Here is a 56,356-nt window from a genome sequence, read left to right as displayed (position 1 = left end):
TTGCGAAGGTCTCGGCATCGGCGGCATCCAGCTCGGCACCAGTTGCCGGCGGATGGGTGACGTCCATGCCCATGTCGCGGGCGATGGCCGCCGCCGTGACCGCATGATCGCCGGTGATCATCTTGACCTTGATGCCGGCGCTGCGCGCCGCCGCCAGCGCTTCCACCGCCGCCGGGCGCGGCGGATCGATCATGCCGACCAGGCCCAGCAGCACCAGCCCCTGGCCGATCTCGCCCGCGGCCGGCATCCCGGCACCGGGGGTGAGCCTGCGGGCGGCGATGGCCAGCACCCGCCGGCCGCGCCCGGCGAGCGCCGCGACTTCGGCCTCCCAGGCCGGCCGATCGATCGGCCGGGTGCCGATCCCGGCATCAATGCCGATCGCCTCCGCCTCGCACAGGCCGATCAGCACTTCGGGGGCGCCCTTAACGCAGAGCAGCGGCCCGGGATCATCGGCGCCGGCATGCAGGCTCGCCATCCAGCGATGGCGGCTGTCGAAGGGGATCAGCCCGATCCGCGGCCGCGCGGCCCGGGTCTGGTCGGGGTCGAGCCCGGCCTTGGCGGCCAGGCGCACCAGGGCCGCCTCCATCGGGTCGCCTTCGACCCGCCAGCGGCCCTCTTCATCGGCGAACAGCCGGGCGTCGTTGCAGAGCAGCCCGGCCAGGGCGAGATCGGCAAGCACGGCCGCCGCCGCGGTGGCGGGGTCCTCGCCGGCCTCGGTCGCAACCCGTCCCTCGGGATCGTAGCCATGGCCTTCGACCGCAAGCCGCCCCTCGGCCAGCACGCAGTCGCGCACCGTCATCTCGTTGGCGGTCAGCGTGCCGGTCTTGTCGGAACAGATCACCCCGATCGCGCCCAGGGTTTCCACCGCCGGCAGGCGGCGCACGATCGCGCGGCGCCGGGCCATGCGCTGCACGCCGATCGCCAGCGTGATGGTCATGACCGCGGGCAGGCCCTCGGGGATGGCCGACACCGCAAGCCCCACCACCGCCATGAAGGCATCGTCGAAGGCATAGCCGCGCAGGCCCACCGCCACCGCGAACACCAGGGCCGACATCGCCAGGATCACCGCCGACAGCCGGCGTCCGAACCCGGCCATCTGGCGGACCAGCGGGGTTTCCAGCGTCTCCACCGTCTCGATCATCCGGCCGATCCGGCCGATTTCGGTGGTGGATCCGGTGGCCACCACCAGCCCGCGTGCCTGGCCGGCCGTGGTCATGGTGCCGGAATAGGCCATGCAGACGCGGTCCGCCAGGGCGGCATCGGGCCGGGTGGGGGTGGTGGATTTGGCGACCGGCACCGATTCGCCGGTCAGCGCGCTTTCATCGATATGCAACCCGGCCGCATCCAGCAGGCGCAGATCGGCGGGCACCCGGTCGCCGGCCTCGATCAGCACCACATCGCCCGGCACCAGTTCGGCCGCATCGACCCCCACCCGCACGCCGCCGCGCAGCACCGCCGCCCGGGGCGCGATCATGTCGCGGATCGCCGCCAGCGCCTTTTCGGCCCGGCCTTCCTGAACGAAGCCGATCACGGCGTTGATCACCACCACGCCCAGGATCACCCCGGCATCGACGTAATGGCCGAGCAGGATGGAGATCGCGGCCGAGACCAGCAGGACGTGGATCAGCACGTCGCGGAACTGGCCGGCGATCCGGGCGATCAGGCTGCGCCCGGCCTTGGCCTCCAGGCGGTTGGGCCCGAACGCGGCCAGGCGGCTGGCGGCCTCGTCGCCCGCCAGGCCGTCGGCCCGGGCATTGAGGGCTGCGAGGGCCGCCTCCGGGGGTACCGCGTGCCAGGCGGTCTCGGCGATGGTCAGGGGGCCGGGGCTCTGTCTGGTCATGATCGCTCGGTCGTCCACGCAAATGAGGGGGGATGGGCGCGTCGCCTGAACGCCAGGATAGCATGATGCAGTGCAGCATCTCCCGCTTTGATCCAGGGCAAGTCGCCGCACTTGCCCGCACCGGGCGAAGCCGCCACACTCGGCCCACAACCGGTCCATACTGGAGAACCGCCATGCGCCCGGGGCTCGTCGCCGGCCTTCTTGCAGGCCTCGTCACCGCCGCCTGCTCGCCCCATGATTTCGGCACCCGCTCCACCCTCGCGCGGGTGGAGCACCGCTATTATGTCGGCGACCAGCCCACCGCCGACGGTATGGGGCCGGTGGTGATGTCGCTGGAACCGGCGGATCGCGACTGCGCCGAGGCGCGCCGCTGGTCCTATCGCTATCCCGATGATCATTTCGCGGGCTATGGCTATGCGATCCGCGACGGCCGCGGCCGTGCCGCGAATTTCTGCCCGCCGCTCACCGCCATGCGGCCGCTGCCCCAGGCGGCACCCGAACTCTCGGGCCGGGAACTGCTGGCCCTGCATGCCGCCCGCGCCGCCCGCGCTGACGAGCGCATGCGGGAAGACCGCCTGTTCGAACTGGACGACCTGCTTGCCCGCGGCCGGATCGACGCCGATTACCATGCCCGCCGACGTGCCCAGCTGCTGAGCGGAGATTTCTGAAGGCCCGTTTTGCCCTGACCGTCTCTCAAAAGGTGACGACTTGTGTTCTTTGTTGTATGGGATTTTAGATAATTCCCGTTCAGAGAAGACATCAGCACCAAAGAGAGAAACATGAACCGCATCAGCCGCCTTGCGGGCGTGGTCGCGATTGCGTCCATGTCGGCCGCCTGTGCCTCGATCACAGCCGGCACCACCCAGTCCATCGCCGTTCAGACCGCGCCCGAGCAGGGGGCGCAGTGCGAGCTGCGCAACGACAAGGGCACCTGGAGCGTGCCGGCGACCCCGGGCAGCTCCACGGTCACCAAATCCTATGGTGATCTGACGATCGTCTGTTCCACCCCGACCGGCTGGAAGGGCACCACCAGCCTGGTCTCCGAGACCGCCGGCGCCGCGTTCGGCAACATCATTGCGGGCGGGATCATCGGCGCGGCGGTCGATATGAGTTCGGGCGCCGCCTATAAGTATCCGTCCTCCGCCACGGTGATGCTGAGCCGGCCGGCCGAGATTCCGGCCACCGACGCCGCGCCCGCCGCCATCGATCAGGCGCCGGCCGACAAGGCGCCGGCGACGCCCGCCGAAATCCCGGTCAGCCTGCTGCCGGGCGAGGCGACCCGCCGCGCGGGCAGCGAGGGGCTGCGCCGGATGCGCAGGGTCTGAGCACCGTCGCGCCGGGGCAGGCCGGCCACGGGACGGGCGGCCTGAAACATCGCCGTCATCTCAACCCCCTGCTTGCGATTGACAGGCAGGGGGCGTGCCCGTATAAGCCCGTGGTTATTCGGGTTTCGCCGGCAGGCGCGGCCCGCCCGGCGCGTGCGTGACCCGCATGAAACAGGCGCCGGTATCGGGGCCTCAGTGCCGGTCACAGCAGATATGGAGTTCCTACCGTGAAGCGGACTTATCAGCCGAGCAAGCTCGTTCGCAAGCGCCGTCATGGCTTCCGGTCGCGCATGGCGACCGTGGGCGGCCGCAAGGTGCTGGCCAACCGTCGTTCGCGCGGCCGCAAGCGCCTGAGCGCCTGACCGGACCGTCTTCGTCGGGCCGCGCACCCCGGACCGTTCGGTTCCGGCGGTGGCGCGGCCCCGATCGTTCGAGGGCCGGGTGGTGAAGGCGGGTGCAGCCGGGTTGAAGCGCCGCGGTGAGTTTCTTGCCGCTGCGCGCAGCGGGATGAAATGGGCGACGCCGGGGGTTGTGGTGCAGGCCCGTCCCTGGACGGCGGCCGAACGCGATGCCCGTGCCGCCGAACGGATTTCGGTCCGTGTCGGCTTCACCGCCAGCCGCAAGGTCGGCAATTCGGTGGCCCGTAACCGGGCTCGCCGGCGCCTGCGCGCAGCGGTCGATGCCTGCATCGCCGATGCGATGCCGGCGCATGACTATGTGCTGATCGCGCGCACCCAGACCGTCGACCGTGACTATGACCGCCTGCTGGCCGATCTTGCCGAAGCGCTGCGCAAGGCGCCGCGGCCCAGGCGCCCCCGGCGCGGCGGAGAGGATGGCGGAAAGGTGCGGCCGGCCCCGGCCGCCGGGGCTGTGGTTTCCGCAGGCCCGGCGGGAGACGGCGACGCATGAGCGGCCATCTCCATCACGCCGGTTGCGGCTGTCCGGTCGTGCCGGGCGAAGGCCGGTCCGGTCCGGATGATCGCGGTTCCCGCGCCACCGGTCGCAAGCCCCGGCAGGGCATCGTCAGTCGTGGCCTCGCCATGCTGATGATCGTCTTCGTCCGGGGCTATCAGCTTGTGATATCACCCTATCTGCCGCCGCGATGCCGGCATCTGCCGACCTGTTCGGCCTATGCGATCGAGGCGGTACAGCTTCACGGACCCGTCCATGGCGCCTGGCTGGCGCTCCGGCGGATCCTGAGGTGTCATCCGTGGGGGACGTCGGGCTACGACCCGGTGCCGCCGCGCCCCGGATCCGGTGCTGAGCCAGGCGCCGGCAAATCAGGTGAGGCCGATGCCTGAACAGCGCAACCTGATGATCGCGATGGTCCTGATGATCGCGATCCTCTTCGGTTACTACCTCCTGGTCCCGCAGCCGAAGCCGCAGCAGCCTGCCGAAGCCGTGTCGACCGAAGCCCCGGCGACCGCCGGCGGCTCGGCGCCCTCGGCCCCCGGTGCGACGCCTGCGGCCCCCGCGCCGCTCGACCGCGAAGCGGCGCTGGCCCGTGATCCGCGGGTGAAGATCGATGCGCCGCGCGTGTCGGGCTCGATCAGCCTGGAAGGCGGCCGGATCGACGATGTCGCCCTGGTCGACTATCACGAGACGGTCGATCAGACCTCGCCGCGGATCGAGCTGCTCTCGCCGCTCGGCACCAAGGCCGCCTATTACACCCAGACCGGCTGGGTCGCCTCGTCCAACGACGTGAAGCTGCCCGGTGCCGACACGGTCTGGACGCCGGCCGACGACAAGCCGCTGACGCCAGAGCACCCGGTGACGCTGACCTGGGACAACGGCCAGGGGCTGGTGTTCGAGCGCCAGATCGCGATCGACGCCAACTATATGTTCACCGTCACCGACAAGGTGACGAACACCGGCGACGCGGCGGTCACGCTCTACCCCTATTCGCTGGTCTCGCGCAGCGGCACGCCGCAGACGCTCGGCTATTATATCCTCCATGAAGGTCCGCTCGGCGTCGTCGACGGCACCCTCAAGGAATACAAGTACAAGGATCTGGCCGAGCAGCAGCAGCCGGTCTCGGCCAGCTCGACCGGTGGCTGGTTCGGCATTACCGACAAGTACTGGCTGGCGGCGGTGATCCCCGATCAGTCCGAGGCGGTGACCGCACGCTTCGGCCACTCGGTGGTCGGCACCACACCGAAGTATCAGGTCGACTATCTGGGCAGCGCCCGCGAGGTCGCACCCGGTGCGACCGCCAGCACCGTGTCGCGGGTTTTCGCCGGCGCCAAGGAACTGGATGTCCTCGACGGCTATGGCGACGCGCTCGGCATCAAGAACTTCGACCTGGCGATCGATTTCGGCTGGTTCTACTTCCTGACCAAGCCGATCTTCCTGGTTCTGCTCTGGATCGAGAGCATCGTCGGCAATCTCGGCATCTCCATCCTGATCCTGACGCTCTGCACCAAGGCGCTCTTCTTCCCGCTTGCCAACAAGTCCTATGTGGCGATGAGCAAGATGAAGAAGCTGCAGCCGGAACTGGTGAAGCTGCGCGAGCGCTACAAGGACGACAAGGTCCGTCTCAATCAGGAGATGATGGGCCTCTACAAGAAGCAGAAGGTCAATCCGGCCGCCGGCTGCCTGCCGATCCTGGTCCAGATCCCGGTCTTCTTCGCGCTCTACAAGGTGCTGTTCGTGACCATCGAGATGCGGCACAAGCCCTTCTTCGGCTGGATTCACGACCTCTCGGCACCCGACCCGCTCTACATCACCAACCTCTTCGGCCTGCTGCCCTATACCCCGCCGCACTTCCTGGCGATCGGCATCTGGCCGGTGCTCATGGCCTTCACCATGTTCCTTCAGCAGAAGCTGAACCCCGCGCCGGCCGATCCGACGCAGGCGAAGATCATGATGTTCCTGCCGGTGATGTTCCTGTTCCTGTTCGCGGGCTTCCCCGCCGGTCTGGTGATCTACTGGACCTGGAACAACCTGCTCTCGATCGGTCAGCAGTGGCTGATCATGCGGCGGATGGGCGTCAAGGTCTGACGCCGTCCGCCATCACCCGAACCATCCGAGGAGTGCCGGAGATGAACGCCGGACCAGATCAGACGCGGGACGGCGGTCCCGACATCTCCCCGGAGACCGTTGCGACCACCCCGACCCCGGCCGCGGAAGCGGCCGGGGGTCCGGTTTCGGGGGGGGCTGCGTCCGAACCGGACGTGATCGATCTCGCCACCGATGCGCTGGATCCCGACCTCGTGCAGGCCGGGCGGACCCTCCTGCTCGGGCCGGTCTCCTTCGTGATGGGCGCCGCCAGCCTGCGCGATCTGCCGCCCGACGAACTGCCCGAGATCGCCTTTGCCGGCCGGTCCAATGTCGGCAAGTCCAGCCTGATCAACGCGCTGACCGAACGCGGTAACCTGGCCCGCGTCTCGAACACCCCCGGCCGCACCCAGCAGCTCAACTTCTTCCGCTTTGCCGACCGGATGATGATGGTCGACATGCCTGGATATGGCTATGCCGAGGCGCCGAAGGCCATGGTCAAGGCCTGGCAGAAGATGGTGTTCTCGTATCTGCGCGGCCGCAGCAACCTTGCCCGGGTCTATGTGCTGATCGACGGCCGCCACGGCGTGAAGGAGAACGACCGCGAGGTGTTCAAGCTGCTCGACGATGCGGCGGTGAGCTATCAGGTGGTCGTGACCAAGGCCGATAAGGAAAAGGCGCCGGTGCTGGCGAAGCGGCTGCAGGCGATCGAGACCGAGCTGCGCCGCCATGTGGCGGCCTATCCTGAGGTCATCGTCACCAGCAGCCGCAAGATGCGCGGCATGGAGACGCTGCGCGCCGCGATCGCCCGGCTGCTGCTCGAAAACAATCAGGGCACCTGAGCCGCAGGCGGGCCTTGTGGGCCGGGCCGCAGGCGGGCCTTGTGTCGAGCCGCCGGCCGGCCTTGTGTATTTTGTCGTCATCCGGCGGTTTTCGCGCCGCCCGGTTCGGCGTATGGTCCCGGCTTGGAAAAGGCCGGCCCCTCAGGGCCCGGCCGTCACGAAGCTTGGGCCTGCCACCCGCAGTCTTTCAGGAGCGCCGCCGCATGAGCACCTCCAAGACCCCCAATTCGATCTCGGACACCAAGCACTGGCTGCGGACGGCCGCGACGATTTCGGACGCGCTGCCCTATCTGCGCCGTCATTCCGGCAGCACCTTCGTCATCAAATATGGCGGCCATGCCATGGGTGACGAGAGCCTGGCCGAAACCTTCGCGCGCGATATCGTGCTGCTGAAGCAGGTGGGCATCAACCCGGTGGTGGTCCATGGCGGCGGGCCGCAGATCGGCCAGATGCTGGAGCGGCTGAAGATCACCTCCAGCTTCGTCGACGGTCTGCGCGTCACCGACAAGGCGACGGTCGAGGTGGTCGAGATGGTGCTCGCCGGCTCGATCAACAAGCAGATCGTGGGCGCGATCAACGCCGCCGGCGGCACCGCCATCGGCATCTGCGGCAAGGACGGCAACCTGATCCGGGCCGAGAAGCTGCGCCGCACCAAGCGCGACCCCGACAGCAATATCGAGCGGATCCTGGATCTGGGCTTCGTGGGGGAGCCGACCGAGATCAACGACAAGGTCATCACCACCATCGCCCAGTCCGACATGATCCCGGTGATCGCGCCGGTGGGCGTGGGCGCCAAGGGTGAGACCTTCAACATCAATGCCGACACCGCGGCCGGCGCCATCGCCGCCGCCGTCCAGGCGCGCCGGCTGCTGATGCTGACCGACGTGCCGGGCGTGCTCGACAAGGAAGGCAATCTGATCTCGGATATGAGCGTGGCCGAGGCCCGCCGCTACATGGCCGACGGCACCATCACCGGCGGCATGATCCCGAAGGTCGAGACCTGCATCGCCGCGGTCGAGGGCTCGACCGAAGCGGCGGTGATCCTGGATGGCCGGGTCGCCCATGGCATGATGCTGGAGACCTTCACCCATCGCGGCATCGGCACGCTGATCCACGCCTGAGGGCCTATCGCGATGCCGGCTCCGGGGCTGGAAAAGGAAGGGGGCGCTGACGGATCGGCGCCCTCTCTTTTTTGGCGGCAGCAGAGTTTGCGACCGGTCAGGAGGTCTTGCGGACCTCGTCGAGGAAGGCATCCACCGCCTGACGCAGATGATGCGACTGGTCGGTCAGCATGGCCATGGCCGTGTTCACCTCGCCGGCCGCGGCGCGGCTGGTGCCGGATCCGGCCTGCAACCCGTCCATCAGCTCCGACACGCGGTGATTGCCCTGGGCGGCATCGGCCACGGCACGGGCGATTTCGCGGGTGGTGGCAACCTGTTCCTCGACGGCGGCGGCCACCGAGGTGGAGATGGCATCGATCTCGCCGATGCCGCTGGTGATGGCGCTGATCGCCTCCACGGCGTCACGCGTCGCCTGCTGGACCTGGGCGATCTGGCGGCCGATATCGTCGGTCGCCGTCGCCGTCTGGTTGGCCAGGGTCTTCACTTCGCCCGCGACCACCGCAAAGCCCTTGCCGGCCTCGCCGGCCCGCGCCGCCTCGATCGTGGCGTTGAGCGCCAGAAGATTGGTCTGCTGGGCGATGCTGCTGATCAGCGTGACCACCTCGTCGATGCGCTGGGTGGTCTCGGCCAGGGTGCGGACCACCGCATCGGTGCGCCTTGCATCCTCCACCGCGCGGGTCGCCATGCCGGCAGACTGTGCCACGCGGCTGCCGACCTCGGCGACCGAGGCCGCCAGTTCCTCGGTGGCGCTGGCGACGGCCTGGACATTGCCGGCGGCATCACGGGCGATATCCGCGGCCTGCGACGCATCGTCGAGCGCCCGGACCGCCGTCTCGGCCATGCGGCGGCTGGCGGCATCGGCATCCTGGGCCGCCTGGCCCATGGCTGAGACCACCCGCCCCATCTGGCGATCGAAACTGCCGGCCAGCCCCTCAATCACCTGGGCGCGCTTCGACGCTTCGGCTTCGGCATAGGTCTCCAGCAGAAGTTCCAGATCCAGCCAGGCGATTTTCGACAGGGCCGAGGCGAAGGCGGCATCGTTGTTGCGGCGCCGGTTGTGGCCGAACAGGCCGCCGCCGGTTCCGGCGGCGGACATGTCCTCGATGATGGCGCGCGAGACCGTTGAATGACAGATCGCGACCGCATAGCCCGGCACCCCGTGGTCGTAGAAGGCCGAGGCGAGCCTGCGTGCCGAGGCGGCGAAGCCGTTGTCGATCTCGCCGCCGGCAGCCCGGCTCCAATGGGCCAGACGGATGGCGTGGACCTCCGGATCCTTCAACGCGGCCTGAATTTCGGGCCAGGGCGCGAAACGCACATGCAGCGCATCCAGCAGGGCGGGAAGCCGCTGCTGAACCCGCGCCCGGTATGCGGCCAGGGCGTTCAGATCGTCATCGGTCAGGTCAAAAGCCGCACAGCGGCGGCGCTGATCGGCATCAAGCGTCTGGAGGCTCATGGGGCCTGGTCCCGTCTCGCAACTTGAAGGTCTGCCCTATTGGCCGGTGCAGAGATCGTTCGACGCCGCAACATGGCAAGGTCGATGCACTTATGTCATGAGAAAACCGTCGACTGTGGCGATTTGCCCATGGCGCTCGGCAGGAGATCATGTCCTGATGATCTCAACCAATTCTTGGGGCGCGGGGAGTCGGTATATCTTGCAGGTGTTGACGTCTATTTAAGATCAGAAATCTTGCGAAGATATGAAGATCAGATTTTGGATCACCCTACCCTCAAAAAAATATAGGGGTGAATTTAGTCATTTTTGTGAGGTGTTCTGTTCATGGAAATCGGAGATGTCCACGGATGGTCGCCCGAACAGATACCCCTGTCCGTATTGCACGCCGTTGGAGCGCAGGAAATTCGCCGTGGCTTCATTCTCGATCATTTCACCGACGGTGATGATGCCCAGGCTGTTGCACAATTGAATGATCGCGCGCAGGAACTTGCGGTCGTCATCGGTCTTCAGCGCGTTGCGCACATAGGATCCGTCGATCTTGACCAGATCGACCTTCAGCGACCGCAGATACTGGAACGAGGCCTGGCCTGATCCGAAATCGTCCAGGCAGACCCGGTGGCCGGCGCGGCGGAGATCCTGCAGGAAGGCGTTGGCGCGGCCCAGATCGTCGATCCGCGCGGTTTCCGTCACCTCGAACATCAGCCGGTCGCGCATGGGGCCCAGCGTCGCCAGCAGCTTGTTGAAGGCGATCACGAAGCTTTCGCTTTCGATCGACCGCGCCGACAGGTTGACGGCCAGCCGCAGCACCTGGCTGCGCTGCTCGGCCCGCTTGATCTTGTCGATCACCATCCGGCAGATGGCGAGGTCGAATTCCTCGATGAAGCCGGCCTGTTCGGCGAAGGTGATCACCTCGAACGGGCTTTCATCGACCCGTTTCAGCCGCAGCAGCGCCTCGTAATGCTCAACCTGACGAGAAGCCAGATCTACGATCGGCTGCAGCGCCACCCGGAAATCCCGCCGGCGGATGATGCCGCGATATTCCGAAATCCGCCGGGCGGTGTCGTCGACCATCTCGCCATGCTGGCGGCGCAGGCTGTTGATCCGGCCCGACAGCTTGCGTTCCTTCAGCTGTTCGGCCACGAAGCTGATCGCGCGTGCGACATCGGTAGAGCCCAGCTCCGCACCGTCCAGCGGCATGGTTGCCATGCGCAGGCCCAGCACGTCGCCCTTGGGGTCCACGGTGCGGGCCAGCCTGCTCACCTGTTCGCGGAGCTTGGCGACATCGGTCTCGGCGCCGTGGATGACGCTGTAGGTGTCCTGGTCCAGCCGGGCGGCGCTGTCGCCCACCACCGAATTGGCGCGCAGCAGGCTGGTCAGATTGGCCATGAACTCGTCGGTCAGCGACCGGTCGAGCTGCTGGCGCAGCAGGCCGAACCGTTCGAGATGCAGCAGGGTCATCTCGTAGTTGGAGCCGATATCATTGGCTTCCTGCTGGCGATGTTTGGCGATCTGGGCGAAGGATCGGGCCGAGATCAGGCCGGTCTCCACGTCGCGCGCCTCGGTCGCGACGTCGGTCGCGACCATGTATTTGGGCAGCGACAGGGCCAGAAAATAATGGCCGCCCAGATCCGGCAGCCGATAGCCACTGACGATCGCCCGCCGGGTGACGGCGGAATGCGGGTTGGCCAGCCGCACCATCACCGCTTCGAAGCGGCCGGCGACGCCGGGGCGGTCCAGCACGGCGGTGATCATCCGCCGGTCGTCTTCCGCCACCAGCTCTTCCAGTGCCACGCCGATCAGCCGGTCCTGGTCACGGCCCAGCAGGCCCGAGGTGGCGCCGGCCACGAAGCGGATGATCCGGGCCTCGTCCAGTTCGAGCAGGATATCGGCAGCCGTGAAGGCCAGCGCGACGAAACGGTCGCGTTCCTGCTTCAGACTGCGAATGGGCTCTGGCGTCTGCACGCTCTGCCGGGACATCGGACCCTTGTCTCGAAAACCTCGTCCCCCGATCTTCCGACAGGAACGTGGTCAAGTATATCTCCAACGTGCGTCAAGGAAGCCTTAACGTCGTATCCGGGATGTGCGGGCGGCGGGCCCGCGCAGGATCTCCTTCGCTTCGAGGAACCGCAGCCGATGACTCATACCCCATCCACACCCCCTGAGGACAGCCTGCTCGGGCCCGTCGCTCTGAAACCGGGCCTGGACTGGTCGGCGCTCGACCATGTCGATACCTGGATCTTCGATCTGGACAATACCCTTTATGCGGCCGGCTCGCGGCTGTTCGATCAGGTCCACCGCCGCATGACCGCCTTCATCATGGAGAGCTTTTCGCTCGACCGCGAGGCGGCGCTGACCCTTCAGCGCGATTATTTCCGCGCCCACGGTTCCACGCTGCGCGGGCTGATGCTCCGCCACGGCCTGGATCCGCATGATTATCTGAACTATGTCCACGACATCGACGTCTCGGTGCTGCCGCCGGCGCCCGAGCTTGGGGCGGCGATCGACCGGCTGCCGGGGCGCAAGCTGGTGTTCACCGCCGGCTCCACCGCCCATGCCGACCGCATTCTGACGCGCATGGGCATTGCCGACCGGTTCGAGGCGATCTTCGACATCGTCGCCGCCGATTTCGTGCCCAACCCCGCGCCCGAGGTCTACGACCTGTTCTGCAGCCGCTATGGCGTTGACGCCGCGACCGCGGTGCTGTTCGAAGACAGCGCCCGCAATCTGGCCCCGGCGGCGGCGCTGGGCATGCGCACGGTCTGGATCAATACCGGCGAGCCGTTCTCGCTGCTGGGATCGAAGGGCGACCATATCGACTGGGTGTCGCCGGACCTGTCGCTCTGGCTGGAGGCCTATCTCGCCCATCTGGATACGGCAGGGCAGAACCGGAGCGCACGTTGACACCCGCCCCGCGCGGCCTAAACTGCGATCCGTGCGCGCCTGCGCGCCCCCAACCTGTCCCGAGGGAGACGACATGACCGCGACCGCCGCACCCGCCACGGCAGAACTGGCCGCCGTGATCGAGGCCGCCTGGGAAAACCGCGCCGAGATCGGCATCGCCACCAAAGGCGAGGTCCGCGATGCGGTCGATGCCGCGCTCGAGGCGCTGGACGGCGGCCGTCTGCGCGTCGCCGAAAAGGCGGCCGACGGCAACTGGGTGGTGCATCAGTGGCTTAAGAAGGCGGTGCTGCTGTCCTTCCGCCTGAACGACATGGCGCCGATCTCGGGCGGGCCCGGCGGCAATGCGCCCTGGTTCGACAAGGTGCCGTCGAAGTTCGAGGGCTGGAACGACAATCGTTTTCGCGCCGCCGGCTTCCGTGCCGTGCCGAACTGCGTGGTGCGCCGCTCCGCCTATATCGCCCCCGGCGCCGTGCTGATGCCGAGCTTTGTCAACATCGGCGCCTATGTGGGCGAGGGCACCATGGTCGACACCTGGGCGACCGTCGGCTCCTGCGCCCAGATCGGCCGCAATGTCCATATCTCGGGCGGCGCCGGCATCGGCGGCGTGCTGGAGCCCCTGCAGGCCGGCCCGGTGATCATCGAAGACGGCGCCTTCATCGGTGCCCGCTCGGAAGTTGCCGAAGGCGTGATCGTGGGCGAGGGCGCGGTGCTCTCGATGGGTGTCTTCCTCGGCGCCTCGACCAAGATCGTCGATCGCGAGACCGGCCAGATCCATATCGGCAAGGTGCCGCCCTTCGCGGTGGTGGTGCCGGGTGCCCTGCCCGGCCGGCCGCTGCCCGACGGCACCCCCGGCCCCAGCCTCTATTGCGCCGTGATCGTGAAGACGGTCGACGCCCGCACCCGCGAGAAGACCGGCATCAACGAGCTGCTGCGCACCTGATCGCCGGCCGCGCCGCCCCTGATGTTCCAACCAGACCGGATCTCCGCCCCATGGCCGTCATCGACACCCTCGACCTCGCCCGCGACCTGATCCGCCGGCCGAGCGTGACCCCGGCCGATGCCGGCGCGCTCGACGTGCTCCAGGCGGCACTCGAGGGGCTGGGCTTCACCTGCCATCGGCTGCCCTTCGAACAGCCGGGCTGGGATCCGGTCGACAATCTCTATGCCAGCATCGGCGATCGCGATGGCGATCTGCCGGTGCTGGGCTATGCCGGCCATACCGATGTCGTGCCGGTGGGCGATGCCGCCGGCTGGACGGTCGACCCCTTCGGCGCCGAGGTGATCGACGGCCATCTCTACGGCCGCGGGGCCGTGGACATGAAGGGCTCGATCGCCGCCTTCGTGGCGGCGGTCTCGCGCTATATCGCAGGCGGCGGCAAGCCCCGGCTCGCGCTGGTCATCACCGGCGACGAGGAACGCGACGCCATCAATGGCACGGTCAAGATGCTGGGCTGGATGCGCGAGCGGGCCGAGCGCATGGATCACTGCCTGGTGGGCGAGCCGACCAACCCGATGCGGCTGGGCGAGATGATCAAGATCGGCCGGCGCGGCAGCGTCACCGGCCATCTGACCGTCTATGGCATGCAGGGCCATGTGGCCTATCCGCATCTGGCCGACAACCCGGTGCCGCGGCTGCTGAAGATGCTTTCAGGTGTGGTGGAGCACGAGCTGGACCAGGGCACGCCCTATTTCCAGCCCTCCAGCCTGCAGGTCACCACCATCGATATCGCCAACCCGGCGACCAACGTCATTCCCGGGATTGCGAAGGCGAGCTTCAACATCCGCTTCAACGATCTGCACACCCCGGCCAGCCTCGAAGCCTGGTTGCGGCGCAGTTTCGATGCGGTCGGCGGGCGCTGGGAGATGGATTACCGCATCACCGGCGATGCCTTCGTCACCGAGCCGGGGCCGTTCTCGTCGCTGGTGGCCCATGCGGTCAAGGCCGAGACCGGGCTCGACCCGGATCTTTCCACCACCGGCGGCACCTCGGACGCCCGGTTCATCAAGGATTACTGCCCGGTCTGCGAGTTCGGCCTGATCGGCCAGACCATGCACAAGACCGACGAGCGGGTGCCGGTTGCGGCGCTGGAGGCGCTGTCGCGCATCTACGAGCGGGTGATCGCCGACTACATGGCGACGCCGCCCGCCCGGACCGGCACGGCCGGAGCGTGAGCGCCGGGGGCGGTGATCTGCTCCGCGGCATTCGCGGAGGCCTTGGCCTCGCCCGGTTCGACCGGCGGGCGCTGGAGCTGTTGCGGATCGACGTCGGCGGTTTCTGGCAGTCCTTCATGGCTCTGCTGCTGGCGGTGCCCGGCTATCTGCTGCTCTACAGCCTGCCGGTGCCGGGCGAGGGGCTGACGCCTCCCTCGCCCGATGAAGAGGCCGCCGCCGACGTCATTGCGACCATGGCCGCCGGCACCGATCATTTCGGCCTGCTGGGCGATGTGCTGGTCGATCTGCTCGCCTGGGCGAGCTTTCCGCTCGTGCTGCTGATCCTGGCCCGGCGCACCGGTGTCGACCGGGGCTTCGTGCCCTATGTCGTCGCCCGCAACTGGCTGTCGATGGTTCAGGTCTATGTGATGGTGGCGGTGATCGCGACCGCCGGCGTGCTGCCCGCGCCGCTGGCCGGGCTGCTCACCACCCTGGCGCTTGCGGCGTTGATCGGCATGGAGTGGTTCATGACCCGGCTGACCCTTGGCCTCAATTCCGGGGCGGTGACGCTGATCGTGCTGATGGCGATCCTCTGGCCGATCCTGCTGGCCCGGCTGCTCTGACTGCGCTGGCCTTGTTCCGGGACCGGATGGTGAAACGGGCATTCCACTCGATATTGATACGCACTCGCATTCGGGCTAGGGTTCAGCCCTGAATGATTTCCGGTGCGGCTGCATTGACCCACGATCACGGCAAACTGGCGCTGTTCATGGCCCATCGCGCGGACCTGATCGACTATGCGACGTCGATCACGGGCGGCGATCGCGCGCGTGCCGAGGATGTCGTGCAGGATGCCTTCCTGCGCTTCGTGCCCGCAGGCCAGGCCGACGGGACGCTCGATCAGCCGCTGGGCTATCTGTACCGGATCGTGCGCAATCTGGCGCTGGACTGGAGCCGCCGGCGGGCGGTGGAGGTCCGCAGCCAGGACGAGGGTGCCCCCTGGTGGATGCTGCCGGCGGTGCCGCGCACGCCCGAGGAAGAGGTCACCCATCGCCGCACGCTGGCGCGGATCGTGACGGTGCTGAACCGGCTGGAGCCCGATATCCGCATCGCGGTGGAGATGCACCGGTTCGGCGGCCATACGCTGGGTGAGATTGCCGCAAGGCTGGGGGTGTCGGTGCCGACCGCCCATCGGATGGTGCGCGGGGCCCTGATGCAGATCGCCGCGGCGATCGGGCCGGATGATGCCGGCCATGGCTGAGGATCCGGTTCTGGAAGCGGCGTTCGACTGGCTGCTGCAGCTTCAGGAAGCGCCCGACGACCCGGTGATCCGGGCCGGATGGGCGGCCTGGCGGCGGTCTGATCCGGCGCATGAGGCCGCCTGGGCGCGGGTCTGTGCGACCTGGCGGGATCTGGGGGAGGCGGGGCCTCTGCGGGGGGCGCCTGTGCAGGTCGGTCCCGCACCGGTGGCTCGCGATACCGGGGCCGTGCCCCCGCGCCGCGCCTTGCGGCGCCGGGCCATGATGGCAGCCGCGGCGGCGGTCGTTGCGATGCTGGCGGTCGCGAGCGTCAGGCCGGGCGGCTTTGCCGGTCTCGGCGCCGATGCCGCGACCGGTGTGGCCGAGACCCGCCGGGTGGTGCTGGCCGATGGCAGCCGGGTGGAACTCGACGGCCGCACCGCGATCCGCAGCCGCTTCGACGACGGCCGGCGCGAGGTGACCCTGATCGATGGCGGCGCCTTCTTCGACGTGATGCCCGATCCCGCCCGGCCCTTCATCGTCCGGGCCGGCGATGTCGCGGTCACCGTCACCGGCACCGCCTTCGACGTGGCTGCCGATGGCGGCCGGGGGGTGGTCGAGGTGGCGAGCGGCACCGTTCGGGTGGCGCCGGCCAGGGGCAGGCGCGTGGAGCAGCTGGCGGCCGGCGACCGGCTGGCGGTCGATACCGCAAGCGGCGCCGTCACCCGGGGGCGGCTGGCGCCCGAGGATGTCGGTGCCTGGCGGGATGGCCGGCTGTTCGTCTCCGATGCCACGGTCGCCGAGGTGGTGGCGGAATTGCGGCGCCACCAGCCGGGCTGGATCCTGATCACCGATGCGGCCCTCGGCGCCCGCCGGGTGACCGGGCTTTACGATCTGCGCGATCCGCAGCGCGCGCTGAAGGCGATGATGCGGCCGGTCGGCGGCGAGGTCCGCGCCTTCGGCCCGCTTCTGACGCTGGTCACCGCCGCGGGCTGAGAAGACCTCCGTCATTTTTCCTGAAAAGAAAAATCGAGCCGTCCGTTGTTGGGATGAGAACGCAAATGATCCGCATTTGCGTGAGACGATCTCCGACGAGGAAGGGTTGGACGGTATGCGGGATGGGGCAGGGCGGGTAACGATCGCCGCCGGGGTCGGCCTCGGGCTGATGACGGTGCTGGCGCCGGTCGGGCTGGTGACCCTGACGGCCGGGGCATCGGTGGCGGTGGCCGCCGGCATGGACCGGATCGCCTTCGACATCCCGGCCCGGCCGCTGGACGAGGCGCTGGCCGCCTTCGGCCGCCAGGCCGGGGTTCAGGTCAGCGGCGCGGCCGAGGTGGTCGCGGGCCGGCGGGGCGGCGCGGTTCAGGGGCAGTTCAGCGTCGACGAGGCGCTGGGCCGGCTGCTCGCCGGCACCGGCATCGGCTGGATCACCGAGGCGGACGGCACCGTGACCCTGCTGCCCGCGCCTGCCTCGGACGGCAGCAGCACGGTGCTGGATCCGCTGACCGTCACCGGCAGCCGCCGGGCGCCGGAGACGGCGACCGGCCCCGTCCAGGGCTATCTCGCCACCCGCACCGCGACCGCCACCAAGACCGATGCCGCGATCCTGGAGACCCCGCTCTCGGTGCAGGTGGTGCCCCGCGACGTGATCGAGGATCAGGGGTCGCTCAACCTCAAGGACGTTTACGAGAATGTGAGCGGCGTCCAGCAGGCCGGCAACACGCTGAATGCCCAGTCCGAAGTCCTGCCGATGATCCGCGGTTTCGAATCGCCCGGCCTGCTGCGCAACGGGCTGCGGGCGACATCGACCGGCGCGGTCGATCTGGTGAATGTGGAGCGGGTCGAGGTTCTGAAGGGGCCGGCCTCCATTCTCTACGGCGCGCTTGAGCCGGGCGGCGTGGTCAATGTCGTCACCAAGCGCCCGCAGGCCGAGGCGGCCTATGTGCTGGAACAGCAGCTCGGCACCGACGAGCTGTTCCGCACCTCTGTCGACCTGACCGGGCCGGTGACCATCGACCGCGACCTGCTCTATCGCCTGAACGCCGCCTATACCGATGCCGGCTCGTTCCGCGACGAGATGGAGGTCGACCGCTATGCCGTGGCCCCCAGCCTGCTCTGGCTGCCGGATGACGACACCGAGCTTCTGGTGGACCTTGCGGTGGTGCACGAGGAACAGCCCTACGACACCGGCATCCCGCTCGGCACCGACGGCCGGCCGCTGGTCGATCCGTCGACCTTCTTCGGCGATCCCGACCTCGACGGACGTACCATCGACGACTACACCGCCGCCTATCAGCTGACCCACCGCCTCGACGACACCTGGACGCTGCGCAACCAGCTTCAGTTCCACCGCGCCGATGCGAAGAACGAGGCGCTCCGGCCGCGGGGCGTCGTGGACGACCCGGCCGGTTCCCTTCTGCGTTTCCGCTACCAGAACGAGGATCGGCGCGAAGACGAGATCCAGTTCGTGCTCGATGCCACGGCGGCGTTCCAGACCGGGACGGTCGATCATGAGGTTCTGCTGGGCGCCGAACTGATCCGTCAGGACACCGACTTTCGGCGGTACCGGGCCAACGCTCCGAATGTCCCGATCTCGAACAATCCCCAGGTCGATTATCAGCCGCCGAGCGACCAGCCCGTGGACCGGATTCAGGGCAAGACCGAGTGGGCGGGCTTCTACCTTCAGGACCAGGTCTCCCTGCTCGACGATGGCCGGCTGAAGCTGCTGCTCGGCGGTCGCTACGACGTCGTCCACCAGGAGAATGAGAGCGACGGGGTTGCCGCACCCGATGTGGATGACGGCGCCTTCACCGGCCGTGCCGGGCTGCTCTACCGGCTGACGCCGCAATACTCCGTCTATGCCAGCGTGACCCAGTCCTTCCTGCCCCAGACGCCGGGGACACTCGATCAGTCCGGATCGCCCATCGATCCCGAAGAGGGGCTGCAATACGAGGTCGGCGCCAAGGCGGCCTTCTTCGACGAGCAGCTTCTGGCCACGGTCTCGGTCTTCCAGATCGAGAAGGAGAATGTCGCGGTCTTCGACAACGCCTTCTACAACGCGACCGGCGGCTCGGCCTATCTGGCGGATGTGCGCGAGCGCAGCCGCGGCATCGAATTCGATCTGACCGGCCAGTTGACCGACGGGCTGAAGGTGGTGGCCAATTACGCCTTCACCGAGACCGAGACCCTGTCCAATCCGGACGATCCCTCCGCGGTGGGCCAGCCGCTCGGCGGCGTGCCCCGCCACAAGGCGCGGCTGTGGATGAGCTATGACTTCCAGGAAGGCGACCGCGCGGGCGGGCTCGACCTCGATGGCTGGGGTCTGGGCGGCGGCGTGCGCTATACCGGCACCAGCACGGCCCAGTTCGACCCCAGCATCGAACTCGACGACTACATCGTGACCGATGCAGCGCTCTGGTATGCCTGGGGCGGCGGCCGGGTCGGGCTCAATCTCTACAACCTGTTCGACGAGGCGTATATCGTCCGCGCCAGCGACCGGTCGATCGCCCATCCGGGCCAGCCCTTCGCGGTGCTCGGCTCGCTGACGCTCAGGTTCTGAGCCGGTGCCGCCGATCGACCGCCCCGCCGGCCGTGCCCGCACCGGCCTCTTCAGCCGCAAGGGTCTGTTCCGGATCCATGCCTGGATCGGGCTGGTTCTCGGCTATCTGCTCTATGTGATCTGCCTCTCGGGCACGATGGCGGTCTTCGGCCATGAACTCGCCTGGCTGGGCGATCCGGAAAAGCGGGTGGCGTCCCCCGCACCCGGCACGCCCCGGATCTCGTGGCAGGCGCTCCACGACAGCGTCGCCGCCGCCCATCCGGGCACGCACATTCTGGGGCTTTCCATGGATCCTGATGATGTGCGTCGGCCGGCCTGGGCGCTGGTGGCCGGACGGGAAGGCGATCTCCGCCGGGTGCCGGTCGATCCCTGGACGGGGGAGCCCGGCACCCAGAAGGCCGGGCTGGACCTGCATCTCTGGCTCAGGGTCTTTCATAAGCAGCTCTATGTCGTGCCCGGCGTGACCGGGGTGCACGGGGCGCTGATCGTGGGGGCGCTGGCCCTGCCGCTGCTGGTGGCGCTGATCACAGGGCTGATCACCACCCGCCGCTGGTGGCAGGCGGCGGTGACCCTGCGCCCCGGCCGCAGCGCCCGGCTGTTCTGGTCGGATCTCCATCGTTTCGCGGGCGTGTGGTCGATGCTGATCGGCATCCTGATCTGTCTGACCGGGCTCTGGTATCTGGTCGAGACGGCGGCCGATACCGTCGGCACGGGCTTTACCGAGGGGCCCGCCCTGCCCACCCCCGCGCCGACCGGGGCCGGCCCGCTGGTCGATCTGGACCTTGCCGTGTCCCGCGCCGGCGACGCCTTTCCGGCGCTGGTGGTGACCACGATCATACCGCCCCGCCGGCCGGGCCATCCGCTGGTGCTGGCGGGAAGCGGGGACGGCGTGCTGCTGCGCGACGGTACCGAGGGCGTCGCCCTGGACCCCACGACCGGCGCCGTGCTCCAGATCCGCGATGCGGCGGGGCTGACCCCGCTTCAGCGTTGGGTGAACACCGCCGATCCGCTGCATTTCGGCACCTTCGGCGGCGTGGTGACCCGCATTCTGTGGCTGGTGGCGGGGCTGCTCACCAGCGCCGGCATCCTGGCCGGGCTGATCGGAGCCTGGCTGCGGCTGGACCGCCGGCAGGCCGGAGGCCCCCCGGGTCGGGTGCGGATGGGCGCTCTTGCCACCATCCTGCCCTGTCTGGGGCTGCTTCTGGCCGCCATCCATGGCAGCTGGGTCTATGGCGTGGTGGCGGCCCGGCCAAAGCTGCTGCCGGGCGAGACCGCCTCAATCGGGCTGGCCCCGGGAGAGATGGCCATCCTGGCCGCGATCCTGGCGGCGCTGGCGGCGCCGCTGCCGCTCTGGATCAGGCTGACCATCCGGCGGCAGGCGTCCGTCAAACGTCCGGCAGGTAGGGCGGCGACGAAAATTGCACCACATCTTCACCATTAACTGTTCTTGGCAATTGTTCTGCGTATAGTCCCGGCCGTCTGGACAGTGAGGGCGGCGACCGATGCGCATCTCGTTGAGTTCGAAAATCATTCTCGCCAACGCCCTGATCCTTGGCGTCCTGGCGGTGGCGACGACGGTCATGATGCTGGGCGCGCGCGAACAACGCCGCCAGATGGATGTCGCCACAGCCGCCGCCGGGCTGGCGGCGGGCGATGCGCATGATCTGGTCGCGACCGTCCAGCGGGTGAACATCGATATCGTTCAGATCCAGCAGTGGCTGACCGATGTCTCGGCCACCCGCGCCCAGGACGGTCTGGATGACGGTTTCACCGAGGCCGCGGATGCGCGGGCGCGGGCGACAAAGGGGCTGGCCGAGGCGCGGCAGATCGCCACCCGCATCGGCGCGACCGGGGTGGTTGCCGATATGGACCGGGTCGCTGCCGCCCTGCCGGGATTTTACGAGCTGGGCGTCGCGATGGCGCAGGCCTATGTCCGGGACGGGCCCGCCGCCGGCAACCGGATGATGGTTCATCTCGACAGCCAGACCGAAGAACTGTCCGCCGCCCTGACCGCGGTCGTCGACGGTGTGGAGGCGATCGCCCGCGATGCCCGCCGCCGGATGGAGACGGAGCTTGCCGCCGCCGGCGGCATCGCCGATCGCTCGGCCCGGACCGCGGTGATCCTGTTGATTGCCGGTGTCGCGATTGCCCTGCTGGTGATGGCGGTGCTTCACCGTCACATTTCGGTGCCGCTGGCCCGCATGACCCGGGTGCTGGGCCGGATCGGCGAGGGCGATCTGTCGGTCACCGTGCCCGCAGCCGGCCGTCGCAGCGACGAGATTGCCGATATGGCGCGGAACCTGACCCTGCTGCACGAGCGCACGGCCGAGAACCAGCGCCTGCGCGACCAGCAGGCCGAAACCCGGCGGCGTGCCGACGAGGCGCGCCGGGCGGCGATGGCCCGGATGGCCGAGACGGTGGAACGGGAATCGCGCGTGGTGGTCGATCGGGTCGCCGGGGATGCCCGCACCATGGACGAGGCCGCACGGGCGATGGCGCTGTCGGCGCAGGGTGTCGGCAGCGATGCCGGCAATGTGGCGGCGGCGGCCGGCCAGGCGCTTGCCAATGCCCAGGCGGTGGCCAGCGCCACCGAGGAACTCAGCCTGTCGATCCGCGAGATCGCCGGTCAGGTCGACCACGCCATGTCGGTCAGCCGCGAAGCGGTTCGCCATGGCGAGCATACCCGCCAGACCATCGACAGCCTGAGTGCGGCGGTCGGCCAGATCAGCGAGGTGGCGGGGCTGATCCGCGACATCGCCGAGCAGACCAATCTTCTGGCGCTGAATGCGACGATCGAGGCCGCCCGTGCCGGCGAGGCCGGCAAGGGGTTCGCGGTGGTGGCGAGCGAGGTGAAGGGGCTGGCCAGCCAGACCAGCCGGTCGACCGAGGTGATCACCGCCAAGATCGCCGAGATCCAGGCGGTGACCGGCACGGCGGTGGAGGCGGTGGCGGCGATCGCCCGGGCCATCGGCGAGATGGACCATGTCTCGGCGACGATTGCAGCCGCGGTCGAGCAGCAGACGGCGGCGACCGAAGAAATCGCCCGCAATGTCGACCAGACGGCGACCGCCAATCGTGAGGTCGCCCGGCGCATCACCACCGTCTCGTCCGAGGCGGAGGCATCGGGCCGCAAGGCCCTGACGGTGCAGGAGGTGTCGGCAGAGGTCGCCCGCGGCGTGCGCGACCTGCGCGAAGCCCTGGTGCGGGCGGTGCGCACGGCGACCGACGAGGCCGAGGGTGATGCATCCCCGGAAAGCAGCCCCGGCCGGGGCTGACCCGGTCAGCCCAGATCAGTCGGGCCAGGATCAATCGGGCCAGAATCAGCCGGGCCCAGATCAGTCGCCGTCGACCTCGTCCGGATCGTTGCCCGCCGCTTCGGCGTCTACGGGGCGGGCGCGGCGGCGGGTCGCCATTTCGGCCCAAAGCTCCGGCGGCGGATAGGCGACCAGATCCAGGCACAGCCCCTGGGGCGGTGCGGTCTGGCCGGCGGCGGCGCGTTTGCGGGCCTGAAGCGCTCTTGTGACGTCGTCGGGCGTCCAGCGGCCGCGGCCGACCATGGCGAGCGTGCCGACCATGATCCGCACCTGGTTGTGCAGGAAGGCCTGGGCGCGGGTGCGGATCAGCACCTCGTCGCCCGCGCGCCGGATGGTCAGCTCGTCGAGCGTGCGCATCGGCGATTTCGCCTGGCAGTCGGTCGATCGGAAGCTGGAGAAATCGTGATGGCCCAGCAGCCGGGCGGCGGCGGCGGTCATCGCCTCCAGATCCAGCGGCCAGGGCACATGCCACAGCCGGTTGCGGTCCAGCGCCGGCTGTGCCCGGCGGTTCAGGATCCGGTAGGTATAGCCACGGCCGATGGCGGTGAAACGGGCGTCGAAACTGTCCGGCACCGCTTCGGCATCCACCACCGCCACCGCTTCCGGCTTCAGGAAGTGGTTGATCGCCGACATGGTGGTAAAGGGGCTGTCGGCGCGGGGCAGATCCACATGCACCACCTGGGCCGAGGCATGGACGCCGGCATCGGTGCGCCCTGCCGCGCGGAGCGTGCAGGGGCTGCCGGTATAGGCTTCGATCGCCTCTTCCAGCACCTGCTGGACCGAGGGCAGCCCGTCCTGGCGCTGCCAGCCGACATAGCCGGTGCCGTCATATTCGACGGTGAACTTCCAGCGCTGCATCCGCGGCGGCTGCATCAGCCGAGCCGGGCGCCGGGGGCAAGCGCCGGAAAGCCGCGGGCCAGATCATCCAGGGTCATGGGCTTGCGGCCGGCGCGCTGGGCCCGGATCAGCCTCAGCGCCCGACCGTCGCCGCAGGCGACCGACCGGCCGTCGGCCAGCAGCGTGCCGGCCATCGTGCCGGCCGGCACCGCGGTGGCAGAGGGGGCCGCCTCGATCAGCCGCAGGCTTTCGCCCTCCAGCTCGAAGAAGGCGCCGGGCCAGGGGGTGAAGGCGCGCACCAGCCGGTCGATCCGTGCGGCATCGGCCGTCCAGTCGATCCGGCCTTCGGCCTTTTCCAGCTTTTTCGCATAGGTCACGCCGGCTTCCGGCTGCGGTTCCGCAGTGATGCTGCCGTCCAGCACCCCCGGCAGGGTGCGGGCCAGCAGGGCCGCGCCGTCGGCCGCCAGCCGGTCATGCAGCTCCTGCGCCGTCATCCGCGGGCCGATCGGCACCCGGCAGGTGGCGAGCATCGGCCCGGTATCGAGCCCGGCTTCCATCTGCATGATGGTGACGCCGGTTTCCGCATCGCCTTCCAGCAGCGCGCGGTGAATGGGGGCGGCACCGCGCCAGCGCGGCAGCAGGGAGGCATGGACGTTGATGCAGCCATGGGCCGGCGCGTCCAGCACCGGCCGGGGCAGGATCAGCCCATAGGCCGCCACCACCGCGACATCGGCGCCGAGATCGGCGAAAGCTGCGCGGTCGGCCGGATCGCGCAGCGTCACCGGCGTGCGCACGGGGATGCCCAGCGCTTCCGCCCGGGCCGCCACGGGGGTGGGCTGCAGCTTCTGGCCGCGCCCGGCCGGCCGGGCCGGCTGGGTATAGACGCAGATCACCTCGTGCCCGGCGGCAACCAGGGCATCGAGCGAGGGGACGGCGAAATCGGGCGTGCCCATGAAAACGACGCGCGCCCGGTGCGGGGCGCGGGCGGGGGTGTCGGTGCTCATCGGGCGCGCGGATCCGGTTCGGTTCGGTGGAAGAGGGGACGTTCAGACTGCGGCGGTGATCGGCGCCTTCTCGGGCTTGTCGTTGCCCAGGCGACGGGCCTTGACCAGCTTGCGCAGAATCATGTTGCGCTTGATCGACGACAGATGGTCGACGAACAGCACCCCGTCCAGATGGTCGATCTCGTGCTGGACGCAGACCGCCAGCAGGCCGTCATCCTCGATTTCCTGCACGGCGCCGTCGCGGTCCAGATAGCGCACCCGCACGGCGGCCGGCCGCACCACATCGGCGTAATGGCTGGGCAGCGACAGGCAGCCCTCTTCATAGGTCTTGTCCTCGTCCGAGACCCAGACGATTTCAGGATTGGCCATGAAGAGCGGCGTCGGCTCCTTGCCTTCGCGGCCCCAGCAGACGTCGATCACGATCACCCGCTGCAGCACGCCCACCTGCGGCGCCGCGAGCCCGATCCCCTCGGCGGCATACATGGTCTCGAGCATGTCGTCCATCAGCCGGCGCACGTCGTCGTCGACGCGCGCGACCGGGGTCGCGGTCTTGGTCAGGCGCGGATCGGGCGCGGTGAGGATGGGCATGATGGCCATGAGAGGTCACGACTCCAATTCTGTTCAAGGGTTAGGTATTACGGCGACATCGCGGGGTCAAGATCGCCCGGCGCCGGCCAGCCCTGCATCGGGGCTGCGCGCGGGGTGCAGGTCGCTTGTACCGGGGCCCGTGCCGGCGCATGATCCCGCCCCCGGCGACCCGTCCGGGCCCTGTTTCATCCGGGAGACGACCTGCAGATGCCCGATATCGCCAGCCTCGACCCCGTTCCGCTCGCCATCGCAGCCCTGTTGCTGCTGGTGCTGGTCGCCGGCGGCTGGGTTGCGGCGGCGGCTGCCCGCCGGGCACGTGCGGCCGAGGATGCCGCCCTCGATCAGGCGGAAATCCTGGAACGGCTGGCGAGCGATCTTGCCCGTTCCCAGGCCCAGCAGGCGGGGCGGATGGAGCAGGTGGTGGCGGCGCTTGCCGCCCAGCAGGCGCAGGTGGATGCCAGGCTCCAGACCCAGGAGCGGATGATCGCCGAGACGGTGGATGCCCGCCTGACCACGCTGTCGGCCCGGCTGGAGCATCGCTTCGATCTGGAAGGCACCCGTGCCGCCCAGGCGACGGCGGATCTGCGCGCCCGGCTGGCGGTGATCGATCAGGCCCAGCGCAACATCGCCGATCTGGGACAGAAGGTGGTCGGTCTGCAGGACATCCTGGCCAACAAACAGGCCCGCGGCGCCTTCGGCGAGGTCCAGCTTGCCGACCTGGTCGGCCAGATGCTGCCGCCCGGCGCCTATGCGATGCAGGCGACACTGTCAAACGGCCGCCGCGCCGACTGCCTGATCCATCTGCCGCATCCGCCCGGGCCGATCGTGGTCGATGCCAAATTTCCGCTGGAAAGCTTCCATCTGCTCCGCCAGGCCGACAGCGATGCCCGGCGGACCGAGGCGGCGCGCGCCTTCCGCACGGCGGTCATGGCCCATGTGAAGGCGATTTCGGACCGCTATCTGATCCCCGGCGAAACGGCGGACGGCGCGGTGATGTTCCTGCCCTCGGAAGCGGTCTATGCCGAACTGCACGGCAATTTTCAGGATGTGGTGGAGAAGGCCTTCCGCGCCCGGGTCTGGATCGTCTCTCCCACCACGCTGATGGCGACGCTGACCACCATCCGGGCGGTGCTCAAGGATGTGCGGGTGCGCGAGCAGGCGGCCGAGATCCGCGCCCAGGTCACCGCCCTGCTCGACGATCTCGCCCGGCTCGACGACCGGGCGGCCAAGCTGGTCCGCCATTTCGAACAGGCGGCAGAGGATCTGCGCGGCGTCCGCCTGTCGGCCGACCGGGCCGCCCGCCGGGCGGAGCGCATCGACGCCCTGCAGCTGGGCGACCGGGGCACGGAGGACGAGGCCGGCTGAGGGCGCGTTCTGACCACCCGCACCCATTTCAGTTCCTGTCGCTATGGCATTGTCATCGCTCCGTCGGATACGGCCGGCGGGGAAGCGGATTCTTCCGTCCGGGCGCTGACCTTCCATGCCAATCGCTTTCACAGCTGCGGCAGCCATTACGACCTGCCCGATCTGTCGCTGGTGGTGGAGATCGAAGCGGACGGCACTGGTGCCGCTTTCGATGGTCTGAGCGAAGGAGACTTCGTCGTTTTCCACAAGGGCAGTTCGACTTCGGACCTGCGTGAAGGGTGCGTTCTGGTCGTCGGGCCGTCGAACACGCTCTACGATCGTCCATGGCCCGGCCTTTTTGTTACCGGTGCGCCGGATGCAGCCGCATGGGGCGCGCTGCAGATCAATGTCGACGCGAAGCTCGTCGGCGCGACCCTCGATCGTACCTCCACCTGTATCATGACGGTGGGACTGGCAAACCGGCTCAAGGGCGGTTTGATTTCGGACGTCTATGTCGATGACTGCCGCCGCTTCTATCACGGTGCCATGGGTGAGATGCGCATTGCCGGGGTCACCGGCTATCGCGGCTACGGCACGATGATCGAGACCCCTGCCGAGGGCCTGTTCGAAACCAAGCCCGGCATTTCCGGCGCTGTTCAGGGATGCCAGTGGACCTGCAATCTGGATGTCACCCGCAGCGGGGCGGCCATGGTGATCCGGTCCAGTGGTCTGGTGATCGCAGACAATCTCATCGTGGACCCCGCAGGGTCGGCATCACGGTCGCCGGCCAGCGCTGCGTCGTTCGCGGCAATGTCGTCCGACGTCCGCGGAGCGGCGGTTGGGGGATCGACGTCAACGGGGTGAAGTGCGTCGTGACCGGGAATGTGGTCGATCAACCGGGCAGCGCCGGCGGTGTGCAGGTGCTGGGTGCCGCCAACGTCTCCACCGGCAACGAGGTCCTGGTCTGAGCTTCATGGCCGATCGATGACATTCCCATTACGGTTGCACATGATAATTATGATTCTTTTTTGAGTTGAATGAGTCCGCGCCCCATGAAACCATCAAGTCGACCGGATGGATGGGGTCCTCCGGTCTCTCAACCAAGGGAGACGTGTCATGCAGAACCGTAAGAAGAACGCCGACTATCTCGGCAGCCTGCTGGGCTGATCCAGCGGCCTTCTCATCCGTTGACTGACGGATGCGGGGTGGCGTGGTGCGCGCACGCAGCGTGTCGCACCACGCCACTTGATGAAGACTTGCATGTCATGTGATCAGGCAAGAGGTGGGCAATGGACCGGATCATCATCGACCCGACCGCAATGCGGCAGTTCGGCGACCCGGAGGGCGCCACCTTCGTTTTCGTCACCAACCGGTCGGCAGCCGATCGTTTCGAGGTCCGGCTGGGGCGGGGTGGCGGCGGCTATGCCGGTGACATGACGCTGTTCTACGAGAAGGGGCAGTCCTTCTCCGAGATTCTGGACCAGATGCCCGAGACGGCGCATATCCTGGTCATTTCTCCCGACGTCTATTACAAGTCGCCGCCGGCCGGCACGATCGGCGCCCGGCGCAAGCTTCTGGCGCTGGCCTGCAATTCGACGCCGACCGACATGGACAAGCTGGCCCACGGCATCCGGATGATCGAGGCGACCGACCCGGCCGCCCAGCAGGAGCTGGTCGATCAGTTCTTCGCGACGGCCGAGCAGTCGGCCTTCATGGAGATCGTCGATCCGCGCTACGGCACCCGCGCCCGCTTCGACCACATGTCGGACAAGTATGTCTGGAACGAACAGGCAGGCTTCCTCGGCTGGGGAGAGCAGCAGCTGGCGCCGTCGGGCGAAGTCAGCGCCCTGCCGCTGGACGTCTACGACTACAGCGCCGATCTTTCTCTCGGCATCGACGGGCAGATGGTGATCGAGGGTTATCCGATCCTGCACAACGGCGCCCCCAGCTATCATCCGGCCGATCAGGCGCGGATCCACAGCCGGCTGGCGGCCATGCAGCGCGGGCCGATGCTCGCCACCATCGAACGCGGCCATATCGTCCGACTGGAAGCCCTGACGCCCGAAGCGGCGCCGGCGGTGGAGATGCTGGAGCGGATGTTCGATGTCGACAGCCGCTACCGGATCATGTGGGAGTTCGGCTTCGCGGTGAACTGCACGCTGGAACTGTATGACGCCAACACCGCGATCAACGAACTCTATGGCGGCGAGACCGGCACCATTCATATCGGCCTGGGGCTGACACCCCACACCCAGTATCACCTGGACATCGTCTGCCCGGCGACCACGATTCTGGGCGATCGCGGCCAGCACATCTTCGGGCCGCGTGCCGATGACATCATCGCCGGCACGGCCGCCACCGGCCGCGCGGGGTCTCTGGTCCGCATCCGCAGCGCCGCCTGCGGCTGCGTCGCCGCGTGATCGGCGACGCATGCGGCATCACCTGCCGCGCAGCATGTCTTCTATCGCCAGCATGGCCGCATGTGCGCCGTCTTCGGCGCGCAGCCTGCGGCCGATCCGGCGGGCGGTGTCGGTCAGCGGGCCGTGGCGGAGCGCGCGGCGGATCGTGCGGCCAAGCCGGTCGCCGGTGCCCAGCCCCCCCGCCGCCAGCTGGCGCAGCCCGGGCCCGCGCAGGCCATAGCCGCCGTCCACGGCCCGTGCCGCCCAGAAGGGCTGATCGGCGCCCCAGGGGCAGATCACCGCGGCGCGGCCGGCCATCAGCCCGCTCGCCAGCGTGCCCACCCCGCCGTGATGAACCACCAGGTCGACATGCGGGAAGACCCGGGCATGGGGCATGCGGTCCAGCACCAGCACCCGGTCGCCGGCCAGGCGGTCCAGCGCCCGGCCGTCGATGCCGCCCCAGCCGGTGGTGACCAGCGCCGCCACGTCGGCGCGCTCGATCGCGCGGGCCAGAGAGCGTGCGACGCCATTGCCGTCCACCCCGCTCATGCTGCCGAACCCGATATGGATCAGCGGCCGCCTGCGGGCGGTTGCGCGGGTGGCGAAGGCCGCCGCCTCGATCGGCAGGCCGGCATCGGCCGCCGCATCGTCTTCGGCACGCCAGAAGCCGGTGGTCACGACATCCGGGCCCCAGTCGTCGATGCGCGGCAGCAGGGCTGCGGAAAAGGCGTTGAGCACCAGCCGGGCCGCGGGCGGCGGCGCCTTGCGCCTGGGGGGCAGGCCCAGGCTTTCCGCCCGCCAGCGATCGGTGCGGCCGGCCAGCGGTCGGGCGAGCAGGGGGGTGAGGCAATAGCTGGCCCGGTTCGCCCAGGGGCCCATGTCGCGGGCGAACAGGGCGGCGTTGGGCACCACGGCGGTGGGGGCGATGCAGGGCAGCAGCGCCACCTGCGCCCAGGGCACCTGCAGCGTCTGGGCCAGATCGGCGGCGCCGGTATATTTCGGATGGGCGATGATCGCGTCGGGCCGGAAGCTGCGTCCGCGGGCGGTGGTCTCGAACAGCGCGTCGGCAACGCGGGTCAGCGTGCCGGTCCGGGTCAGCCGGTCGATCAGCCCGGGCAGGCCGGCGGCATGGGCTTGCCCCTGCCGGGCCATGTCGCGGAAATCGATGGCGAGTTTCAGATGCTGCGCGCCGCTTTCGGCGACCATCTCCGCATCGCCTGCGGGGGCGGCCAGCCCCACCTCGTGACCGCGTGCCACCAGCCGCGCCGCCAGATTGACGAAGGGGCGGACATCCCCCTCGGTTCCGGCGGTGAGCAGCAGCAGGCGGGCCATCGGCGCGGGCGTTCCCTCAGACCGGCCGGCGCGCCTTGAGCGCCGCCTGAATGGTGCCGTCATCCATATAGTCGAGCGCGCCGCCCACCGGCATGCCATGGGCCAGGCGGGTGATGTTGGCCTCGGGCGCCGCCTCCGCCAGCCGGTCGGCGATGTAGTGGGCTGTGGTCTGGCCGTCGACGGTGGCGGGCAGGGCCATCACCACCTCGGTGATGCCGCCTTCCGCGACCCGTGCCGCCAGTTTCGGAATGCCGAGTTCGTCGGGACCGATGCCGTCGAGGGCAGAGAGCGTGCCGCCCAGCACATGGTAGCGGCCGCGGAAGGCGCCGGCGCGTTCCATCGCCCAGAGATCCGCCACCTGTTCGACCACGCAGAGCTGGGTGGGGTCGCGCCGCTCGTCCGCACAGACCCCGCAGGGGTCGCGGGCATCCAGATTGCCGCAGATCGTGCAGCTTTTGACCTCGGCCGCCGCCTTGGCCAGTGCGTCGGCCAGCGGCAGCATCAGCGCCTCGCGCCGCCTCAGCAGGGTCAGTGCCGCGCGCCTGGCCGAGCGCGGGCCCAGCCCCGGCAGGCGGGCGAGCAGGGTCACGAGCTTCTCGATCTCGGGTGCGGCCATGGGGTCTCGTGGTCCGGAAAGGGTCTCAAGAGGGCGGCGGATGCCGACTATAGGTCACTCGCCCGTCGCTTCCTAGGCCTGCGGCAGTGCGTGGCGCTGGACGGCGAGAGGGCGGGATTGCAGGATCGGGGCATGACCCGACGACGTCCACCCTATCAGGAAGCCCTGCACCGGATCGGCTATCCCGGCGATCTTCAGGGCTTCGATCCGCATCTGGCCGGCACGCCGCCGCTTGGTCTCGACCGGCCGGAGAGCGACATCGATGTGCTGTGCCATGCCCCCGATCCCGAGGCGCTGGCGGCGGTGGCCTGGGCCGATTTCCGCCACCTGCCCGGCTTTTCGGTGCATCGCTGGTGTGGCGACGGCCGGCCGGTGGTGGTGCGCTTCGTCTCGGCCGGCTGGCCGGTCGAAATCTTCGGCAGCCCGCTGCCGGTGGCGGAACAGCCGGGCTGGCGCCATTTCGAGGCGGAGCGCCGGCTGCTCGCCCTCGGCGGGCCGGGTTTGCGGCGGCAGGGGATCGGCGCGCGCGACCGGGGCCTCAAGACCGAGCCCGCCTTCGCGGCGGTGCTCCGTCTGGACGGCGACCCTTATGCGGCGATGCTGGCTGTGGCGGATCTGGACGATGACGGGCTCCGCCGCCTGCTCCGGTGGGCGAAGGTCAGCGTCTGAGCCGGGCTCAGCCCTCGCGCGCGGCCTCGAACAGGAACCAGGCGCGCTGCTCGGCAAGATCGGTCCACTCGTCCAGGATGCCCGAGGTGGCGTTGTCCTTCGCCTCGTCGACGATCTCCTTGGCCTCGCGCAGCTGCTTCACCAGGGCCAGATTGTCCTCGCGCAGTTCCGCCAGCATGTCGCGGGCCGACACGAACTCGGCGTCGTTGTCCTTGATCGACTGCAACTTCGAGATGTGGCCGATCGAGCGCAGCGTGGTGTGGCCGATCTTGCGGACCCGCTCGGCGATCTGGTCGGTGGTGCCCAGGATCTGGGTCGCCTGCTCGTCGAGCAGCAGGTGATAGTCCCGGAAATGCGGGCCCGAGACGTGCCAGTGGAAGTTCTTGGTCTTGAGGTAGAGCGCGAAGCTGTCGGCCAGAATCGCGTTCAGCACCTCGGCCACCCCGCGGGCATTCTTGCCGCCGAGATCGGACGGGGTGGCGAGGTCAGCGGCGGGCGTTTTCTTCGGCATGATGCTCGGGCTCCGTGTTCCGGGTCTGGAGGGGAAATCCGCCGGGACATGGGCCGGTTCCGGCCTGTCCCGCCCCTGACATGTCGGGCGGCCACGGCTGTCGTACAAGCCCGGAGGATGGATGGCTGGGCGGCATGAATGTCATGACACCCGGCCGGGCATCCGTGCTGGGCGTGACCATCGCATGACGCGAATGCATAATCTTTATGTTTTGATTCGAGATTGAAGTTTGAACGCGCAGGTCTGATCCTGCTCCTCCCCGAGGGGGCTCTGACGGAGGAAGGAGGCAGGCCTGTGACTTCAGATCGCGTCGCTGACCGCGTCGTTCCGGCCGGACAAGGGGGGCGCCGTCATGTTCTGGCCCGGACATGGCCCGTGGGGCTTGCCCTCATGCCGGTGGGGCTGCTGTTCGGGGTTCTGGCCGGTGCACAGGGCTGGGCCGCGTCGGAGATCCTGGCGGTGAGCCTGATCGGGTTTACGGGGAGCGGACAGTTCATCTGGCTGCGGATCGCCGGCGAGGGCGGCGGGCCGATTGCGGCCTTTGCCGTCATCCTGCTGATCAATCTGCGGTATCTGCCGATGATCCTGACGGTGTCGGCGCCGTTTCACGGTCAGGGGCCGCTCAAGGGCCTGGCGGCGCATATGGTCTCGGACGAATCCTATGCCGTGGAAGGGCCCGGCGACGACCGCCCGGCGCGGTGGGCGATCCGGGCAGGCATTTTCCTGACCTGGGCAGCCTCGACCACCGCAGGCGGGTTGCTGCTGCCGGTGATCGCCGGCAGCCGGGCGGCCGAAACTCTGGCTCTGCTCGCCTTCTTTCCGGCCAGCCTGCTGCTGTTCACCCTGTCGGTTCTGCGCCTTGAAGCGGCCGCACACACGGCCACCGGCCGGCTGGCGACCCGCATGGTGACGACGATCGCGGCTGCGGCGGCGCTGGTGCTCGTGCTCTATCTGGTGCTCGGCCCGCAATGGTTCTGGCTGCCGGGCATTCTGGCCGCTGCGGTTCTGGTCGACCGGTTCGCTTTTCCAACGACGGCAGGTCCGAACGACGGATCAGGAGGCGCGTGATGACCGACGGATCAGAGCTTGTGCAGATGTGGGGGGTGCCGCTTACCGGCATGATCCTGCTTGGCCTGGTGTCGGTGCTGGTGCGGGTGCTGCCTGCCTATCTGCCGTTGCCGACATCGCCGGCGACGCGGCGGCGGATCGAGGTGGTGCTGCCGGTCGCCGTTTTCGTGAACCTTGCCGTCTATTGTGCAGCCGGAGAGATCGGCACGGCGGCATGGCCGGCGATTGCCGGTTTTGCCGCCCTGGCCGCGCTGTTTCCGCTGCGTCGGCGCCTTCCCTTTATCGTGCTGGTTCTGATTCCGAGCGGGGTCTATGTGGTGGTGCTGCGCCTGGCGGAGGGGTGACCGGCCCTATCCACCCACCGGGCCGCAGACCTCGATCAGCAGGCCGTCGGGGTCGTGGAGGAAGGCGACCAGCTGGCCCCAGGGCTGGCGGGTGGGAGCGACGGCGAGCGTGGCGCCGACGAGACGGCGCGGGCGACGGTGGCCTCCACCTCGGCATCGGGGACCACGAAGGCCAGTTCGGTGCCGAAGGGCGGGGTTTCGCCCGCGGTGCCGGGGTCGACGCCCAGTTCGCGGATCAGGCCGGGGGTCGCGAAGGCGAGGGTGGTGGTGCCGGTGTCGAGTTCGATATAGCTGCCGCTTTCATGGATCAGCCGGGCCGTGAGGCCGAAGACGGCTTGGTAGAAGCGGGCGCTGCGGGCGACGTCGGGGACATGGCGGATGACATAGCCGAGCGTGGCGGGGGTCATGGTCTCTCTCCGGGGTTGGATACCGGATCAGTCTGCCCCCCGGGCGGGGTCGGCGTCTTGAAGCTTTCGGACACCCAGCTCTGCCAGCAGCCGGCCGGTGGAGAGGCCGGTGAGGGCGCGGGTTTCGCGGGTCATGTGCGGCTGGTCGGCGAAATTAGCCGAAACGGCTAATTCGGCGAGAGAAATAGTCGGATCGGCCATTACGGCGGCGAGCAGCCGCTGCAGGCGGAAGATCCGGGCGAGGTGGCGGGGGGAGAGGCCGGTGGCGTGGCGGATGGCGCGGTCGAAGCGGCGCTGTCCGAAGCCATGGGCGGCGGCCGTGGGGCCGACAAGCGCCGGGGCGTCAAGGGCTGTGAGTGCGGCCGCAAGTGCCGGGCCGGGCAGGTGGCGGCGGCGGGTTTCGGCCAGGCCCGCGAGTGCCGCGGCGAGTGCCCGGCGGGACCGGGCATCATCGGGCCGGTCGAGCAGGTGCCGGGCGGCGTCGCGCAGGGGCTGCGGCAGCAATGGGGCCGCATCGGGCGACTGGCCGAGAAGATCGCGGGGGGTACAGTCGATCAGGGCGCCGAGACAGCCGGGGCGGAAGCGCAGGCCCAGGCGCTGCCGGCCGGGCCGGTGGTCCACCATCCGGGCGACGGGATCGGTGCCGGCCAGGATGAGTTCGGGATCGGCACCACCACCCCAGGCCAGGATCAGATCCATGCAGCCATCAGGCAGAACCCGGAACGGGGCCGCGGGCCCGGCGGCGGCCCGCGACGACCACACCGCCCGAACCAGCCCGCCAAGGGCCGGGGGCGGCGGGGTCTCGACATAGGCGGCCCCGCCGGTATCGGTCATGGGTCTGCCGACGGGATCAGAAGGGCAGGTTGCCCATGCCGGGGATGTTCAGCCCGCCGGTCATCTTCTGCATCTCGTCGTTCACATAGGTCTCGACCTTCTTCTTCGCGTCGTTCACCGCCGCGACGATCAGGTCTTCCAGCATCTCGACCTCTTCCGGATCGACCAGCTTGGGATCGATCTTCAGGCTGCGCAGCTCGGACTTGCCGGTCATCACCGCAGTGACCATGCCGCCGCCCGACTGGCCGGAGATCTCGACCTTGGCGAGCTGCTCCTGCATCTCGGCCATCTTCGACTGCATCTTCTGGGCCTGCTTCATCAACTGGCCGATGTTGCGCATCACAAGGGCTCCTCGGGTCGGGATCGGATGTTGGCTGCTATATAAAGGCGGGGGGCGGCCGGCGCCAGCCCCGCGCGGCCCCCTTGGGCGATGCGCGGTCAGAAATCGGCAAACCGGGCGTCGTAATCGGCCCCGGCGGCATCCTCGTCGCCGGCCCCATAGGCCTCTTCGTCGAAGACGCCGTCGAACATCTCTGCATCCAGGCGTTCGATCTCGGTCTGACCGCCGCCCTCGTCGGCAGCGGCGCCGGCGGCGAAGATGGGCGTGACGGCTTCGAGCGTCGCACCGGGGAAGGCTGCGAACACCGCCTCGACCATCGGATGGCGGCGGGCCAGCGCCAGCATGCGCCGGTTGCGCATCTCGTCGTACTGCACCAGCGTCGGCGTCGCCCGCGCGGCGGCGGTGAGCGCCGGATCGTTGAGGGCGCCGGCCGCCAGCACCTGCCAGGGGGCATCGTCGATCCGGCTCAACAGATCCTGAAGCTTCGTGGCCAGCCCGCCATCGGTCCCCGGCTCGAAAGCCAGCACCAGCCGGCGCTCGGCCGCGGTGACGGTGATCTCGGCGACATGGGCGGCGGCCCGCAGCTCGGGCACGATCCGGATCTCGCGATGCCGGCGCAGCAGATCGATGATCTCGCGCCAGCGATCGAGCCGGGTGCGGATCTCGTCGGGCAGCAGCTGTTCGGGCTCGGCGGCCGGTTCGGGCCTGGGCGCGGGCGCCTTGACCGCAGGAGTCCTGGCCGCAGGAGCCGGCGCGGGTTTCGCTGCCTCGACCGGACGTGGTGTCTCGACCGGGCGCGGTGTCTCGACCGGACGGGGCGGCGGAGCCGGGCGTGGCGGCGGGGGAGCCGCGCGGGGCGGTTCGGGGGGGCGCCGGTCTGGCGCCGCCGGGGTCGGCGCTTGAGACGCCCCGGCGGCCGGGCTAGGGCGGGGCGGGGGGCCCCCCGGGCCACCACCCGCGGGGCCGCCACCCGCGGGGCCAGCCGTCCCGGCATCCTTCAGCATCCGGGCAAGCTCGGCCGGGTCGGGCAGGTCGGCGGCATGGGCCAGACGGATCACCACCATCTCGGCCGCGGCCTGGGGCACGGGGGCGAGGCGCACCTCTCCCAGACCCTTGAGCAGCATCTGCCAGGCGCGGCCCAGATGGGCCATGCCCAGACGCTGGGCGATGCGATGGGCGGCATCCCGCTCGGCGGCGGTCAGCACCGGGCCCTTGCCCTCGACGCCGGCCAGCTTGACGCGGGTCATCAGATGCACCAGCGCCAGCATGTCTTCCACGATCACCGCCGGATCGGCACCGGCACGGGCCTGATCGTCCATGATCGCGAGTGCACCGGCGACATCGCCCGACAATGTGCGGTCCAAGAGGTCGATCACGATCGCCCGGTCGGCCAGGCCCAGCATGTCGCGCACCTGATGTTCGGTGACGCGGCCCGCCCCATGGGCGATGGCCTGGTCGAGCAGAGAGAGGCCGTCACGCACCGAACCGTCGGCGGCCCGCGCGATCAGCGCCATGGCCGCATCGTCGATCTCGGCCCCCTCGATCCCGGCAATGCGGGAGAAATGGGCGGAAAGCACCTCGGGCTCGACCCGCTTCAGATCGAAGCGCTGGCAGCGCGACAGCACCGTGACCGGCACCTTGCGCAATTCGGTGGTGGCGAAGATGAATTTCACATGCGCCGGCGGTTCCTCAAGCGTCTTGAGCAGCGCGTTGAACGCGCTGGTCGAGAGCATGTGGACCTCGTCGATGATGTAGATCTTGAACCGCGCGCCCACCGGGCGGTAGCGCACGCCCTCGATGATCTCGCGGATGTCGTTGACGCCGGTGCGGCTGGCCGCGTCCATCTCCAGCACGTCGACATGGCGGTCTTCGACGATCATCCGGCAGTTCTCGCACACCCCGCAGGGCGCGGGCGTCGGCCCGCCGGTGCCGTCGGGGCCGGTGCAGTTCAGTGCGCGGGCGATGATCCGCGCGGTCGAGGTCTTGCCCACGCCGCGCACGCCGGTCAACAGGAAGGCATGGGCCAGGCGGCCGGTCTCGATTGCATTGGTCAGCGTGCGGACCAGGGCATCCTGGCCGATCAGCTCGGCAAAGGTGCGGGGGCGGTATTTGCGGGCGAGAACGCGGTATTCGACGGGTGTCCCCGTTGCAGCCGATCCCGTCGCCGTGGCGCCGCCGGCCGCATCTGCGGTCGGGGCTGGCTCTGCGGCGATGTCGGATGCGGTCATGCCGGGTTCCGGTCGGGATCTCTGGGAAGAGGGCGGCGCGGCCCGGAAGAGGGATCGAAGCAGGCAGGCGAAGGTGAATGAGGTGGAAGGCTGGACAGCGACCCGGATCGCGACTCGTTACGGCTGCTGCCTTCCGGCCCTGACCGGGTTGGCGAGGCTCTCCGTCCGCGCCAGCCTTCCGCGGGTCACTATGGGGATGAGGCCCCTGGTTTGCAAGCCCGCTGTGCGGCATCCCGGGAGGCGGGGCCGGCGGATGCGGCGGCGTGCCGGCGGCGGGACAGTCCCGGGCGATGGTGCTATCGTTCCCGCCATTGCCGTGAAGAGCCGCAACGTTCCGCCAAAGTCCGAGGACGACCCCGATGTACGACCCGCATGATCCCGACCGCCCCAATGTGCTCGCCGGCCTGCGCATCGATCGCGCCGGACGCCACCGTCGGGATCCGGACTGGATCGCCGCCCGCGCAGCCGCCCCGGAAGCGCGCAGCGTGCTGATCTGGCGCGACCAGACCATCGTGGCGCCCACGGCGGGCGGCATGACCATGGCGCTGCTGGCCGAACTGGGCCGGCTGGTCGATGCGGCCGGCGACCTGCTGGAAGACCCGCCGGTCTTTCTGGGCGACATGGACGGCCGGCCGGTGTTTGCGGTGGACGTGACCCGGGTGGAGGATCTGCCCGGGCTGATCGGCCGTCTGCCCATGGACGACCCGGCGATGGAGGCGGCGGCCGCGATCCCGATCGATCTGCGCCAGGCGGCCGCGACGCTGGATCCGCAGCAGGCGGCCCTGGTCGCCTATGGCAGGGCGATGGCCTATTGGCACAGCCGCCATCGGTTCTGCGGCGTCTGTGGCGCCCCCACCCGGTCGGAGCAGGGGGGACATGTCCGCCGCTGCACCGGCTGCGGCGCCGACCATTTCCCGCGCACCGACCCGGCGGTGATCATGCTGGCGCACAAGGACGACTGGTGCGTGCTGGGCCGCCAGCCGCGCTTTCCGGCGGGCATGTATTCCACCCTGGCGGGTTTCGTCGAGCCGGGCGAGAGCCTGGAAGAATGCGTGCGCCGCGAGATCGCCGAAGAGGTGGGGCTGAAGATCGGGAAGGTGACCTATCGCCACAGCCAGCCCTGGCCGTTCCCGGCCTCGCTGATGGTCGGCTTCCGGGCCGAGATTCTGGAAGGCGGGCCGCTGGATGTCGATCGCCACGAGCTGGAAGACGCGATCTGGGTGCAGCGCGACGAGCTGAAGGACCCGGAACTGTCGCCGGTCAGCCTGCCCAACCGGATTTCGATCGCCCGCCGGCTGATCGACGAATGGCTGGCCGAGGGCTGACGGCCGGCAGCGCGAGAGGACGGGAACCGCCATGCGGGTGCTGCTGGTCGAAGACGATGATCGCCTGTCGGAAGGCGTGGTGATGGGGCTGACCGCGGCCGGCTTCGCGGTCGACCGGGTGGAGGATGGCGAGGGCGCCGAGGCGGCGCTGGCCGTGACCAGTTTCGACGTGGTGGTGCTGGATCTGGGCCTGCCCGATGTCGACGGGCTGGAGCTGGTGCGCCGCTGGAGAGGGCGGAGCATCGCCGTGCCGGTGCTGATCCTGACCGCGCGCGACGGCATTCAGGACCGGGTGGCGGGGCTGGATGGCGGGGCCGACGACTATCTGCCCAAGCCCTTTGCCATGCCCGAGCTGGTGGCGCGGGTCCGGGCGCTGATGCGCCGGCCGGGCGGGGCGCTGGGCCTGGCGATTACCTGCGGCGACCTGTCGTTCGACACGGTCGGGCGTGAGACCCGGGTCGGCGGCCGGCTGGTGGCGCTGGGCCGGCGCGAAACCGCGCTGCTGGAAGTGCTGCTGCGCCGGCAGGGCCGGGTGGTGCCCAAGGATTCGGCCGAAGCCGCGGTCTATGGCTTCGACGATGCGGCAAGCGCCAACACGCTGGAGGTGCTGGTCCACCGGCTGCGCAAGCGGCTGGAGGGCGCCGGATCGGCCGTGCGCATCCACACATTGCGTGGGCTTGGCTATCTGCTGGATGGCGGAGAGGGCGTCGATGGCGGGGCCTGACTCGGGTGATCGCGACCCGGATGATCGCGAGCGGGGAGAGCACGAGCGGGATCGCGGCTGGTCGCTGAGCCAGCGGGTCGCGGTCCGCGCCGTTCTGGCGGCGCTGGTGGTGCTGGCGGCGATGCTGGCGGCGCTGGTGCTGGAGCTGGAGGATGTCGGCGGCGATCTGGACGATCAGTCACTACAGACCCAGGCCCGCCAGGTGCTGCGGCATCTGACCATCGGTGCCGGGGGCGATCCGGTCTTCGATCCGCCGGCCGCGATCGCAGCACTTTATGCCGATCCGGCGGGCAACGAGGCCTTTGCGCTGCTCGACGAGGCCGGCACCTTTCTGCTGGGATCGGCCGGGGTCCGGGCGCCGCTGAGCGAGCTGTTGCCGGACGAGGATACCCGCACCTCGGCCGATGCCGATCCGCATGGGTTGGGCGATCTGGGGCGGCCCTTCCGCGGCCATGCCGCCGGGCGGCCGGTTACCGGCACCGGCTTTCGGGTGCAGATCGACGGCCGGCCGCTGATCCTGCAGGTGGGCCAGGGCAACGATCATCCGGATGTGCTGGCCGACAGCCTGATCGAGGAATTTCTGGAAAACGCCGCCTGGTGGGTGATCGGCTCGTTCACCGTGCTGATCGGGGTGACCTTGTGGACGATCCGATCGAGCCTGGCACCCTTGCGCCGGCTGTCGGCGCGGGCGGCCCGCATCGGGCCGACCACCAGCGGTGTCCGCCTGGGTCGGAAGGCCGGCGGCGATGGCACGGGTGGTGGCGGCATGGGCGGCGACGATCTGCCGCAGGAGGTGCGCCCCCTGGTCGCCGCGATCGACGGCGCGCTGGACCGGCTGGATGGGGCGCTGGAAAAGCAGCGGGCGTTCATTGCCGACGCCGCCCATGAATTGCGCACGCCCATCGCCGCCCTGCGCGCCCGGATGGAGGCGACCCTGCCGCCGGATCAGGCGGCACGGCTGGCCCCTGATTTCGACCGATTGTCGCGCCTTGCCGGCCAGCTTCTGCGCCTGGCCGAGGTCGACACGCTGGGGGTTGCAGCCGAGGACCGGGCCGATCTGGCGGCGATCGCCCGCGACGTTCTGGCCGAAATGGCGCCGCTTGCCGTTCAGAACCATCGGAGTCTGGCCCTGGACGGTGCTGATCGCGCGATAACAGTACGCGGAAAACGAGAATTAATCTCACGGCTTCTGCGAAATTTGGTTGAAAATGCGCTTGCTCACGTTCCCGCGGATGGTAATGTGACCGTAAAGGTGGTGCCCGGGTCTTCACTTCTCTCGGGAAGCGAGGATGGGCCTGAGCTGATCGTCGATGACGACGGGCCAGGGGTGCCACCGGAGCGGCGTGCCCAGATCTTCGAACGGTTCTGGCGCGCCGATCGCCGTCGCGGCGATGGCGCCGGTCTGGGGCTCGCGATCGTGCAACGGATTGCGGATGCCCATGGGGCCGGTGTCAGCGTCGAGGAGTCCCCCGAAGGTGGGGCCCGATTCCGACTACGCTTTCCGCCGGTCAGAGACAGTGGCGGATACAGGGGCAGCTGACCCGGTTGCGTTGCCGATGTGGTGACATGCCAGAGAGCATGAGACCGGGGAGCGTGAGTCCGGGGAGCGTAAGGGCGGAGTAAGGGCTTCCACCATATGGTGCGCGGAACATGATGTCCGTCCCGGGCGTTGTTCCGATCCCCCAGCGAGCGAGGCCCTGCCATGCTCCCGACCGCCGAGCCGGCCGTTCCGGCCCCGGTTTCCCTGCCCCTGATCAGCGTGGTGCTGCCGGTCCGCGACGAGGCGGCCGCCATCCTGCCCCTGATCGCCGAGATTCACCGGGCCTTCGCGACGCCGGACATCCTGGCCGGCGGCTACGAGATCATCGCCGTCGACGACGGCAGCAGCGACGGGTCCGACCGTCTGCTGGCCGCGGCGGCCTCTGCCGATCCGCGGCTGGTGGCGATCGCCCATGATCGCGGCCGCGGCCAGAGTGCGGCGATGACCACCGGGTTTCGTGCGGCGCGCGGGCGGGTGATCGCCACGCTGGATGCCGACGGCCAGAACGACCCGGCCGATCTTGCCCGGCTGATCCGGCGCTGGATGATCGAGGCGGGCGGGCCCGGGCGCGGCGTGATGGTGGCCGGCCACCGCAAGGGCCGGGCCGACGGCGCCTGGCGCAAGCTGGTGTCGCGGGTCGCCAACGGCATCCGCAGCCGGGTGCTGCAGGACGGCACCCCCGACAGCGGCTGCGGGCTGCGGGTGATTGCGCGCGACGACCTGCTGTCGCTGCCGCTGTTCGATCATGCCCATCGTTTCATGCCGAGCCTGGTGACCGCCGCCGGCGGCCGGGTGGTGTCGGTCGAGGTGACGGATCGCCGCCGCCGGGGCGGGCGGTCCAAATACCGCACCCTGACCCGCGCCCTGCAGGGCATCGTGGATCTGGCCGGGGTCGCCTGGCTGCAGCACCGGCTGCGGCCGCTGGACCCGATCGGCCGCGCGCTGGCCATGCCAGCCCTGTCTGCCATGCCAGCCCCCTCTGCCATGCCCGCCCTCTCTGCGGGGCCGGCCGGGTTTGCCCTTCAGAAGCCGTCTGCGGCCGCCGATCCGGCGGCATCCCGGGCGGCGATCAGCAGCGGAGAAGCCGCAGCATGACCCTGCTTGGCGCAATCCTTGATGCCCTCACCCCCTCGGACGACTGGTTCGACCTGTGGCTGATCGTGGGCTTTGCCGGCCAGGCGCTGTTTTCCGCGCGCTTCATCGTGCAGTGGGTGGCGAGTGAACGGCGTCGGCGCAGCTATATCCCGGTGCTGTTCTGGTATTTCAGCCTGGGCGGCGGGGCGCTGCTGTTCGTTTATGCGGTGAAGCGGGGCGACCCGGTATTCATCGCCGGCCAGGGCATGGGGCTGCTTGTCTATCTGCGCAATCTGGCGCTGATCCGCAAGGAAGCGGCGGCGGCGCGCCAGCCGACCGATATCGCGGTCTCTGCCGGATGACCACGACGACGACGGGAAGCGCCGCCCGTCCGGGCCTTGCCCGGACGGGGACGGGCGATATTGCGTTGGCGGCAGCCATGCTGCTGGTGCTGGGCGTGACCGCCATTCTGTTCCGCCCGCCGCTGCCGGTGGACGAGACCCGCTATCTGACGGTTGCCTGGGACATGACCCGCGCCGGCAACCTGCTGGTGCCGCATCTGGACGGCCAGGGCTATACCCACAAGCCGCCGCTGCTGTTCTGGGCGATCCGCCTGGTCTGGGCGGTGGCGGGCGTGTCGGAAACCGCCGCACGGCTGGTGCCGGTGGGGTTTGCCGCCGGTCTGCTGTGGGCGACCCATGCGCTGGGCCGCCGGCTGTGGCCCGAACGGCCGGGGGTGGCGCCGCTTGCCCTGCCGCTGCTGGTGGGCATGGGGCCGGTCACGCTGTTCGCCACCATGGTGATGTTCGACGTGCCGGTGGCGCTGGGGGTGACGATCGCCCTGATCGGCCTGCATGATCTGGCCCATCGCGGCCTGCCGCGGGACATGGTGGTGACCGGTCTGGGGCTGGGCATCGGCCTGTTGGCCAAGGGGCCGGTGGCGGCGGTGTTCGTGCTGCCGGCGCTGATCGCAGCCCCGCTTTGGGCAGGCCGGGTGCCGCCGCATGGCTGGAAGCGCTTCGCCCTGCAAGGGCTGGGGGCGGTGGCGATCGGCATCGTCATGATCCTGGGCTGGGCCCTGCCGGCGGCGCTGGCGGGCGGGCCCGATTTCGCCCGCATGCTGCTGTGGGGCCAGACCGCCGGCCGGGTGGTGCAGGCTTTCGACCATGCCCGGCCCTGGTGGTTCTATCCGGCGATCCTGCCCGCGATGCTGCTGCCCTTCCTGGTGGTGCCGGCCTTCTGGCGCCGGCTGCGCGCCAGCCTGGGCCGGCCCGATGCCGGCAGCCGCCTGTGCCTGGTGGTCGCCGCCGGCGCCTTCCTGGTGATGAGCTTCGTCAGCGCCAAGCAGATCCATTATCTGCTGCCGGCGCTGGGGCCAGTGGCGCTGCTGCTGGCGCGCATGGCCGACGGCGCGCCGATGCGGCCGCTGAACCGCTGGCTGCGCCGGACCTGGCTGCTGCCGGCGGCCCTGGTCGCGGTGGCGGGCATCATTGCCGCCCTGCCGCCTGTCGTCGGGCGGCTGGCCGGCATGTCCGGGACCGTCATCGCCTGGGGGCCGCTGGCGGTGGCGCTGGTGGCGGGGCTGGCGATGGTGGCGGCGGCGATCCATGCCTCGCCCGATCTCGCCCCGGCCGCGGCGCTGAAGCGGGCGGCGCTTGCCTGGGTGGGCGTGCTGGTGATGCTGACCGTCTATGGCGGGCTCGGACCCTTCCGGGCCTTCGACATCCGGCCGGCAGCGCACGAGGTTGCCCGGCTGGTGGCGGCGGATGGCGGGCCGGTGGTGTTCGTCGGCGGCAGCCATGACGGCATGCTCGATTTCCAGGGCCGGCTGACGGCGCCGGTGACGGAGTTTCCGCCCGAGGCAGGGGCTGCGGCCGACATCGCCGGCTGGGCGGCGGCGCATCCGGGCGGCATCATCGCCGGACGTCTCGATGCGTCGGGTGTGCCGACATGGGCTCCCGTCTATGTCCAGCCCTTCCGCAGCCGGCAGATGGCGGTCTGGCGGGCAGCAGACCGCCCGCAGTGACGCGCGGTCAGCCCCGCCCGAACAGATCCATCTGGCCGGCCCGCTCTGCTTTTGTGGGGCTGGCCGGCGGCGTGAACAGGGCGGTGGTGAGTTTGTAAGAGCGTTGGTTGAGGCCAAGCTTGCGGCAGGCGAGGCGGAAGCGGTCGGCGATCAGCTTCGCCTCGATGCCGGTGCCGGTCATCCGCCGGCCGAAGCCGCTGTCATAGAGCGCGCCGCCGCGGGTGGCGCGCACGGCGGCCAGAACCCGTTCGGCCCGGGCCGGGCGTTCCAGGCGCAGCCATTCCTCGAACAGGCCGGCGATTTCCCGCGGCAGGCGCAGCATGATCCAGCCGGCGCGCACCGCGCCCGCCTCTGCCGCGGCGGCGAGAATGCCCTCCAGTTCGTGATCGGTGAGGCCGGGGACCAGCGGTGCCGCCATCACGGTCACCGGCACGCCGGCTGCGGCCAGGCCGCGGATCGCGTCGATCCGGCGGCCGGGGGTGGCGGCGCGGGGTTCCATGGCGCGGGCGAGGCCGGCATCCAGTGTGGTGACCGAGACGGCCACCTGGGCGAGACCGGCGGCGGCGGCCGGCGCGATCAGGTCCAGATCGCGCAGCACCAGCGCCGATTTGGTGATGATCGCGAAGGGGTGGCGATGGCGGGTCAGCACCTCGATCGCCGCCCTGGTCAGCCGCTCGGTTTTCTCGGCCGGCTGATAGGGATCGGTGTTGCCGCCGATGGTGATGGTGGAGGGAACATAGCCGGGCTTCGCCAGGTCGCGGATCAGCGCCTCGGCCAGGCCGCGCTTCACCTCGATCACCGTCTCGAAATCGAGCCCGGGCGAGAGGCCGAGATAGGCGTGGCTGGGCCGCGCATAGCAGTAGATGCAGCCATGCTCGCAGCCCCGATAGGGGTTGATCGAGGCATCGAAGGGGATGTCGGGGCTGTCGTTGCGGGCAAGGGCCGTGCGCGCGACCACGCCGCGCAGCTCGGTCTTGCGGCGCGCGCCGGCCGGCGTGCCGGAGGCTTCCCTCGCCCCGGACGCTTCGTCCGCCTCGGGACGGCCCCAGCCGTCATCGGCGGCCTGGTGGCTGAAACGTTCGAAGCGGCCGTCGCGATTGCTGACGGCACCCCGGCCGCGATGCGGGTCGAGACCGAGCCGTGCCGCGGCGGCCGCGCGATCGGCCTCGGCCCGGCGCTGGCCGGGCCGTCGGATCAGGGGCTTGAAGGGATCCATGGGCGACTTCCCCCGCGAACATAACGGGAACATCGCCGCACTATACGGGGTCGCGGCCCGGCTGTGAAGCCTGCGATCAGGCTTCGTGTTCGCGCAGCCGCGGCATCAGCTCGACGAAATTGCACGGGCGGTGGCGGTTGTCGAGCTGCAGGACCAGGATCTCGTCCCAGGCATCGCGGCAGGCCGAGGTGGAGCCGGGCACGGCGAAGAAATAGGTGCCCTTCGCCACGCCGGCGAGGGCACGGGACTGGACCGTCGAGGTGCCGATCTTGGCGAAGGACAGCCAGCGGAACAGCTCGCCGAAGCCCTCGATCGGCTTCTCGATCACCCGGCGCAGGGCTTCCGGGGTGACGTCGCGGCCGGTGACGCCGGTGCCGCCGGTCGAGATCACGACGTCGATTTCGGGATCTGCGGCCCAGGCGGTGAATTGCGCGGCCAGCCGGTCTTCGTCATCGGGCAGGATCAGCCGGGCGGCCAGGGTGTGGCCGGCCTCTGCGATGCGGCCGGCGAGCAGGTCGCCGGAGGTGTCGGTCTCGGGCGTGCGGCTGTCGGAGACCGTCAGCAGGGCGATGTTGACGGCCAGAAACGGGCGGCTCTCGTCGATGCGGCCGGGCATGGGGGTCGGTCCTCCGCCGGTGGTCGGGTGGGCCGAGAAGGCTAGCCCGACCGGGGGCGGAGGTCCAGGACGGCGAGGGGCCTGCTCTCAGCGCAGCGAAAAGATGACGGGGACCACGAAGGTGAGTTCCGTCGACGGGATATCGTCGGGCGGCGGCGGCAGCGGATCGGCGCGCTTCATCATCGCCAGGGTCTCGCGGTCGAAGAGCGCATTGCCCGAGGGACGCTCGATGGATGAGGCGAGCACATGGCCTTCACGGTCGATGCTGAAGCGCAGCGTCACCTGGCCCTGCTGGTTGCGCAGCTGGGCCTGGCGCGGATAGCGGCGATGGCGTTCCAGATGGGCGAACATCTCCGCCTGCCAGCTGCGCGCGGCATCGGTGGTCATATAGGACGAGGGGGCCGCAGGGGCGGGCGGGCCGGCCGGCGCGGTCGACTGCGTCGGCGCCGCCGGGGCACCGGATGCCTGGGCGGTCGCGTTCTCGGGCACGGTTTCGGGCGGCTGCTCCACCGGCTTCTGCACCTTGGGCGGCACCGGCTTGGGCGGGGTCTGGACCCGGGGCTTGGGCGGTGCCGGCGGCTTGGGCCTGGGCTTCGGCGCAACCTGCAGGGGTTCCGGGTCCGGCACCGGCACGGGCGGTGGCGGCGGCAGATCGGGCAGGTCGGGCTCCACCACCTCGGGCTCGGGGGCCGGCGCCGGATCGGGGGCGGCCTCCTGCGGCGGGGTGGGGGCGGGCGAGGGCGGTGCGGCCGGCAGCGGGGCGAGATCGATCATCACCGCCGCTTCCGGCAGCGGCGGCGGCGGGGTCATCTCCCAGGGGGCGGCCGCGACCAGCAGGGCGCCGCCGTGCAGCGCCAGGATCACCAGCCCGGCGGCCCCCCAGCGCACCGCGCCGGGGCCGTGCAGCATGTCGGCGCCGGCGCTCATCTGGCGGCGGCCTGCTGCTGCCCGGCGGCCGCGGCCGCGGCGGTGGCGGATTCAAGGCCGACCAGGCCGATCTTGAGATAGCCGGCGGTCCGCAGTTCGTTCATCACCCCCATCAGCTGGCCGTAATCGACGCTCTGATCGGCGCGGAGCAGGATGCGCTCGTCGGGGTTGTTCTGCGTCGCCTTGTCCAGCGCGGCCTTCAGCTGATCGCGCGGCACGGCCTCTTCGCCGAGCGCCAGGCTCAGATCCTGTTTGATGGTCAGGAAGACCGGCTTGGCGGGGCGCGGCTGCGGCGTGGCCGTGGAGGTGGGCAGGTTGACCGGCACATCGACGGTGGCGAGGGGGGCTGCGACCATGAAGATGATCAGCAGCACCAGCATGACGTCGATGAAGGGCGTGACGTTGATCTCGTGCGATTCGGTCAGATCGTCGCCGTCGTCCAATCTCGCGGCCATGGGGTCAGCCTCCGATCGTCTGGGCGGGCACCACCGCGATGCCGCCGCGGTCCAGATCGCGCGACACCAGGCGCGCAACGGCCGCCGAGGCATCGGCCAGCTCGGCGCGGTAGCCGGTGATGGCGCGGGCGAAGATGTTGTAGATGATCACCGCCGGGATCGCGGCCACCAGGCCGATGGCGGTGGCGAGCAGCGCCTCGGCGATGCCGGGGGCGACCACGGCCAGGTTGGTGGTCTGGCTTTCGCTGATGCCGATGAAGCTGTTCATGATGCCCCAGACCGTGCCGAACAGGCCGACGAAGGGGGCGGTGGAGCCGATGGTCGCCAGGATGCCGGTGCCGCGGGCGATCATCCGCCCGGCCCGGGCCTCGATGCGGGCAAGCCGCGAGGCGACGCGGGATTCAAGGCCGGCACCGGATGCGGGCGGGCGGCCGGCGGTCACCTCGCGGGTGATGCGGGTCTCGGCCACGGCTGCGCGGACCAGGGCGGCGGCGGGGCCGCGCTGCCCGTCCATGCCGGTCACGGCTTCGGCCAGGCTGCGGACCTCGTCGAGCATCGCCAGATCGCGGCGGACCCGGCGGCGGGCGGCGGCCAGCTCCAGGCTTTTCACCAGCCAGACCGTCCAGGTGGCGATGGAGGCGAGGGCAAGCCCGGTCATCACCGCCTTCACCACGATGTCGGCGGCCATGAACATGCCGATCGGCGACAGGTCGTGGGGCAGGGTGGCCGCCATCGCTGCGTCTTCTTCGATTGCCGTCTCTTCGGTCGCGGCGTCTTCAGCGGCAGGCAGGACCTCTCCGGTGACCGGCTGCGGTGCGGCCTGGACGCCCTCCGTTGCGGGGGCCGCAGTCGTCGCAGGGCCCGGGTCCGTCACAGGGCTTTGGGCCATCGCCGGGGCCGTTGCCGTCATCGCAAGCAGGATGGCGGCGGTGAGGTGTCTGAAAGCCGTGTGGCGCATCGGGTGGGCACTGCCTTGAGCCGGGGGACCGGCGCACATTCAGGCATGTGACACCGGCCGTTTGTGATTTGCAATTGCGAGTCGTTTGCAAACTACGCCCGGGCCGGCCGCGAAGGCAAGTGCGATGCCTGCAGGGCCGCGCTCCGCAAATTGCGGCACCGTCGGTGAAAAAAGCCCGATCACGCAAAAACGGGACCGCCCGGCCGGACGACCCCGTCTTGAAAATGTTGCCCTTCCGGGCCGCGATCAGCGTCGCGAGGCGATGGCGGCGTTGTCGTTGCCGACATTGCCGTCGATGGTCTCGTAAGACGGCCAGTCGCCCTCCGCCAGGGCCGCCAGCGACGGCGAGGTCTGACCCAGACGGTTGCGATAGATCCAGAGATTGGTCAGCACCTGCTCAAGGAAGTCGCGGGTCTCGGCAACCGGGATGGTCTCGACGAAGAACAGCGGATCATCGTCGGCAGAGATGCCGCGGCCGTCCTGCCAGCGGCGCAGATTACCCGGGCCGGCATTATAGGCGACCAGCACATTGACCAGATTGTTGCCGATATAGGGCTCGTCCATCAGCCGGCGGAGATAGGCCTGGCCCAGCTGCAGGTTCACGTCCGGCCGGCTGAGCGACAGCCCGCCGCCCAGCCCCAGGCTGTTGGCCACCAGCTGCGCCGTGCCCGGCATCAGCTGCATCAGGCCGCGGGCGCCGGCGGGGCTGACGGCATGCGGGTTGAAATTGCTCTCCTTGCGGGCCAGCGCATAGAGCAGCGCCCGGTCGACCGAGAAGCCGCCGCGGGGCGTGTAGTCCGGCACCGGAAAGATCGAGGCGACATCGGGCATGCCCGAGGCGGCGGCGACCTTGCGGCCGATCACGGTGGCGGCCTCGGGCGCGTTCACCTGCTCGGCCAGTTCGACCACGGCCGGCGCCTCTTCGGGGGCGGCCGCGGCCGCAACCAGCTCCACCTCGCCCGCAGCCCGGTCGTATTCGCCGATCTGGGCCAGGGCCAGCGCCCGGCGGGCACCTTCGTTCTGCAGCAGCGCCCGGCGCAGGCCCGGCGTCACGCCGCCGGCGAGCGAGGGCTGCCAGACATCGCCGGTGGGCGCGCCCAGCATGGCCCGCGCGATCTGGCCATAGAAAGTCAGCGGCTGGCGGGCCGCCCGGTCGAGCCAGGTCTGTGCGGTGTCGAAATCGCCCAGCGCCATGTTGGTCCGCGCCGCCCAGAAGGCGCCGGCGGCCTCGTTCCAGGCCGACAGGCCGGCGGTGCGGGCGAAGAGTTCGAAATGCCGCCGCGCGGTTTCGACCCGGCCGAGCTTCCAGGCCGCAAGACCCGCGGTCCAGTGGCCATAGGGCACGATCGCGGCCGAACGGTCGGCGGCGGGGCCGGCCAGTTCATAGGCGCGGGCGGTCTGCCCCTGCATGAGATGCAAGGAAGCGACGCGGATGCGCGCCTGATCGAGCGCCGGACGGTCGAAGAGCTTCTGAACCTCGGCCGAGCCGATCAGCTTCTCGGCCGCCTCGGCCTCGCCCTTGCGGACACGGGCGGCGATCTGGGCTTCGAGCGCACGCGCACGCTTTGCCTGCGCCCCCTTCAGCCGGTCGGCGGCGGAATAGCTGTCGAGCTGGTCGATGGTGCTGGGCTGACGGTTGGCCACCGGCATCGCGGTCTCTTCCGGACGCTCCGGCTCGCGCGGGCGGGCCTCGCCGCCCGGGCGGCGCTTCATTGCCAGCGCATAGATCCGTTCGGCATCGGGGTGGTCGCCATAGAACGCCATCCAGTCCCGCAGCTCGTCGTAGCTCGCGGTATAGGCCGTCGGATGCATCAGTCTCTGTTCGGTCACATGGCCCATCAGCAGACGGTCGCCAAGCCGCGCGATCAGCCTGTCCGCGTCGTCGAAGCGGCCGTCGGACTGCAGTGCAAAAATCCGGGCATAACGCTCGGCATCCGCATCAGAGAGGACCTGGGGCCACTCTTCGAACGAATCGACCAGACCGAATCCAGCCATTCCGAAGTCGGCGTCATCCGCCGTCTCCAGGCCGGTCGGCAGGGAGGTCTCTGCATGCGCGCGCGTGATGAACACACCCGAAGCCACAGGACCGCCGAGCAAGAGGGCCAGCGCCACCGCAGGCGCCACGATCGCACGCGCGAAGCTACGTGCAGACCGCGGTTGGTGACGCGCGTCGTTGCTTTCCGAAGCCATGATGGCAACGTTTATAGGGGAGGATGTGGTGTCCCGGCAAGCCCCCGCTTCACGACACGACATTGTCACGGAACCGGGGATGATTGCTTTTCAAGGATTTCCGCGATTCTGAGCCAGTCGCCCCAGGCCAGACGCTTCTGCGCCGGCTGGCGCAGCAGGTAGGCGGGGTGGAAGGTCGCGAAGACCGGCAGAGGCCCCGCCAGCCCCGGAAGATCGAGGGTTGCCGAGCGTCCGCGCAGCCGGGTGATGCCCTCGGGCCGGTCGAGCAGCGCCTTGGCCGAGACCCCGCCCACCGCCACGACCAGCTTCGGGCGGACCAGGGCGATATGTCGCAGGGCAAAGGGCAGGCAGGCGGCGATTTCGACCGGGGTGGGGGTGCGGTTGCCCGGCGGGCGCCAGGGCAGCACGTTGGTGATATAGACGCTGCTGCGGTCGCGGCCGATCGCCTTCAGCATCCGGTCGAGCAGCCGGCCCGACTGGCCGACGAAGGGCAGGCCGCGCCGGTCCTCTTCCGCACCCGGCGCCTCGCCCACCAGCATGAGATCGGCTTCGGGGTTGCCGTCGGCGAAAACGGTGTTCGAGGCGGTGGCCTTGAGCGCACAGCCTTCGAAGGCGCGGATCGCCTGTTCCAGCTCCGCCAGGCTTTGGGCGGCCCCCGCATGGCTGCGGGCAAGTGCGGCCGCCCCTTCGGGCGAGAGCGGGTCGACGGCCGCCGGGTCCGCCCGCGGCACGGCAGGCGCCGGCGCCCTGCCGTCACGCAGGGCGGCGCCGCGCACGGGTGCCGGCCCGCCACGGGAGGCAGGGGCATCCCCGGCGGCCCTGGGCCGGTCGCGCAGCAGCCTTTCCCGGGCGGCCGCGGCGGCGGCATACCAGTCGGCCGGGGTATCGGTGGTGGCGGTCTCTACCCCCCACTCCATATACCACGTGGCGAGTGCGGAGATGGCCGCTGCCGGTGTCGGATCGATCGTCGTCATGGCCTGGACTGTAGCAATTTCACGGCGGCGCTGATAGATAACCTTACTGAATCGCGATTCGCGTCTCGTATCAGGCGACCCCTGTAACGGACACGGATCGGGTCCATATCCGAGGAGCGAGGGCCGAACGTAGCGAGGGGGACGCGAGCGGCGCCGCGTGACGAGCGAGAACGAGATCACCCGGCCGCACTGCAGGACGAGGCGGCTTGAGGAGGGGTCATGGAACGGGAAGTGATGGAATTTGACGTGGTCATCGTTGGCGCCGGCCCTGCCGGCCTGTCGGCGGCGATCCGTCTGAAACAGCTCGCCGCCGAGAACGACCACGACGTCTCCGTCTGCGTCATCGAAAAAGGGTCGGAGGTCGGCGCGCATATCCTGGCCGGCGCCTGCTTCGAGCCGCGGGCGCTCAACGAACTGATCCCCGACTGGAAGGAGAAGGGCGCGCCCCTGAACCAGCCGGCCGACGAGGATCGGTTCCTGCTGCTGACGGAGTCCAACCACATCCGGCTGCCGACGCCGCCGCAGATGAACAATCACGGCAACTACGTCATCAGCCTGGGCAATCTGGCCCGCTGGCTGGCGGAGCAGGCCGAGGCGCTGGAGGTCGAGGTCTATCCCGGCTTCGCGGCGGCCGAGGTGCTGTATGACGAACAGGGCCGGGTGAAGGGCGTCGCCACCGGCGATCTGGGCATCGGCCGCGATGGCGAGCAGAAGTCGGGCTATACCCCCGGCGTGGAGCTGCACGCGAAATACACCCTGTTCGCCGAAGGCGCCCGCGGCTCGCTGACCCGCATGCTGACCGACAAATTCGGCCTGCGCGACAACTGCGACCCGCAGACCTATGGCATCGGCATCAAGGAGCTGTGGGAGATCGACCCGGCCAAGCACAAGCCGGGCCTGGTCATCCACACCATCGGCTGGCCGCTGGACACCAAGACCTATTCGGGGTCGTTCCTCTATCACATGGAGAACAACCAGGTCGCCGTGGGCCTGGTGATCGGCCTCGACTATCAGAACCCGCATATCTCGCCCTTCGACGAGTTCCAGCGGCTGAAGCAGCATCCGGCGCTGCGCGACTATTTCGAAGGCGCCAAGCGCATCGCCTATGGCGCCCGCGCACTGACCGAGGGCGGCTTCCAGTCGGTTCCGCAGCTGGCCTTCCCGGGCGGCGTGCTGATCGGCTGCACGGCCGGCTTCATGAACGTGCCCAAGGTCAAGGGCAGCCACACGGCGATGAAGACCGGCATGCTGGCCGCCGAAGCCGCCTTCGAGGCGCTGAAGGACGGCCGGGCCAACGACGTGCTCGACGCCTATCCGGCGCTCTATGAACAGAGCTGGGTGCATCAGGAGCTGAAGAAGGTGCGGAACATCCGCCCCTCCTTCAACAAGGGCCTGCTGGCCGGCCTCGCCTATTCGGCGCTGGACACCTATCTGTTCCGCGGCAACGCGCCCTGGACCTTCCACCACCACGAAGACCACAAGTCGCTGAAGCCGGCCTCGGCCTGCAAGAAGATCGTCTATCCCAAGCCCGACGGAAAGATCAGCTTCGACAAGCTGTCCTCGGTGTTCCTGTCGAACACCAATCACGAGGAGGATCAGCCGATCCATCTGCGGCTGAAGGATCCGTCGGTGCCGGTGACGGTGAACCTGCCCACGTATGACGCCCCCGAGCAGCGCTATTGCCCGGCCGGCGTGTACGAGATCGTGCAGGAAGACGCCGGCCCGCGGCTGCAGATCAACGCGCAGAACTGCGTGCACTGCAAGACCTGCGACATCAAGGACCCGACCCAGAACATCGTCTGGACGGTGCCCGAGGGCGCGGGCGGCCCCAACTATCCCAACATGTGACGACGGCAGCGCCCGCCCCGATCAGGGGCGGGCGGCCTGACGACCGGAAGGCGGCATCTCGGAGAGGGGGTGCCGCCTTTTGCGTGTCTGCGGCCCGCCGGCTACCGGCGGTGGATTGACATCCGGGTGCCCCGGCACGATATGACCGTTTTAACGGGCGTAAAAGCCCTTTGCGACCGGCATACACGCCAAAATCCGGAGGACGACATGGCGGCGCATCTGCGTACCTATTCGCGGGCGACCCGGGATGCGCTCACCCTGATGGGCGGACAGATCCGGCTTGCCCGCAAGCAGCGCCGACTGTCGGAAGCAGAGCTTGCCGCCCGCATCGGCATCGCGCGCAGCACCCTGCAACTGATCGAGAAGGGCCATCCGAAGGCCGAAATCGGCCTGGTCTTCGAAGCCGCCCATCTGGTCGGCATTCCGCTGTTCGTGGCCGACCCGTCGGACCTGCCCGACCGCATCGCCCGCGTCGAGGACAAGCTCGCCCTGCTGCCGCGGTCGATCCGGCAGCGGCGGACGGAGGTGGTCGATGACTTCTGATCCCGGAGAGGCTGCGCCCGGCACGCCGATGGAGGCCTATGTCTGGATCTGGCTTCCCGGACGCACGGAGCCCGTTGTCGCCGGCCGCCTGGCCCGTGACGGCAGCGGTCATGTCTTCAACTATGGCCGATCCTATCTCGATCGGCCGGATGCCATCCCGATCTATCTGCCGGAACTGCCGCTGAGGCGGGGCGCGATCCGACCTGACCCCCCACTGGAGATGGCGGGAGCCCTGCGCGACGGTGCGCCCGATGCCTGGGGGCGTCGGGTCATCATCAATCGTCTGACCGGCCTTAAAGGGATGGCGGCCGGTGCGGTGGATCTCGACGACCTCACTTTCATGCTGAATGCCGGCTCCGACCGGATCGGCGCGCTCGACTTTCAGGCGGCCCCTGACCGGTATCGGCCCAGCGAGGCGGATCAGACGGTGACGATCGAGGACCTGCACGCCGCTGCCGGACATGTGGAACGTGGGGAGCCTGTGCCGCCGGCCCTGGACAAGGCGCTCTTCCATGGCAGTTCCATCGGCGGCGCCCGCCCGAAGGCCCTGATCGACGACGGCCGGGCGAAGCTGATCGCCAAGTTTTCGGCCACGAACGATACCTATGCGGTGGTGAAGGCGGAGTACGTCGCGATGCGACTTGCCCGGGATGCGGCCGGTCTTGATGTTGCGCCGGTCCGGCTCGCCAGAGCGAATGGCAAGGATGTGCTTCTGGTCGAGCGTTTTGATCGGGTGTGGACGGAGCGCGGCTGGACACGGCGTGCCATGGTGTCCGCACTGACCATGCTTGGCCTGCACGAAATGGAGGCGCGCTATGCCAGTTACCGGGATCTTGCCGACCTCGTTCGGGCGCGCTTCACCCGGCCGCGGGAGACATTAAGGGAACTGTTCGGACGGGTGGTCTTCAACGTCCTGTCAGGCAATACCGACGATCACGCCCGCAATCATGCCGCCTTCTGGGACGGCACCTCGCTGACCCTGACGCCCGCCTATGACATCTGCCCGCAGCTTCGCAGCGGCCGGGACGCCAATCAGGCGATGCTGATCGGGGAGACCGACCGCCGCAGCCGTCTTGAAACCTGCCGCATGGCCGCCCGAGCTTTTCTGCTCGGCGATGCGGAGGCGCGTGCCATCATCGCGGCGCAGATCGCAGGCATTCGCGCGCACTGGGCACGCATATGCGATGAGGCGGAGCTGAGCACGACCGACCGCGCCCTGCTGTGGCGGCGCCAGTTTCTGAACGACTATGCCTTCGAGGATTTTGACGGGAGAGACTGAATGAACGGCTACCCGGGATTCACCCGAGCATCGTATTGAAGACGATTATCCTGGATGATCTTTTGATGAGCAGTCGCCCATTCGGCCAGCTGCTTCACACTGTGCGCCAACGAGTGCCCCAACGGCGTCAATGCATATTCGACTCGAGGTGGCGTGTCGGGATGCACCGTCCTCTCGACCATTCCGTCGCGTTCCAGGGCCTTGAGCGTCCTGGTCAGCATCTGCTGGGAAATGCCGTGCACGTGCCTCTTGATCGCGTTGAAACGCTGGGGAGCGTGCCGGAGCGCTACGATTACCTGAATCGTCCACTTGTCACCGATCCGACCGAGAACCTCACTGACGCCCTGGCAACTGTCACCCGCGGCAGTCCTATCCATATGACCTGCTCCCCAAAATATGCTTTTGACGGTCGATCGTCGGTCAAATAACTAGATCTGGTCAACATTTCGAACTTACTCGTCGAAAGGCCCCTCGTCGAGAAGGTGTAACTGTGGAGACTGAGATGATCTTGTTCTATTACCCCGGCGCCTGCAGCATCGCCAACCATATCGCCCTGATCGAAGTGGGGATGCCTCATAAGCTGATCAGCATAAACCATGAGAAAAAGACGGAAGATGGTCGCGATTTCCTCGCGATCAATCCCAAGGGATACATCCCAGCCCTTGAGACTGATGAGGGCGCAGTACTGACAGAGAATGCGGTGATTCTGCACTATATCGCAGAGAAGAGCGGCCGGCTTCTTCCTCAGGGTGGCATCTCAAAGTGGCGCGCTCTCGAGGCACTTGCCTTTATGAATTCTGAAATACATGGAAGTTACGCGCCATTTTTCAGGAATTTTCCCGAGCCCGAAAAAGTCCGCGCTCGCGAGAAATTGGCAAAGGCGTTCTCGATACTTTCCGATCAGATGGGCAGCAAGAGATTCCTCATCAGCGACGAACTGACGATCGCTGACTGCTATCTTTTCTGGGTTCTCATGGTCTCTGGCAGAAGTGGTGTGGATTTGCCGGAAAACCTCAAGAGCGGTTATGAACGGCTCAGGGGACTCCCGTCGGTAAGCCGCGCGCTCTCAGAGGAGGGATTGCTCAGGGGAAATTCTTGAATGTGCTATGATGATGAAGGAATTTAATCTGATTAGGCTCCAGACTCAATCACACCCAGAACGCGATGATGGCCGCCAGGGCCACGGCTGATAGGAAATTGGCTGCGAGCTTGTCATAACGTGTCGCGACACGCCTGAAGTCCTTGAGGCGACAGAAAGCGTTCTCAACGACGATTGCGATAACGCTTCCGGTCATACGCAACCTTCCGTTTTCGGTTGGTCCGCCCCGGGATCACCGGAACGGTACCGCGGTCGCGCAGGGACGCGCGGAGCCTGTCGGCGTCATAGCCCTTGTCCGCG

At 69.0% G+C, this 56,356-nt stretch carries 54 protein-coding genes, 1 other RNA gene and 1 pseudogene (1 of these 56 cut by a window edge); 33 read left to right on the top strand and 23 right to left on the bottom strand.

All coding sequences use genetic code 11. From position 1 onward, the window contains the following. Positions 1–1,840, bottom strand: partial view of a cation-translocating P-type ATPase gene (locus tag CMO28_RS20080; RefSeq protein ID WP_296716167.1) — the 5' portion only. The gene continues 899 nt to the left of window position 1, outside the view; only the first 1,840 of its 2,739 coding nucleotides appear in the window; it begins with the start codon at positions 1,838–1,840; its stop codon lies off the left edge, out of view. Between the two features lie 173 nt (positions 1,841–2,013). On the opposite strand from CMO28_RS20080, the gene CMO28_RS20075 reads away from it, so the two are divergent. The 8 genes from CMO28_RS20075 to argB all read left to right on the top strand — a co-directional run bounded on the left by CMO28_RS20075 (position 2,014) and on the right by argB (position 8,125). Continuing rightward, a complete protein-coding gene (locus tag CMO28_RS20075) occupies positions 2,014–2,508 on the top strand; it encodes a hypothetical protein (RefSeq protein WP_296716165.1) in 495 nt (164 codons plus the stop codon). Positions 2,509–2,619: 111 nt separating this feature from the next. Then, entirely contained in the window at positions 2,620–3,165 is a 546-nt protein-coding gene (locus CMO28_RS20070; RefSeq protein WP_296716163.1) for a hypothetical protein, read from the top strand. A gap of 227 nt (positions 3,166–3,392) precedes the next feature. Next, on the top strand, positions 3,393–3,527 hold the full coding sequence (gene rpmH, locus CMO28_RS20065) for a 50S ribosomal protein L34 (RefSeq protein ID WP_014746230.1): 135 nt from the start codon (positions 3,393–3,395) through the stop codon (positions 3,525–3,527). A 49-nt stretch (positions 3,528–3,576) separates the two neighbouring features. Then, the gene (gene rnpA, locus CMO28_RS20060; RefSeq protein WP_014746229.1) at positions 3,577–4,074 is read left to right on the top strand and encodes a ribonuclease P protein component; all 498 of its coding nucleotides are present in this window, start codon (positions 3,577–3,579) and stop codon (positions 4,072–4,074) included. Beyond that, positions 4,071–4,466, top strand: a complete 396-nt coding sequence (gene yidD, locus CMO28_RS20055; protein WP_296716157.1) for a membrane protein insertion efficiency factor YidD — start codon at positions 4,071–4,073, stop codon at positions 4,464–4,466. The genes rnpA and yidD overlap by 4 nt, the downstream gene beginning before the upstream one ends. Continuing rightward, the gene (gene yidC, locus CMO28_RS20050) at positions 4,459–6,165 is read left to right on the top strand and encodes a membrane protein insertase YidC (protein WP_296716155.1); all 1,707 of its coding nucleotides are present in this window, start codon (positions 4,459–4,461) and stop codon (positions 6,163–6,165) included. Before yidD ends, yidC begins: the two co-directional genes overlap by 8 nt. A gap of 173 nt (positions 6,166–6,338) precedes the next feature. Beyond that, a complete protein-coding gene (yihA, locus tag CMO28_RS20045; RefSeq protein WP_322111389.1) occupies positions 6,339–7,004 on the top strand; it encodes a ribosome biogenesis GTP-binding protein YihA/YsxC in 666 nt (221 codons plus the stop codon). A 203-nt stretch (positions 7,005–7,207) separates the two neighbouring features. Next, positions 7,208–8,125, top strand: coding sequence for an acetylglutamate kinase (argB, locus tag CMO28_RS20040; protein ID WP_014746225.1), 918 nt, complete (start codon positions 7,208–7,210; stop codon positions 8,123–8,125). Positions 8,126–8,222: 97 nt separating this feature from the next. Here the strand turns inward: argB and CMO28_RS20035 are convergent, their stop codons facing one another. Together CMO28_RS20035 and CMO28_RS20030 are read right to left on the bottom strand one after the other, a co-directional pair. Continuing rightward, on the bottom strand, positions 8,223–9,578 hold the full coding sequence (locus CMO28_RS20035) for a globin-coupled sensor protein (protein WP_296716148.1): 1,356 nt from the start codon (positions 9,576–9,578) through the stop codon (positions 8,223–8,225). Between the two features lie 300 nt (positions 9,579–9,878). Next, positions 9,879–11,555: an EAL domain-containing protein gene (locus tag CMO28_RS20030; protein WP_062761627.1), complete on the bottom strand. Its 1,677-nt coding sequence runs from the start codon at positions 11,553–11,555 to the stop codon at positions 9,879–9,881. A 156-nt stretch (positions 11,556–11,711) separates the two neighbouring features. On the opposite strand from CMO28_RS20030, the gene CMO28_RS20025 reads away from it, so the two are divergent. The 9 genes from CMO28_RS20025 to CMO28_RS19985 all read left to right on the top strand — a co-directional run bounded on the left by CMO28_RS20025 (position 11,712) and on the right by CMO28_RS19985 (position 22,702). Beyond that, positions 11,712–12,479, top strand: a complete 768-nt coding sequence (locus tag CMO28_RS20025; protein ID WP_296716142.1) for a pyrimidine 5'-nucleotidase — start codon at positions 11,712–11,714, stop codon at positions 12,477–12,479. Positions 12,480–12,552: 73 nt separating this feature from the next. Further along, a complete protein-coding gene (gene dapD, locus CMO28_RS20020; RefSeq protein WP_296716140.1) occupies positions 12,553–13,419 on the top strand; it encodes a 2,3,4,5-tetrahydropyridine-2,6-dicarboxylate N-succinyltransferase in 867 nt (288 codons plus the stop codon). Between the two features lie 50 nt (positions 13,420–13,469). Then, on the top strand, positions 13,470–14,651 hold the full coding sequence (gene dapE / locus CMO28_RS20015) for a succinyl-diaminopimelate desuccinylase (protein WP_062761625.1): 1,182 nt from the start codon (positions 13,470–13,472) through the stop codon (positions 14,649–14,651). Continuing rightward, the gene (locus CMO28_RS20010; RefSeq protein ID WP_296716137.1) at positions 14,648–15,253 is read left to right on the top strand and encodes a hypothetical protein; all 606 of its coding nucleotides are present in this window, start codon (positions 14,648–14,650) and stop codon (positions 15,251–15,253) included. Before dapE ends, CMO28_RS20010 begins: the two co-directional genes overlap by 4 nt. A gap of 113 nt (positions 15,254–15,366) precedes the next feature. Continuing rightward, a complete protein-coding gene (locus CMO28_RS20005) occupies positions 15,367–15,891 on the top strand; it encodes a sigma-70 family RNA polymerase sigma factor (RefSeq protein WP_296716135.1) in 525 nt (174 codons plus the stop codon). Next, complete coding sequence (locus tag CMO28_RS20000; protein WP_296716133.1) at positions 15,884–16,864, top strand: FecR family protein; 981 nt, start codon at positions 15,884–15,886, stop codon at positions 16,862–16,864. The genes CMO28_RS20005 and CMO28_RS20000 overlap by 8 nt, the downstream gene beginning before the upstream one ends. Positions 16,865–16,979: 115 nt before the next feature. Continuing rightward, positions 16,980–19,427: a TonB-dependent siderophore receptor gene (locus CMO28_RS19995; protein ID WP_296716131.1), complete on the top strand. Its 2,448-nt coding sequence runs from the start codon at positions 16,980–16,982 to the stop codon at positions 19,425–19,427. 4 nt (positions 19,428–19,431) lie between these two features. After that, positions 19,432–20,868 carry a PepSY-associated TM helix domain-containing protein gene (locus tag CMO28_RS19990; RefSeq protein ID WP_296716128.1) on the top strand — a complete coding sequence of 479 codons (1,437 nt, stop codon included), beginning with the start codon at positions 19,432–19,434 and terminating at the stop codon, positions 20,866–20,868. Positions 20,869–20,941: 73 nt separating this feature from the next. Beyond that, the gene (locus CMO28_RS19985) at positions 20,942–22,702 is read left to right on the top strand and encodes a methyl-accepting chemotaxis protein (protein ID WP_296716126.1); all 1,761 of its coding nucleotides are present in this window, start codon (positions 20,942–20,944) and stop codon (positions 22,700–22,702) included. Positions 22,703–22,762: 60 nt separating this feature from the next. Here the strand turns inward: CMO28_RS19985 and truA are convergent, their stop codons facing one another. Genes truA through def form a run of 3 tightly spaced genes read right to left on the bottom strand, consistent with a single transcriptional unit; the run spans position 22,763 to position 25,179 of the window. Next, positions 22,763–23,599: a tRNA pseudouridine(38-40) synthase TruA gene (gene truA, locus CMO28_RS19980; RefSeq protein WP_296716123.1), complete on the bottom strand. Its 837-nt coding sequence runs from the start codon at positions 23,597–23,599 to the stop codon at positions 22,763–22,765. A 14-nt stretch (positions 23,600–23,613) separates the two neighbouring features. Beyond that, positions 23,614–24,582 (bottom strand): methionyl-tRNA formyltransferase, encoded by a 969-nt coding sequence (gene fmt / locus CMO28_RS19975; protein ID WP_296716121.1) that lies wholly within the window; start codon positions 24,580–24,582, stop codon positions 23,614–23,616. 42 nt (positions 24,583–24,624) lie between these two features. Beyond that, positions 24,625–25,179: a peptide deformylase gene (def, locus tag CMO28_RS19970; RefSeq protein WP_014746213.1), complete on the bottom strand. Its 555-nt coding sequence runs from the start codon at positions 25,177–25,179 to the stop codon at positions 24,625–24,627. A 198-nt stretch (positions 25,180–25,377) separates the two neighbouring features. On the opposite strand from def, the gene CMO28_RS19965 reads away from it, so the two are divergent. The 3 genes from CMO28_RS19965 to CMO28_RS19955 all read left to right on the top strand — a co-directional run bounded on the left by CMO28_RS19965 (position 25,378) and on the right by CMO28_RS19955 (position 28,934). Continuing rightward, entirely contained in the window at positions 25,378–26,535 is a 1,158-nt protein-coding gene (locus CMO28_RS19965) for a DNA recombination protein RmuC (RefSeq protein WP_296716117.1), read from the top strand. Between the two features lie 171 nt (positions 26,536–26,706). Further along, entirely contained in the window at positions 26,707–27,378 is a 672-nt protein-coding gene (locus tag CMO28_RS19960) for a hypothetical protein (protein ID WP_296716115.1), read from the top strand. Positions 27,379–27,803: 425 nt separating this feature from the next. Then, positions 27,804–28,934, top strand: coding sequence for a hypothetical protein (locus CMO28_RS19955; protein ID WP_296716113.1), 1,131 nt, complete (start codon positions 27,804–27,806; stop codon positions 28,932–28,934). An 18-nt stretch (positions 28,935–28,952) separates the two neighbouring features. Here CMO28_RS19955 and CMO28_RS19950 read toward each other — a convergent pair whose 3' ends face one another. Then, entirely contained in the window at positions 28,953–30,245 is a 1,293-nt protein-coding gene (locus tag CMO28_RS19950) for a glycosyltransferase (RefSeq protein ID WP_296716111.1), read from the bottom strand. 16 nt (positions 30,246–30,261) lie between these two features. Then, entirely contained in the window at positions 30,262–30,861 is a 600-nt protein-coding gene (recR, locus tag CMO28_RS19945; protein ID WP_296716109.1) for a recombination mediator RecR, read from the bottom strand. A 132-nt stretch (positions 30,862–30,993) separates the two neighbouring features. Between recR and CMO28_RS19940 the strand changes: the two genes are divergently transcribed. Beyond that, entirely contained in the window at positions 30,994–31,530 is a 537-nt protein-coding gene (locus tag CMO28_RS19940; RefSeq protein WP_296716107.1) for a DUF4269 domain-containing protein, read from the top strand. 7 nt (positions 31,531–31,537) lie between these two features. Here the strand turns inward: CMO28_RS19940 and CMO28_RS19935 are convergent, their stop codons facing one another. After that, positions 31,538–32,041 carry a Dps family protein gene (locus CMO28_RS19935; protein WP_296716104.1) on the bottom strand — a complete coding sequence of 168 codons (504 nt, stop codon included), beginning with the start codon at positions 32,039–32,041 and terminating at the stop codon, positions 31,538–31,540. A 375-nt stretch (positions 32,042–32,416) separates the two neighbouring features. Between CMO28_RS19935 and CMO28_RS19930 the strand changes: the two genes are divergently transcribed. Then, positions 32,417–33,109 carry an AzlC family ABC transporter permease gene (locus tag CMO28_RS19930; protein WP_296716102.1) on the top strand — a complete coding sequence of 231 codons (693 nt, stop codon included), beginning with the start codon at positions 32,417–32,419 and terminating at the stop codon, positions 33,107–33,109. Next, positions 33,109–33,453, top strand: coding sequence for a hypothetical protein (locus tag CMO28_RS19925; protein ID WP_296716101.1), 345 nt, complete (start codon positions 33,109–33,111; stop codon positions 33,451–33,453). Before CMO28_RS19930 ends, CMO28_RS19925 begins: the two co-directional genes overlap by 1 nt. A gap of 35 nt (positions 33,454–33,488) precedes the next feature. On the opposite strand, the gene CMO28_RS19920 is transcribed toward CMO28_RS19925, so the two are convergent. From CMO28_RS19920 to ffs, 5 genes are all read right to left on the bottom strand, one after another. Then, the gene (locus tag CMO28_RS19920) at positions 33,489–33,860 is read right to left on the bottom strand and encodes a VOC family protein (protein WP_296716099.1); all 372 of its coding nucleotides are present in this window, start codon (positions 33,858–33,860) and stop codon (positions 33,489–33,491) included. Positions 33,861–33,887: 27 nt separating this feature from the next. Further along, on the bottom strand, positions 33,888–34,694 hold the full coding sequence (locus CMO28_RS19915; RefSeq protein WP_296716096.1) for a helix-turn-helix domain-containing protein: 807 nt from the start codon (positions 34,692–34,694) through the stop codon (positions 33,888–33,890). 16 nt (positions 34,695–34,710) lie between these two features. Then, a complete protein-coding gene (locus CMO28_RS19910; RefSeq protein ID WP_014746202.1) occupies positions 34,711–35,034 on the bottom strand; it encodes a YbaB/EbfC family nucleoid-associated protein in 324 nt (107 codons plus the stop codon). 98 nt (positions 35,035–35,132) lie between these two features. Beyond that, positions 35,133–37,262, bottom strand: coding sequence for a DNA polymerase III subunit gamma/tau (locus CMO28_RS19905; RefSeq protein ID WP_296716094.1), 2,130 nt, complete (start codon positions 37,260–37,262; stop codon positions 35,133–35,135). A gap of 81 nt (positions 37,263–37,343) precedes the next feature. Continuing rightward, positions 37,344–37,442, bottom strand: an RNA gene (ffs, locus tag CMO28_RS19900) — signal recognition particle sRNA small type. A gap of 179 nt (positions 37,443–37,621) precedes the next feature. Here ffs and nudC point away from each other — a divergent pair. The 6 genes from nudC (at position 37,622) to CMO28_RS19870 (ending at position 43,951) form a co-directional block, all read left to right on the top strand. Beyond that, positions 37,622–38,587 carry an NAD(+) diphosphatase gene (gene nudC, locus CMO28_RS19895; RefSeq protein WP_296716092.1) on the top strand — a complete coding sequence of 322 codons (966 nt, stop codon included), beginning with the start codon at positions 37,622–37,624 and terminating at the stop codon, positions 38,585–38,587. Between the two features lie 31 nt (positions 38,588–38,618). Next, entirely contained in the window at positions 38,619–39,311 is a 693-nt protein-coding gene (locus CMO28_RS19890; protein WP_296716090.1) for a response regulator transcription factor, read from the top strand. Further along, positions 39,298–40,851 carry a sensor histidine kinase gene (locus CMO28_RS19885; protein WP_296716087.1) on the top strand — a complete coding sequence of 518 codons (1,554 nt, stop codon included), beginning with the start codon at positions 39,298–39,300 and terminating at the stop codon, positions 40,849–40,851. Before CMO28_RS19890 ends, CMO28_RS19885 begins: the two co-directional genes overlap by 14 nt. Positions 40,852–41,013: 162 nt before the next feature. Continuing rightward, entirely contained in the window at positions 41,014–41,946 is a 933-nt protein-coding gene (locus CMO28_RS19880) for a glycosyltransferase (protein WP_296716085.1), read from the top strand. Beyond that, positions 41,943–42,287 (top strand): lipid-A-disaccharide synthase N-terminal domain-containing protein, encoded by a 345-nt coding sequence (locus tag CMO28_RS19875; protein WP_296716084.1) that lies wholly within the window; start codon positions 41,943–41,945, stop codon positions 42,285–42,287. The genes CMO28_RS19880 and CMO28_RS19875 overlap by 4 nt, the downstream gene beginning before the upstream one ends. Beyond that, positions 42,284–43,951, top strand: a complete 1,668-nt coding sequence (locus tag CMO28_RS19870) for an ArnT family glycosyltransferase (RefSeq protein WP_296716082.1) — start codon at positions 42,284–42,286, stop codon at positions 43,949–43,951. The genes CMO28_RS19875 and CMO28_RS19870 overlap by 4 nt, the downstream gene beginning before the upstream one ends. A 7-nt stretch (positions 43,952–43,958) precedes the next feature. Here the strand turns inward: CMO28_RS19870 and CMO28_RS19865 are convergent, their stop codons facing one another. The 7 genes from CMO28_RS19865 to CMO28_RS19835 all read right to left on the bottom strand — a co-directional run bounded on the left by CMO28_RS19865 (position 43,959) and on the right by CMO28_RS19835 (position 51,287). Further along, positions 43,959–45,167 (bottom strand): PA0069 family radical SAM protein, encoded by a 1,209-nt coding sequence (locus tag CMO28_RS19865; protein ID WP_296716080.1) that lies wholly within the window; start codon positions 45,165–45,167, stop codon positions 43,959–43,961. 76 nt (positions 45,168–45,243) lie between these two features. Then, complete coding sequence (moaB, locus tag CMO28_RS19860; RefSeq protein ID WP_296716077.1) at positions 45,244–45,783, bottom strand: molybdenum cofactor biosynthesis protein B; 540 nt, start codon at positions 45,781–45,783, stop codon at positions 45,244–45,246. Positions 45,784–45,870: 87 nt separating this feature from the next. Further along, positions 45,871–46,710 carry an energy transducer TonB gene (locus tag CMO28_RS19855; protein ID WP_296716075.1) on the bottom strand — a complete coding sequence of 280 codons (840 nt, stop codon included), beginning with the start codon at positions 46,708–46,710 and terminating at the stop codon, positions 45,871–45,873. Further along, complete coding sequence (gene exbD, locus CMO28_RS19850) at positions 46,707–47,165, bottom strand: TonB system transport protein ExbD (protein WP_014746191.1); 459 nt, start codon at positions 47,163–47,165, stop codon at positions 46,707–46,709. Before exbD ends, CMO28_RS19855 begins: the two co-directional genes overlap by 4 nt. A 4-nt stretch (positions 47,166–47,169) precedes the next feature. Continuing rightward, positions 47,170–48,123: a tonB-system energizer ExbB gene (gene exbB, locus CMO28_RS19845; RefSeq protein ID WP_322111388.1), complete on the bottom strand. Its 954-nt coding sequence runs from the start codon at positions 48,121–48,123 to the stop codon at positions 47,170–47,172. Positions 48,124–48,369: 246 nt separating this feature from the next. After that, the gene (locus CMO28_RS19840) at positions 48,370–50,118 is read right to left on the bottom strand and encodes a transglycosylase SLT domain-containing protein (protein WP_296716070.1); all 1,749 of its coding nucleotides are present in this window, start codon (positions 50,116–50,118) and stop codon (positions 48,370–48,372) included. A 260-nt stretch (positions 50,119–50,378) separates the two neighbouring features. Continuing rightward, a complete protein-coding gene (locus CMO28_RS19835; protein WP_296716068.1) occupies positions 50,379–51,287 on the bottom strand; it encodes a uracil-DNA glycosylase in 909 nt (302 codons plus the stop codon). Between the two features lie 219 nt (positions 51,288–51,506). Between CMO28_RS19835 and CMO28_RS19830 the strand changes: the two genes are divergently transcribed. The 3 genes from CMO28_RS19830 (at position 51,507) to CMO28_RS19820 (ending at position 54,957) form a co-directional block, all read left to right on the top strand. Beyond that, the gene (locus CMO28_RS19830) at positions 51,507–53,135 is read left to right on the top strand and encodes an electron transfer flavoprotein-ubiquinone oxidoreductase (protein ID WP_062762009.1); all 1,629 of its coding nucleotides are present in this window, start codon (positions 51,507–51,509) and stop codon (positions 53,133–53,135) included. A 207-nt stretch (positions 53,136–53,342) separates the two neighbouring features. Next, positions 53,343–53,678 (top strand): helix-turn-helix transcriptional regulator, encoded by a 336-nt coding sequence (locus CMO28_RS19825; protein ID WP_062762008.1) that lies wholly within the window; start codon positions 53,343–53,345, stop codon positions 53,676–53,678. Then, a complete protein-coding gene (locus CMO28_RS19820; protein ID WP_296716065.1) occupies positions 53,668–54,957 on the top strand; it encodes a type II toxin-antitoxin system HipA family toxin in 1,290 nt (429 codons plus the stop codon). The genes CMO28_RS19825 and CMO28_RS19820 overlap by 11 nt, the downstream gene beginning before the upstream one ends. 8 nt (positions 54,958–54,965) lie before the next feature. On the opposite strand, the gene CMO28_RS19815 is transcribed toward CMO28_RS19820, so the two are convergent. Then, positions 54,966–55,334 carry a winged helix-turn-helix transcriptional regulator gene (locus CMO28_RS19815; RefSeq protein WP_296716063.1) on the bottom strand — a complete coding sequence of 123 codons (369 nt, stop codon included), beginning with the start codon at positions 55,332–55,334 and terminating at the stop codon, positions 54,966–54,968. A 125-nt stretch (positions 55,335–55,459) separates the two neighbouring features. Between CMO28_RS19815 and CMO28_RS19810 the strand changes: the two genes are divergently transcribed. Next, on the top strand, positions 55,460–56,056 hold the full coding sequence (locus CMO28_RS19810; RefSeq protein ID WP_296716061.1) for a glutathione S-transferase N-terminal domain-containing protein: 597 nt from the start codon (positions 55,460–55,462) through the stop codon (positions 56,054–56,056). A 49-nt stretch (positions 56,057–56,105) separates the two neighbouring features. Here CMO28_RS19810 and CMO28_RS19805 read toward each other — a convergent pair. Next, a pseudogene (locus CMO28_RS19805) lies at positions 56,106–56,356 on the bottom strand (transposase); the annotation flags it as partial.

It is taken from the genome of Tistrella sp., assembly GCF_002684955.1.
In the GTDB taxonomy this organism is placed as follows: Bacteria; Pseudomonadota; Alphaproteobacteria; order Tistrellales; family Tistrellaceae; genus Tistrella; species Tistrella mobilis.
The sequence above is the reverse complement of the archived record's forward strand: the minus strand, read 5'-3'. Positions and strand labels throughout refer to the sequence as shown.

Coding starts and splice junctions, on each gene's coding strand:
- CMO28_RS20075 (WP_296716165.1), top strand. CDS start 2,014: ATGCGCCCGGGGCTCGTCGCCGGCCTTCTTGCAGGCCTCGTCACCGCC.
- CMO28_RS20070 (WP_296716163.1), top strand. CDS start 2,620: ATGAACCGCATCAGCCGCCTTGCGGGCGTGGTCGCGATTGCGTCCATG.
- yidD (WP_296716157.1), top strand. CDS start 4,071: ATGAGCGGCCATCTCCATCACGCCGGTTGCGGCTGTCCGGTCGTGCCG.
- yidC (WP_296716155.1), top strand. CDS start 4,459: ATGCCTGAACAGCGCAACCTGATGATCGCGATGGTCCTGATGATCGCG.
- argB (WP_014746225.1), top strand. CDS start 7,208: ATGAGCACCTCCAAGACCCCCAATTCGATCTCGGACACCAAGCACTGG.
- CMO28_RS20035 (WP_296716148.1), bottom strand. CDS start 9,578: ATGAGCCTCCAGACGCTTGATGCCGATCAGCGCCGCCGCTGTGCGGCT.
- CMO28_RS20030 (WP_062761627.1), bottom strand. CDS start 11,555: ATGTCCCGGCAGAGCGTGCAGACGCCAGAGCCCATTCGCAGTCTGAAG.
- CMO28_RS20025 (WP_296716142.1), top strand. CDS start 11,712: ATGACTCATACCCCATCCACACCCCCTGAGGACAGCCTGCTCGGGCCC.
- dapD (WP_296716140.1), top strand. CDS start 12,553: ATGACCGCGACCGCCGCACCCGCCACGGCAGAACTGGCCGCCGTGATC.
- dapE (WP_062761625.1), top strand. CDS start 13,470: ATGGCCGTCATCGACACCCTCGACCTCGCCCGCGACCTGATCCGCCGG.
- CMO28_RS20000 (WP_296716133.1), top strand. CDS start 15,884: ATGGCTGAGGATCCGGTTCTGGAAGCGGCGTTCGACTGGCTGCTGCAG.
- CMO28_RS19995 (WP_296716131.1), top strand. CDS start 16,980: ATGCGGGATGGGGCAGGGCGGGTAACGATCGCCGCCGGGGTCGGCCTC.
- truA (WP_296716123.1), bottom strand. CDS start 23,599: ATGCAGCGCTGGAAGTTCACCGTCGAATATGACGGCACCGGCTATGTC.
- fmt (WP_296716121.1), bottom strand. CDS start 24,582: ATGAGCACCGACACCCCCGCCCGCGCCCCGCACCGGGCGCGCGTCGTT.
- def (WP_014746213.1), bottom strand. CDS start 25,179: ATGGCCATCATGCCCATCCTCACCGCGCCCGATCCGCGCCTGACCAAG.
- CMO28_RS19965 (WP_296716117.1), top strand. CDS start 25,378: ATGCCCGATATCGCCAGCCTCGACCCCGTTCCGCTCGCCATCGCAGCC.
- CMO28_RS19955 (WP_296716113.1), top strand. CDS start 27,804: ATGGACCGGATCATCATCGACCCGACCGCAATGCGGCAGTTCGGCGAC.
- CMO28_RS19950 (WP_296716111.1), bottom strand. CDS start 30,245: ATGGCCCGCCTGCTGCTGCTCACCGCCGGAACCGAGGGGGATGTCCGC.
- recR (WP_296716109.1), bottom strand. CDS start 30,861: ATGGCCGCACCCGAGATCGAGAAGCTCGTGACCCTGCTCGCCCGCCTG.
- CMO28_RS19940 (WP_296716107.1), top strand. CDS start 30,994: ATGACCCGACGACGTCCACCCTATCAGGAAGCCCTGCACCGGATCGGC.
- CMO28_RS19935 (WP_296716104.1), bottom strand. CDS start 32,041: ATGCCGAAGAAAACGCCCGCCGCTGACCTCGCCACCCCGTCCGATCTC.
- CMO28_RS19925 (WP_296716101.1), top strand. CDS start 33,109: ATGACCGACGGATCAGAGCTTGTGCAGATGTGGGGGGTGCCGCTTACC.
- CMO28_RS19920 (WP_296716099.1), bottom strand. CDS start 33,860: ATGACCCCCGCCACGCTCGGCTATGTCATCCGCCATGTCCCCGACGTC.
- CMO28_RS19915 (WP_296716096.1), bottom strand. CDS start 34,694: ATGACCGATACCGGCGGGGCCGCCTATGTCGAGACCCCGCCGCCCCCG.
- CMO28_RS19910 (WP_014746202.1), bottom strand. CDS start 35,034: ATGCGCAACATCGGCCAGTTGATGAAGCAGGCCCAGAAGATGCAGTCG.
- CMO28_RS19905 (WP_296716094.1), bottom strand. CDS start 37,262: ATGACCGCATCCGACATCGCCGCAGAGCCAGCCCCGACCGCAGATGCG.
- nudC (WP_296716092.1), top strand. CDS start 37,622: ATGTACGACCCGCATGATCCCGACCGCCCCAATGTGCTCGCCGGCCTG.
- CMO28_RS19890 (WP_296716090.1), top strand. CDS start 38,619: ATGCGGGTGCTGCTGGTCGAAGACGATGATCGCCTGTCGGAAGGCGTG.
- CMO28_RS19885 (WP_296716087.1), top strand. CDS start 39,298: ATGGCGGGGCCTGACTCGGGTGATCGCGACCCGGATGATCGCGAGCGG.
- CMO28_RS19880 (WP_296716085.1), top strand. CDS start 41,014: ATGCTCCCGACCGCCGAGCCGGCCGTTCCGGCCCCGGTTTCCCTGCCC.
- CMO28_RS19875 (WP_296716084.1), top strand. CDS start 41,943: ATGACCCTGCTTGGCGCAATCCTTGATGCCCTCACCCCCTCGGACGAC.
- CMO28_RS19870 (WP_296716082.1), top strand. CDS start 42,284: ATGACCACGACGACGACGGGAAGCGCCGCCCGTCCGGGCCTTGCCCGG.
- CMO28_RS19865 (WP_296716080.1), bottom strand. CDS start 45,167: ATGGATCCCTTCAAGCCCCTGATCCGACGGCCCGGCCAGCGCCGGGCC.
- moaB (WP_296716077.1), bottom strand. CDS start 45,783: ATGCCCGGCCGCATCGACGAGAGCCGCCCGTTTCTGGCCGTCAACATC.
- CMO28_RS19855 (WP_296716075.1), bottom strand. CDS start 46,710: ATGAGCGCCGGCGCCGACATGCTGCACGGCCCCGGCGCGGTGCGCTGG.
- exbD (WP_014746191.1), bottom strand. CDS start 47,165: ATGGCCGCGAGATTGGACGACGGCGACGATCTGACCGAATCGCACGAG.
- exbB (WP_322111388.1), bottom strand. CDS start 48,123: ATGCGCCACACGGCTTTCAGACACCTCACCGCCGCCATCCTGCTTGCG.
- CMO28_RS19840 (WP_296716070.1), bottom strand. CDS start 50,118: ATGGCTGGATTCGGTCTGGTCGATTCGTTCGAAGAGTGGCCCCAGGTC.
- CMO28_RS19835 (WP_296716068.1), bottom strand. CDS start 51,287: ATGACGACGATCGATCCGACACCGGCAGCGGCCATCTCCGCACTCGCC.
- CMO28_RS19830 (WP_062762009.1), top strand. CDS start 51,507: ATGGAACGGGAAGTGATGGAATTTGACGTGGTCATCGTTGGCGCCGGC.
- CMO28_RS19825 (WP_062762008.1), top strand. CDS start 53,343: ATGGCGGCGCATCTGCGTACCTATTCGCGGGCGACCCGGGATGCGCTC.
- CMO28_RS19820 (WP_296716065.1), top strand. CDS start 53,668: ATGACTTCTGATCCCGGAGAGGCTGCGCCCGGCACGCCGATGGAGGCC.
- CMO28_RS19815 (WP_296716063.1), bottom strand. CDS start 55,334: ATGGATAGGACTGCCGCGGGTGACAGTTGCCAGGGCGTCAGTGAGGTT.
- CMO28_RS19810 (WP_296716061.1), top strand. CDS start 55,460: ATGATCTTGTTCTATTACCCCGGCGCCTGCAGCATCGCCAACCATATC.